Source organism: Verticiella sediminum, from assembly GCF_007558815.1.
Classification (GTDB): Bacteria; Pseudomonadota; Gammaproteobacteria; order Burkholderiales; family Burkholderiaceae_B; genus Verticiella; species Verticiella sediminum.
On sequence record NZ_VLTJ01000001.1, the window covers coordinates 55,052 to 110,978 of the forward strand.

The 55,927-nt window shown below is 70.1% G+C and carries 49 protein-coding genes (1 of these 49 only partly in view); 29 read left to right on the top strand and 20 right to left on the bottom strand.

The features are described 5' to 3' along the window. Positions 1 to 72 precede the first annotated feature (72 nt). From pdxA to FOZ76_RS00285, 3 genes are all read right to left on the bottom strand, one after another. A complete protein-coding gene (gene pdxA / locus FOZ76_RS00275; protein ID WP_143946191.1) occupies positions 73 to 1,074 on the bottom strand; it encodes a 4-hydroxythreonine-4-phosphate dehydrogenase PdxA in 1,002 nt (333 codons plus the stop codon). A 46-nt stretch (positions 1,075 to 1,120) separates the two neighbouring features. Further along, complete coding sequence (locus FOZ76_RS00280) at positions 1,121 to 2,554, bottom strand: peptidylprolyl isomerase (protein WP_246129224.1); 1,434 nt, start codon at positions 2,552 to 2,554, stop codon at positions 1,121 to 1,123. Between the two features lie 89 nt (positions 2,555 to 2,643). Then, positions 2,644 to 4,926 (bottom strand): LPS-assembly protein LptD, encoded by a 2,283-nt coding sequence (locus FOZ76_RS00285; protein WP_143946192.1) that lies wholly within the window; start codon positions 4,924 to 4,926, stop codon positions 2,644 to 2,646. Positions 4,927 to 5,147: 221 nt separating this feature from the next. Between FOZ76_RS00285 and FOZ76_RS00290 the strand changes: the two genes are divergently transcribed. The 3 genes from FOZ76_RS00290 (at position 5,148) to FOZ76_RS00300 (ending at position 8,001) form a co-directional block, all read left to right on the top strand. Further along, the gene (locus FOZ76_RS00290; RefSeq protein WP_143946116.1) at positions 5,148 to 6,176 is read left to right on the top strand and encodes an aminoglycoside phosphotransferase family protein; all 1,029 of its coding nucleotides are present in this window, start codon (positions 5,148 to 5,150) and stop codon (positions 6,174 to 6,176) included. Continuing rightward, on the top strand, positions 6,173 to 6,880 hold the full coding sequence (gene murU, locus FOZ76_RS00295; protein WP_143946117.1) for an N-acetylmuramate alpha-1-phosphate uridylyltransferase MurU: 708 nt from the start codon (positions 6,173 to 6,175) through the stop codon (positions 6,878 to 6,880). Before FOZ76_RS00290 ends, murU begins: the two co-directional genes overlap by 4 nt. Positions 6,881 to 7,002: 122 nt before the next feature. Next, the gene (locus FOZ76_RS00300; RefSeq protein ID WP_143946118.1) at positions 7,003 to 8,001 is read left to right on the top strand and encodes a Bug family tripartite tricarboxylate transporter substrate binding protein; all 999 of its coding nucleotides are present in this window, start codon (positions 7,003 to 7,005) and stop codon (positions 7,999 to 8,001) included. Positions 8,002 to 8,017: 16 nt separating this feature from the next. Here FOZ76_RS00300 and FOZ76_RS00305 read toward each other — a convergent pair whose 3' ends face one another. After that, complete coding sequence (locus FOZ76_RS00305; protein ID WP_143946119.1) at positions 8,018 to 9,280, bottom strand: hypothetical protein; 1,263 nt, start codon at positions 9,278 to 9,280, stop codon at positions 8,018 to 8,020. Between the two features lie 155 nt (positions 9,281 to 9,435). On the opposite strand from FOZ76_RS00305, the gene FOZ76_RS00310 reads away from it, so the two are divergent. From FOZ76_RS00310 to FOZ76_RS00355, 10 genes are all read left to right on the top strand, one after another. Further along, complete coding sequence (locus FOZ76_RS00310) at positions 9,436 to 10,281, top strand: GntR family transcriptional regulator (RefSeq protein WP_143946120.1); 846 nt, start codon at positions 9,436 to 9,438, stop codon at positions 10,279 to 10,281. Between the two features lie 77 nt (positions 10,282 to 10,358). After that, the gene (locus tag FOZ76_RS00315; protein WP_143946121.1) at positions 10,359 to 11,537 is read left to right on the top strand and encodes an ABC transporter substrate-binding protein; all 1,179 of its coding nucleotides are present in this window, start codon (positions 10,359 to 10,361) and stop codon (positions 11,535 to 11,537) included. Between the two features lie 23 nt (positions 11,538 to 11,560). Further along, positions 11,561 to 12,487: a ferritin-like domain-containing protein gene (locus FOZ76_RS00320; RefSeq protein WP_143946122.1), complete on the top strand. Its 927-nt coding sequence runs from the start codon at positions 11,561 to 11,563 to the stop codon at positions 12,485 to 12,487. Positions 12,488 to 12,498: 11 nt separating this feature from the next. After that, positions 12,499 to 13,410 carry a hypothetical protein gene (locus tag FOZ76_RS00325; RefSeq protein WP_143946123.1) on the top strand — a complete coding sequence of 304 codons (912 nt, stop codon included), beginning with the start codon at positions 12,499 to 12,501 and terminating at the stop codon, positions 13,408 to 13,410. A gap of 11 nt (positions 13,411 to 13,421) precedes the next feature. Next, the gene (locus FOZ76_RS00330; RefSeq protein ID WP_143946124.1) at positions 13,422 to 14,306 is read left to right on the top strand and encodes a branched-chain amino acid ABC transporter permease; all 885 of its coding nucleotides are present in this window, start codon (positions 13,422 to 13,424) and stop codon (positions 14,304 to 14,306) included. 10 nt (positions 14,307 to 14,316) lie between these two features. After that, a complete protein-coding gene (locus FOZ76_RS00335; RefSeq protein WP_143946125.1) occupies positions 14,317 to 15,372 on the top strand; it encodes a branched-chain amino acid ABC transporter permease in 1,056 nt (351 codons plus the stop codon). After that, positions 15,365 to 16,144 (top strand): ABC transporter ATP-binding protein, encoded by a 780-nt coding sequence (locus tag FOZ76_RS00340; protein ID WP_143946126.1) that lies wholly within the window; start codon positions 15,365 to 15,367, stop codon positions 16,142 to 16,144. The genes FOZ76_RS00335 and FOZ76_RS00340 overlap by 8 nt, the downstream gene beginning before the upstream one ends. Beyond that, positions 16,137 to 16,850: an ABC transporter ATP-binding protein gene (locus FOZ76_RS00345; RefSeq protein WP_143946127.1), complete on the top strand. Its 714-nt coding sequence runs from the start codon at positions 16,137 to 16,139 to the stop codon at positions 16,848 to 16,850. The genes FOZ76_RS00340 and FOZ76_RS00345 overlap by 8 nt, the downstream gene beginning before the upstream one ends. Before the next feature lie 47 nt (positions 16,851 to 16,897). Beyond that, positions 16,898 to 17,779 carry an alpha/beta hydrolase gene (locus FOZ76_RS00350; RefSeq protein ID WP_143946128.1) on the top strand — a complete coding sequence of 294 codons (882 nt, stop codon included), beginning with the start codon at positions 16,898 to 16,900 and terminating at the stop codon, positions 17,777 to 17,779. Positions 17,780 to 17,811: 32 nt separating this feature from the next. Continuing rightward, entirely contained in the window at positions 17,812 to 18,201 is a 390-nt protein-coding gene (locus tag FOZ76_RS00355; RefSeq protein ID WP_143946129.1) for a RidA family protein, read from the top strand. Positions 18,202 to 18,257: 56 nt separating this feature from the next. On the opposite strand, the gene FOZ76_RS00360 is transcribed toward FOZ76_RS00355, so the two are convergent. Both FOZ76_RS00360 and FOZ76_RS00365 read right to left on the bottom strand, forming a co-directional pair. Next, the gene (locus tag FOZ76_RS00360) at positions 18,258 to 20,372 is read right to left on the bottom strand and encodes a PQQ-dependent dehydrogenase, methanol/ethanol family (protein WP_143946130.1); all 2,115 of its coding nucleotides are present in this window, start codon (positions 20,370 to 20,372) and stop codon (positions 18,258 to 18,260) included. A 254-nt stretch (positions 20,373 to 20,626) separates the two neighbouring features. Continuing rightward, positions 20,627 to 22,063: an aldehyde dehydrogenase family protein gene (locus FOZ76_RS00365; RefSeq protein ID WP_143946131.1), complete on the bottom strand. Its 1,437-nt coding sequence runs from the start codon at positions 22,061 to 22,063 to the stop codon at positions 20,627 to 20,629. 141 nt (positions 22,064 to 22,204) lie between these two features. On the opposite strand from FOZ76_RS00365, the gene FOZ76_RS00370 reads away from it, so the two are divergent. After that, the gene (locus FOZ76_RS00370; protein WP_170235233.1) at positions 22,205 to 23,323 is read left to right on the top strand and encodes a helix-turn-helix domain-containing protein; all 1,119 of its coding nucleotides are present in this window, start codon (positions 22,205 to 22,207) and stop codon (positions 23,321 to 23,323) included. Between the two features lie 33 nt (positions 23,324 to 23,356). Here the strand turns inward: FOZ76_RS00370 and FOZ76_RS00375 are convergent, their stop codons facing one another. Continuing rightward, the gene (locus FOZ76_RS00375) at positions 23,357 to 24,391 is read right to left on the bottom strand and encodes an RpnC/YadD family protein (protein WP_143946133.1); all 1,035 of its coding nucleotides are present in this window, start codon (positions 24,389 to 24,391) and stop codon (positions 23,357 to 23,359) included. A 153-nt stretch (positions 24,392 to 24,544) separates the two neighbouring features. Here FOZ76_RS00375 and FOZ76_RS00380 point away from each other — a divergent pair, with 153 nt between their 5' ends. Together FOZ76_RS00380 and FOZ76_RS00385 are read left to right on the top strand one after the other, a co-directional pair. After that, the gene (locus tag FOZ76_RS00380) at positions 24,545 to 25,882 is read left to right on the top strand and encodes an aminopeptidase P N-terminal domain-containing protein (RefSeq protein WP_143946134.1); all 1,338 of its coding nucleotides are present in this window, start codon (positions 24,545 to 24,547) and stop codon (positions 25,880 to 25,882) included. 8 nt (positions 25,883 to 25,890) lie between these two features. Then, positions 25,891 to 27,066 (top strand): UbiH/UbiF/VisC/COQ6 family ubiquinone biosynthesis hydroxylase, encoded by a 1,176-nt coding sequence (locus FOZ76_RS00385; protein WP_143946135.1) that lies wholly within the window; start codon positions 25,891 to 25,893, stop codon positions 27,064 to 27,066. 30 nt (positions 27,067 to 27,096) lie between these two features. Here the strand turns inward: FOZ76_RS00385 and FOZ76_RS00390 are convergent, their stop codons facing one another. Beyond that, positions 27,097 to 28,371, bottom strand: coding sequence for an O-acetylhomoserine aminocarboxypropyltransferase/cysteine synthase family protein (locus FOZ76_RS00390; protein ID WP_143946136.1), 1,275 nt, complete (start codon positions 28,369 to 28,371; stop codon positions 27,097 to 27,099). A gap of 383 nt (positions 28,372 to 28,754) precedes the next feature. On the opposite strand from FOZ76_RS00390, the gene dusB reads away from it, so the two are divergent. From dusB to ruvC, 4 genes are all read left to right on the top strand, one after another. Beyond that, positions 28,755 to 29,756: a tRNA dihydrouridine synthase DusB gene (gene dusB / locus FOZ76_RS00395; RefSeq protein WP_143946137.1), complete on the top strand. Its 1,002-nt coding sequence runs from the start codon at positions 28,755 to 28,757 to the stop codon at positions 29,754 to 29,756. Between the two features lie 10 nt (positions 29,757 to 29,766). After that, positions 29,767 to 30,045: a helix-turn-helix domain-containing protein gene (locus FOZ76_RS00400; RefSeq protein ID WP_143946138.1), complete on the top strand. Its 279-nt coding sequence runs from the start codon at positions 29,767 to 29,769 to the stop codon at positions 30,043 to 30,045. A 52-nt stretch (positions 30,046 to 30,097) separates the two neighbouring features. Beyond that, the gene (gene purH, locus FOZ76_RS00405) at positions 30,098 to 31,687 is read left to right on the top strand and encodes a bifunctional phosphoribosylaminoimidazolecarboxamide formyltransferase/IMP cyclohydrolase (protein WP_143946139.1); all 1,590 of its coding nucleotides are present in this window, start codon (positions 30,098 to 30,100) and stop codon (positions 31,685 to 31,687) included. Positions 31,688 to 32,004: 317 nt separating this feature from the next. Next, positions 32,005 to 32,574 (top strand): crossover junction endodeoxyribonuclease RuvC, encoded by a 570-nt coding sequence (ruvC, locus tag FOZ76_RS00410; RefSeq protein ID WP_143946193.1) that lies wholly within the window; start codon positions 32,005 to 32,007, stop codon positions 32,572 to 32,574. A gap of 25 nt (positions 32,575 to 32,599) precedes the next feature. Here the strand turns inward: ruvC and FOZ76_RS00415 are convergent, their stop codons facing one another. Continuing rightward, positions 32,600 to 32,977: an MOSC N-terminal beta barrel domain-containing protein gene (locus FOZ76_RS00415; RefSeq protein WP_143946140.1), complete on the bottom strand. Its 378-nt coding sequence runs from the start codon at positions 32,975 to 32,977 to the stop codon at positions 32,600 to 32,602. A 32-nt stretch (positions 32,978 to 33,009) separates the two neighbouring features. Then, the gene (locus FOZ76_RS00420) at positions 33,010 to 35,490 is read right to left on the bottom strand and encodes an AsmA family protein (RefSeq protein ID WP_143946141.1); all 2,481 of its coding nucleotides are present in this window, start codon (positions 35,488 to 35,490) and stop codon (positions 33,010 to 33,012) included. Between the two features lie 315 nt (positions 35,491 to 35,805). On the opposite strand from FOZ76_RS00420, the gene FOZ76_RS00425 reads away from it, so the two are divergent. Continuing rightward, on the top strand, positions 35,806 to 36,225 hold the full coding sequence (locus tag FOZ76_RS00425; RefSeq protein ID WP_143946142.1) for an HIT family protein: 420 nt from the start codon (positions 35,806 to 35,808) through the stop codon (positions 36,223 to 36,225). A 51-nt stretch (positions 36,226 to 36,276) separates the two neighbouring features. Here the strand turns inward: FOZ76_RS00425 and FOZ76_RS00430 are convergent, their stop codons facing one another. Then, on the bottom strand, positions 36,277 to 36,972 hold the full coding sequence (locus FOZ76_RS00430; protein WP_143946143.1) for a histidine phosphatase family protein: 696 nt from the start codon (positions 36,970 to 36,972) through the stop codon (positions 36,277 to 36,279). A 95-nt stretch (positions 36,973 to 37,067) separates the two neighbouring features. Between FOZ76_RS00430 and FOZ76_RS00435 the strand changes: the two genes are divergently transcribed. From FOZ76_RS00435 to FOZ76_RS00445, 3 genes are read left to right on the top strand one after another with little or no spacing between them, the layout of a single operon-like run. Further along, the gene (locus tag FOZ76_RS00435) at positions 37,068 to 37,760 is read left to right on the top strand and encodes an ABC transporter ATP-binding protein (RefSeq protein WP_211365901.1); all 693 of its coding nucleotides are present in this window, start codon (positions 37,068 to 37,070) and stop codon (positions 37,758 to 37,760) included. Continuing rightward, positions 37,760 to 40,228, top strand: coding sequence for an ABC transporter permease (locus FOZ76_RS00440; RefSeq protein WP_143946144.1), 2,469 nt, complete (start codon positions 37,760 to 37,762; stop codon positions 40,226 to 40,228). The genes FOZ76_RS00435 and FOZ76_RS00440 overlap by 1 nt, the downstream gene beginning before the upstream one ends. Next, positions 40,218 to 41,357 (top strand): lipocalin-like domain-containing protein, encoded by a 1,140-nt coding sequence (locus FOZ76_RS00445; protein WP_211365903.1) that lies wholly within the window; start codon positions 40,218 to 40,220, stop codon positions 41,355 to 41,357. Before FOZ76_RS00440 ends, FOZ76_RS00445 begins: the two co-directional genes overlap by 11 nt. Here FOZ76_RS00445 and FOZ76_RS00450 read toward each other — a convergent pair. From FOZ76_RS00450 to FOZ76_RS00475, 6 genes are all read right to left on the bottom strand, one after another. Further along, positions 41,354 to 41,752, bottom strand: a complete 399-nt coding sequence (locus FOZ76_RS00450; RefSeq protein ID WP_342781850.1) for a VOC family protein — start codon at positions 41,750 to 41,752, stop codon at positions 41,354 to 41,356. The genes FOZ76_RS00445 and FOZ76_RS00450 overlap by 4 nt on opposite strands. Before the next feature lie 159 nt (positions 41,753 to 41,911). Further along, positions 41,912 to 43,474, bottom strand: a complete 1,563-nt coding sequence (locus FOZ76_RS00455; RefSeq protein ID WP_342781851.1) for a CYTH and CHAD domain-containing protein — start codon at positions 43,472 to 43,474, stop codon at positions 41,912 to 41,914. Positions 43,475 to 43,596: 122 nt separating this feature from the next. Continuing rightward, a complete protein-coding gene (locus FOZ76_RS00460) occupies positions 43,597 to 44,400 on the bottom strand; it encodes an EcsC family protein (protein WP_143946147.1) in 804 nt (267 codons plus the stop codon). Between the two features lie 112 nt (positions 44,401 to 44,512). Beyond that, positions 44,513 to 45,202, bottom strand: coding sequence for a TetR/AcrR family transcriptional regulator (locus FOZ76_RS00465; protein ID WP_143946148.1), 690 nt, complete (start codon positions 45,200 to 45,202; stop codon positions 44,513 to 44,515). Beyond that, entirely contained in the window at positions 45,199 to 46,410 is a 1,212-nt protein-coding gene (locus FOZ76_RS00470; protein WP_143946149.1) for a CaiB/BaiF CoA transferase family protein, read from the bottom strand. The genes FOZ76_RS00465 and FOZ76_RS00470 overlap by 4 nt, the downstream gene beginning before the upstream one ends. Positions 46,411 to 46,425: 15 nt before the next feature. Next, on the bottom strand, positions 46,426 to 47,622 hold the full coding sequence (locus FOZ76_RS00475) for a CaiB/BaiF CoA transferase family protein (protein WP_143946150.1): 1,197 nt from the start codon (positions 47,620 to 47,622) through the stop codon (positions 46,426 to 46,428). Positions 47,623 to 47,877: 255 nt separating this feature from the next. Here FOZ76_RS00475 and FOZ76_RS00480 point away from each other — a divergent pair, with 255 nt between their 5' ends. The 5 genes from FOZ76_RS00480 (at position 47,878) to FOZ76_RS00500 (ending at position 53,481) form a co-directional block, all read left to right on the top strand. Further along, positions 47,878 to 49,425 carry an ABC transporter substrate-binding protein gene (locus FOZ76_RS00480; protein ID WP_170235234.1) on the top strand — a complete coding sequence of 516 codons (1,548 nt, stop codon included), beginning with the start codon at positions 47,878 to 47,880 and terminating at the stop codon, positions 49,423 to 49,425. Positions 49,426 to 49,481: 56 nt separating this feature from the next. Next, positions 49,482 to 50,438, top strand: a complete 957-nt coding sequence (locus FOZ76_RS00485; RefSeq protein WP_246129227.1) for an ABC transporter permease — start codon at positions 49,482 to 49,484, stop codon at positions 50,436 to 50,438. Between the two features lie 167 nt (positions 50,439 to 50,605). Then, complete coding sequence (locus tag FOZ76_RS00490) at positions 50,606 to 51,418, top strand: ABC transporter permease (protein WP_143946152.1); 813 nt, start codon at positions 50,606 to 50,608, stop codon at positions 51,416 to 51,418. Next, entirely contained in the window at positions 51,415 to 52,392 is a 978-nt protein-coding gene (locus FOZ76_RS00495) for an ABC transporter ATP-binding protein (protein ID WP_143946153.1), read from the top strand. The genes FOZ76_RS00490 and FOZ76_RS00495 overlap by 4 nt, the downstream gene beginning before the upstream one ends. Before the next feature lie 9 nt (positions 52,393 to 52,401). Next, positions 52,402 to 53,481, top strand: a complete 1,080-nt coding sequence (locus tag FOZ76_RS00500) for an ABC transporter ATP-binding protein (RefSeq protein WP_143946154.1) — start codon at positions 52,402 to 52,404, stop codon at positions 53,479 to 53,481. A 10-nt stretch (positions 53,482 to 53,491) separates the two neighbouring features. Here FOZ76_RS00500 and FOZ76_RS00505 read toward each other — a convergent pair whose 3' ends face one another. The 3 genes in view from FOZ76_RS00505 to FOZ76_RS00515 are tightly spaced (at most 36 nt apart) and all read right to left on the bottom strand, a layout consistent with a single transcriptional unit that may run on beyond the window. Further along, on the bottom strand, positions 53,492 to 54,514 hold the full coding sequence (locus FOZ76_RS00505; protein WP_170235235.1) for a Bug family tripartite tricarboxylate transporter substrate binding protein: 1,023 nt from the start codon (positions 54,512 to 54,514) through the stop codon (positions 53,492 to 53,494). 2 nt (positions 54,515 to 54,516) lie between these two features. Then, complete coding sequence (locus FOZ76_RS00510; RefSeq protein WP_143946156.1) at positions 54,517 to 55,485, bottom strand: tripartite tricarboxylate transporter substrate binding protein; 969 nt, start codon at positions 55,483 to 55,485, stop codon at positions 54,517 to 54,519. 36 nt (positions 55,486 to 55,521) lie between these two features. Continuing rightward, on the bottom strand, positions 55,522 to 55,927 hold the 3' portion of the coding sequence (locus tag FOZ76_RS00515) for a maleate cis-trans isomerase family protein (RefSeq protein ID WP_425473208.1). 290 nt of this gene lie beyond the right edge of the window; 406 of the gene's 696 nt are visible here — the last part of the coding sequence; its start codon lies off the right edge, out of view; it ends in the stop codon at positions 55,522 to 55,524.

Genomic DNA, 55,927 nt, shown 5'->3' on the forward strand with positions numbered 1-55,927 from the left:
CGCGCCGGGCCAGGCGGGCCGCCGGCATTCACTCGACGGGACGCCGGGCTTCGCGGCAGCCGCGAGGCAGCCTCAAGCCCCGTGGAGCGCCGGCCCCGTCATGCGCAGCGCCAGGTCCAGCGCATCGAACATGCTGTCCGGGCTGGCCTTGCCCGTGCCGGCCAGATCGAGCGCGGTGCCGTGATCGACCGACGTGCGCACGTAGGGCAGGCCCAGGGTGACGTTCACACCGTGGCCGAAGCTCGCATGCTTGAGCACCGGCAGGCCCTGGTCGTGGTACATCGCGAGCACAGCGTCGAAGCCGGCCACGTGGGCGGGGACGAACAAGGTATCGGCCGGCATGGGGCCGGTGGCGTCGATGCCACGGGCGCGCGCTTGGGCCAGGGCCGGTTCGATGACGTCGATTTCCTCCCGGCCCAGGTGGCCGCCTTCGCCCGCATGCGGGTTGAGGCCGCACACGGCGATGCGCGGGCGCGCGATGCCGAAGCGCGTACACAGGCTCTCGTCGAGGATGGTCAGCACGCGCAGCAGGCTGGCGCGCGTGATGGCGTCGGGCACGGCGCGCAGCGGCAGGTGGGTGGTCGCCAGGGCAACGCGCAGGCCGCCGCCGGCCAGCATCATGACGACCTTGTCGACGCCGGCGCGCTCCTGGAAGAACTCGGTGTGGCCGGAGAAAGGTACGCCGGCATCGTTGATGATGCCTTTGTGCACGGGTGCGGTGACGATGGCGTCGGCCCGGCCCTGGCCGGCGGCGTCGGCCGCCGCGGTCAGCGTCTGGACGACGTAGCCGGCGTTGGCGACGTTCAGTTGTCCGGGACGGACCGGCTGGGCCAGGGCGACCGGATGCAGGGATACCCCGGGCCAACTGGCCAGCGGGGCGAGCAAGCCGGCCTCGCGCGCGCGCATCTCGAGCAAGTCAGGATCGCCGACCAGGACCAGGTTCGTCTGGGACCGGCCCGCGGCGGCGAATCGCCAGGCGGCGCGCACGGCCAGTTCGGGGCCGACGCCGGCGGGCTCGCCCGTCGTCAGCCACAGAACGCGCGGCCGGGCCGGCGTGCCGTCGCCAGGCCCCATGGGAGCGGCCGGGCCGGCAGCCGGCCGGGGGATCTCGCCCATGGCGTCAGAGCTGTTCGCGGTTCAGGCGGTTGTCGATGTAGGCGCCGCTGCGCAGCACGCCGACCCACTCTTCCCACGCCGGCTCGATCTTGCGCTGGAACAGGATCTGGCGAGCCTGCATCCGGCGGTTCTGGTCGCCGACGTCCTGCACCCGCGTGTCTTCCAGTTGGATCAGGTGCCAGCCGAACTGCGAACGGATCGGCTCGCTGATCTGCCCGGGCTGCAGAGACTGCATGGCGCGCTCGAATTCGGGCACGGTCTCGCCGGGCGACACCCAGCCGAGGTCGCCGCCCTGCGGGGCCGAGGAGTCATCCGAATACTGGCGTGCCAGGTCGGCGAACGGCACCTTGCCGAGGGTCGCGCGCTCGCTCAGCGCCTGCAACTGCGCACGCGCCTGCTCGTCGCTGCGCGCCGGCGTGACGCGCATCAGGATGTGGCGCGCCTTGTACTGCGTCACGCGTTCGGGACCGCCCGGCGGCGGCAGCAGGGTGCTCGGCGTGGCGGCCTCGCCCTCGCGCGCGACGACCTTCAGGATGTGAAAGCCGTTGCCGCTTTGCACGATATCGCTCACCTGGCCGGGCTGCAGCTTGCTGGTGGCCTGCAGGAACAGGTCGGGCCAGCCGACCGTGGGCCGCACGCCCAGGTCGCCGCCACGCAGGGCTTCGTCGCCGTCGGAGGCGCCGGCGGCCAGTTGGGCGAAGTCCACGCCGCTGCGCGCCTGCGCGAGCACCTGCTGCGCGCGCTGGCGCAGCGCATTGATCTGCTCGGGCGACGAGCCTTCCGGCACCCGCACGAGGATCTGCGCGAGGTGCAGGGCGCCGTTGCCGCCCGCCATGGGCTTGGCGCCGCCGGAGAACTGGGCCGCCTGCTCGGCCAGGAAGGAATCGACCTCGGCCTCGGAGATGAAGATGTTGCGGTCCACCTCCTGCTCGCGCACCCGGTTCATGCGCACCTGGCGGCGCAGTTCCGCGCGGTATTCGTTCCAGGAGACGCCGCCGCTCTCGATCTCGGCGCGCATCTGCTGCACCGAGGTGTTGTTCTGCTCGGCGATGCGGCGAATCGCCATCTCGAGCTGCTCGTCACTGACCCGCACGCCGGCGCGATCGGCCTCCTGCAGTTGCACGAGGTCGGTGATCATGCGGTCGAGCACCTGGCGCTCGAGCACCTCGGTAGCCGGTTCGCGGATGCCCTGCTCCTTGAGGCTGGCGCGGGCGGCCATGACGCGCTGGCCGAGCTCGCGGCGCGTGATGACGTCATTGTTGACGACGGCGACGATGGCGTCGGCCACCTGCCCCTGCGGGGCGGGCGGCGGGACCACCGGCGCGACCGAGGACGGCGCGACCGGGGCGGGCGTGCCAGTGTCAAGCGCGCCCTGTCCCGGCGCGCGCAGTCCCTGGGCTGCGGCGCCAGCGCTCAGGGCGCACAGTGCGAATGCCAAGAACCTTCTGTAAAGCTTTGCCTGCATGGTGATTGCATTGCTCCAAGCAAAAAGGGGCGAGCCACGCGCAGGCCGTGGGTGGCCTGTGCTCATTCGTAGCGTTCGAACGTGGAGCCCGGAACGACGGGGGGCGTGACCGACTCGTAGCCGGGGATGTTGCGGCGCAGGGTTTCCATCGGATTGGTGCCGAGGGCGCCCAGGCCGTTCAGCTCAAGCTGAAAGAATACCGCGGTATTGGTGGCCTCGCTGGAGACCGCGTAGCGTTGTCCGACCACGCGGGCCGTCCAGCAGCAGCCGCCGTTGTACTCGAGGCCGCCCAGCACCTGGGAAAAGCGGCTGTCGAGCAGGGAATAATCCAGCCGCGTGACGGCGTTCCAGCGCTGCGTGAGCGGCCACTGGAACGCGACGCTCGCCTGCTCCTGGCCGTTCTGCAGGTAGGAGGGCCGGCGGTAGCGATAAGCGGTGTATACGGTGGCCAGGCGCGCGGCGTCCCAGCGGCCGCTCACGCTCGCCTGCTCGAACTGGCTCTCGTGCGGGTTGTACTGCACGGTGGCCTGCGCACTCAGCGACTCGGTGAAGGCGCCGTAGACCTCGAAGAGGAAGTCCGAGCGCGAGTTCTCGCGCGCCGTCTCGCCGGGCAGAGTGACGCGCTGATCGGTGAAGTACAGGCGCTGCGCGGCGGACACGCGCGCGCGCTCCAGCCCGCTCGACGCGTCGATCCAGCGCGAGGACAGTGCGGCCGTGAGCTGGTGCGCATTGTTGATGCGGTCCCAGCCACCGGAGAACGCGTTCTCCGAGAAGATCTGGCTGAAGCTGAAGTCGGCGAGCGCCGTGTCGTAGACCGGCAGCATCGACTGGTCCTTGTACGGCACGTACAGGTAGTACAGGCGCGGCTCCAGGGTCTGCGTCATGTCCCGGTTGAACAGGCGCGCCTGGCGCTCGAAGACCAGGCCGGTGTCCAGCGAGGCGATCGGCAGGACGCGGCTCTGGCTGGCCACGTCGAACTGGGTGGGATCGTTCGCCCCGCTGCCGTAGTACAGGCTCTGGTTGAAGCGGGTGTCGTAGTAGGACGCATGCACGCCGACCTTGGGCGTGAAGAACCAGCCCGGGCGCACCACGGGATACGAGAGCGAGGGATAGATCGAGAAGCGCGTGCCCTTGTCGTCCGGCAGGTCGTACATCGCGGTGAGCCAGGGCGAGCGCTCGAAGCGCGTGATGTCGCCGTGCATGAGCAGGTCGGCGCCGCCCCAGTTGTAGCGCTGCCCCGCGAAGGTGAAGCGCGGCATCATGTCGTAGGGCGGCACGATGGGCGCGTCGGCGTCCTGCAGCGTCTGGTAGCGCACGGGCGTGAGCTGGGCATTGAAATAGGTGTTCGCCCAGGACAGCGTGGCCGAGCGCGGCAGCGTGACCGTGGAGGCCTGGTCCAGCGCCACCTGCGAGAAATCGCGGAAGTAGTCGTCGTCGGAGGCGCGCTGCACGTCCCAGGACAGGCCGAAGCCGCCGCCCAGGGTCTGGCGGTGCTGCAGGTTGTAGTACCAGCGGCCGTCGCCGCGCTCGCGGTCGTTGGGCAGCCAGGTGCCGTAGACCTCGCCGCTGAAGGTGGGGCGCAGGTAGCGGAACTCGCCGCCCAACTGCAGGCCCCGGCGTGCGTACAGGCTGGGGTACAGCGTGGCGTCGTAGTTGGGCGCGAGGTTCAGGTAGTAGGGCGTGGTCACCTGCACGCCGCTGCGGCTGGTGATGCCGAAGGTGGGCGGCAGGAAGCCCGACTTGCGATCCTTGGTGATCGGGAACGACAGGATGGGCGAGCCGAGAATCGGTACGCCCTTGAAGTACACCACGCCGCCGTAGGCCAGGCCTTCGTTCTTGTCGAAGTCCAGGTCGACCTGACGCGCGCGCACCCACCAGTCGGGCTCCGGACACGGACAGCCGGTGTAGTAGGCATCGTAGAGCCGGGTGCGCGAGCGGCTCAGGAACTCGGCCTCGCGCGCGCGCCCGCTGCCGCCGGTGGCGGCGACGTAGAAATTGGGTTCCGAAAACGCTCCCGTGTCGGTATCCAGCTCCAGGCGCAGCCCCGGGCCGGTCACCACGCTGCCTTCGCGCAGCAGGCGTACATCGCCTTCGGCATCCAGGACTTCGCCGACCCGGTCGTAGTGGATGCGCGAGCCCTTGAGGATGACGTCGTTGCGGCGCACTTCGGCCGCGCCGGTCAGGGTGACGGATTCGTCGGGGTTGCCGGCCAGTTCCTCGCTGCGCGTGAAGGCGGGCAGCGAATTGGCGTCCAGCTCGCGGTGCTCGCGCAGGCCAGGCGAGACGCGCAGCCCTGCCCGCGGCGGCCCGGCCTCGTTCGCTTCGGCGGCTCGTGCGCCCGGCATCCCGCCGGACAGGGTGGCCAGCAGGGCAGCAGCGGCGAGAAAGGCGGGCCGGATCAAGGAGTGCACGGAGAATTCGTCTATGGCGTGACGCCGCGGGCGGCGAGCGGATTGGCTGGACGGAGGCCAAGTATTATAGGCATCGTTTCCGAACTGTCTGCGGCCTCGACGCGTGCGCGCCACAGCCGGCCAGACGGCACCCTGCCAGATCCTCCAGCCTCGAGATGTCCACTCCCGCCGATACCCGCCTGCCGGCCCTGCGCGCCTGGCTTACGCAACTGCCGCCCAGCCTGGGGCTCGCCCTCGACACGCTGCGCCCGGCCTCGTCCGACGCCAGCTTCCGGCGCTACTTCCGCCTGGATGCCGCCGGCGGCACCGCGATCGTCATGGACGCCCCGCCCCCGCACGAAGACTGCGCCCCGTTCCTGCATGTCGCCCGCCTGCTCGCGGCGGGCGGCGTGAACGTGCCGCGCATCCTGGCCGAGGAGGCTGCCCTCGGCTTTCTGCTGCTGTCGGATCTCGGCCAGGATACGTTCTACGACTTCCTGCAGTCGCCGCGGCCCGACGCCCAGATCCATGCGCTGTACCTGGGCGCGATCGACGAGCTGGTGCGCCTGCAGCAGATCGCGCCCACCGGCTTGCCGGCCTACGACGCGCGCCGGCTGGCCGACGAGCTGCTGCTGTTTCCGGAATGGTATGTCGCCCGCCACTGCGGCCACGAACTCACCGACAGCGAACGCATGCAGCTCGAACGCGTGTTCGCCCTGCTGGCGGCGCGCAACGCGGCGCAACCCACCGTGCTCGTGCACCGCGACTTTCACTCGCCCAACCTGATGGTGCCGATCGAAGGCGGGGCCCCCGGCGTCATCGACTTCCAGGACGCGCTCGCCGGCCCGATCACCTACGATATCGCCTCGCTGCTGATGGACGCGCGCACCACCTGGGACGAGCCGCAGCAGCTCGACTGGGGCATCCGCTACTGGGAAGCCGCGCGCAAGGCGGGGCTGCCGGTCAACCCGGACATCGCCGAGTTCCACGCCGACTGGGAATGGATGGGGCTGCAGCGCAACCTGCGCATCCTGGGCGTCTTCGCGCGCCTGCACCATCGCGACGGCAAGCCGGGCTACCTGCGCCACCTGGACCGCGTCTCGGAATACGTGCGCCAGGCGGCCAGCCACGCCGACGCCTTTCGTCCGCTGCTGCGCCTGATGGACACCCTCGACGCGGCGCGCGCCCGCCAGGCAAGCCGATGAAGGCCATGATCCTCGCCGCCGGCCGCGGCGAACGCATGCGCCCGCTCACCGACCACACACCCAAGCCCCTGCTCGACGTGCGCGGCAAGCCGCTCATCGTCTGGCATCTGGAGCGCCTGGCCCGCGCCGGGTTTCACGATGTCGTGATCAACCACGCCTGGCTGGGCGGGCGCATCGAGGCCGCGCTGGGCGACGGCGGGCGCTGGGGCTTGCGCATTCGCTATTCGCCCGAACCGCAGGGTGGCCTGGAGACGGCGGGCGGCATCGCCACCGCCCTGCCCCTGCTGGGCGACGAGCCCTTCCTGGTGCTCAATGGCGACGTCTGGTGCGACTGGCCGCCGGCCCAGGCGCACGCCCGCGCGCAATGGCTGGCGGCCGACCCCCGCCGGCTCGCCTGGCTGCTGCTGGTGGACAACCCGCCCCAGCACCTCGCGGGCGACTTCGTGCTGCAGGACGGCGTGCCGGGCGCGCCCGGCGCCGTGCTCGACGCCGATGCCGGCCGCCGCCTGACCTTCGCCGGCATCGGCGTGTATCGACCAGAGCTTTTCGCCGGCACGGCCGCCGGCGAGCGGGCCAGGCTGGCGCCGCTGCTGCGCGCCCACATGGACGGGATCGCCATCGGCGGCGAGCGGCATGCCGGCGCCTGGGAAGACGTGGGCACGCCCGAAAGGCTGCAGGCGCTGAACGCGGCCTGCGCGCCCTGAGCGGCGAGCCCGGCCGATGGCCGCCCGCCCACGGGCTTGCCTTCGGTCGGCGGCTGAGCGATAACACAGGCAGGAGACCAACACCGCGCGGGACACGCGGCCTGCGCCAGACGAGGCAATGGATGCACCTCAGCAGCAGAACGCGCCGCCAGTGGCTCACCCGGGCCGCCGCCTGTGCCCTGTACGGCACCTTCCCCCCCGCCGGGCGCGCAGCGCCGGCCACCTATCCCCAACGTCCCATCTCGATCATCGTGCCCAGCGCCGTCGGCGCGCCTCTGGACCTGTGCATGCGCGAAGCCGCGCGCCAGGCGGCCGCCTACCTTCCCGGCGCCGACTTTCGCATTGCGAATCGGCCGGGCGCCGCAAAGCTGCACGGGGCCACCGCGCTCGCCGCGCTGGACGCGGCAGACGGCTACGAACTGGCCATGAGTCTGCCCGCCTGGATCAACAAGTCGCTGCTCTACGACGTGAATTACGAGCCCCTGCGCGATTTCACCTTCGTCACCGGCATCGCGCGGGCGCCCTATTGCATCGCGACGCGGGCCGACGCGCCCTGGCAGGATCTGCCGGCCTATCTGGCCCACGCACGCCGCATCGGCGGCGGCATTCGCTATGCCGTCGTCGGCTACGGCGCGAGCGGCCACCTGCTGATGGAGGAGACCGCGCGCCAGGCCGGCACCGCCGTCACGGGCGTGCTCGTGCGCACCGCGGGCGAAATGGTCCAGTTGCTCGTCAGCGGACAGGTGGACGCGATCTGCGACTGCCCGGCCTTCGCCCCGCAGATGCTGGATGCCAGCCTGCGGCTGCTCGCACATTTCGGCGACGCCGCCCCCCTGCCGCAGGGCACGGCCCTGCCGACCGTGGCCAGCACCGGCATGGATATCGTTCTGGACGCCGTCTTCGGGCTCGCCGGCCCCCACGGCCTGCCGGGCAGCGTGGTGCGCAGCCTGCGCGAAGCCTTCATCGGCGCAACCCGCCAGCTCGCCTACACGCGGCTGCTGGACAGTCTCTGGCTGCAACCCGCTGCGCCGGACGGCCCGGACCTTGCCGAGCAGATGCGCGTGCTGGAGCTGCGCGAACACGAGTGGATGCGGCGGGCCGGGCTGCGGGGAGCGACCTGACCGCGCAGGCGCAACCTCAGGGGCCGGGCCGATGCCGCAACAGCGCCGCGGCGCGCTCGCGCAGACGGCAACGCAAGGCCTCGCCCGCCGCGTCGGCGGCCAGGGCCTGCTGGATGGTGGCGGTGTCGTGCAGCCAGCCGTACAAGGCCACGCCGTCCAGCGCGGGCACGTCCTCCTCCGCAGCCGGCGCGACGCGTTCCTGCAGCTCCAGCCGATTGCCGGAGCACTCCACGAGCAAGGCCTGCACCGGCTTGTCGAAGTAGTCCGCGATGCGGCGAGCCGCCGGCGCCAGGGCCTGGGCGATGCCCTCCCGGGCTTCGCCAGGGAGCCGGACGTGGACGGCGAGCCAGCGGGGCTGCGCCTCGACGATCACGATCCGCTCGTCCAGCCAGTCCTGATGCACCACGTGGCCGCGACGCCGGAAGCACTCCGCCACCGCCACGCGTGTGCCGCGTCCGGTGCCCGCCAGCAGTTGCTTGTAGAACGCCATGTCGGCCAACTCCCGCTCGCAGCCCGCGATCTCGCGGGCGATCGCCTCGGCTTCACGTAGACGCTGTGCCCGGCGCTCGCGCAGCGCGTGTTCGCGATCGCTGCGGTAGGCGTCGATCCAGGCCGCATTGGCAACGCCCTGGGGCAGCCCCAAACGAGCCAGACATGCGTCCCAGGCCGCCAGCCAGGCATCGCTGCGCGCGGCATCCGCAAGCACTGCCGGGCGCGGCGGCGGCAGAAACAGCACCCGCCCGGGCACCAGGCTCGCGAAAGCCGCCACCGCGTCGCCGGCGTCGTTGGCGGCGAGCACGGTGCCGCCCAGGCCATCGATGGCGGCGCCGGCACCGAAATCGGCACCCGTCGCCTGAAGTGCGCTGGCGAACGGCTCGCCGCAGGCGATGCGCCATTCGCCGCCCCCCGCCGGCCGCACGCCGACGGGATGGCGCAAATGCGCCGACAAAGGTTCGAGCGGATCGTAGGCGAGCACGTCGTGCAGGGTATGCACGCCGACCACGCCCGGAGAGTCCGCCAGCACGATCAGCGACCCGTCACGCCGGAACAGGCGCGCAAAGGCTTCGCGCCAATGCCGCGCGATGCGCAGGAGCTCGCTGGAACCCTGCGGCGAGAGCACCGGGGGAGCGTCGCTTTCGAGCATGCCGCGCAGTTCGGCCAGCATGGCGTAGGGACGCCAGATCACCGTCTGGAAGTCATCCAGGGGCGCGGGCTCGAGGAACCGCAATGCCCGGGCTCGATTGGAAGCTAATGCCGTATCGATCGTTGCTGTCTGCATGGCGCGTGCGGAAAAATGAAAAAAAGGCCCCCAAGCTTGCCGCTGCGCGGTGGCGCCATTCCCCCCGGGGGGAGGACGCTGCGAAAAATGGATTGCCGGTGGACCAACTCTAACATAATATCTAGGCATGTAGATATCTAGCTAACTAGACAACCATGCAACTAGATAAAGAGAACGAGACGGTGGAGATCGCCGAGGTGCCGCGGGATGCCGGCCTGCCCAATCTGCCGCAGCTCGATCGCAATTCCCCGCTGCCGCTCTACGAACAGATCAAGCGCCGCGTATTGACCATGGTGTTGAACTGGACCGACCCGGAGTCGCGATTCCATACCGATCAGGAACTCGCCGAGCAATTCGGCGTGAGCCGCATGACCGTGCGCCAGGCGGTGCAGGAGCTGGTCAACGAAGGCCGCCTGCGCCGCGTGCGCGGGCTCGGCACCTATGTCTGCGAGACCAAGGTCGACGAGCAGTTCACGCCGGCGATGGACTTTCTCGATCAGGCGGCGTCCAAGGGGCGTCCCATACACCTGCGCATTCTCCATTGCGAGAAGATGCCGGTGCCAGCCGGCGAGCGCGACAGCCTGCGTCTGAACGCCGGCGATCTCGTCTGGTACGTCATCCGGCTGCGCTCCGTCGATGGGGTCCCGATCTCGCTCGACTATCGCTATATCGACGCCGCGCGCGTGGGCGACATGGCCCTGGCCGACCTGGAGAGCGGTTCCATTCTGGATCTCATCGGACGCCACGCCGAACTGGCCTACGCCGACCTCAAGGTGGAAGCCGGCCGCGTCGAACCCGAGCATGCCGAGCTGCTGAGCCTGGTCGCGGGCGATCCCGTGCTGATCCGCTCGCTCATCTACTTCGATCACGACGAGCGCCCGGTCATGTCGGGCGTCTCGTATTACCGCGCCGACCAGGTCCGCTACTCCCTGCGCGTGCCCGTGCAGAAGGGTGGCCCCGGCCAGCGGCAGATAGCCGACACGCTCGAAGTGAGGCGCTAGCCACGCAGCCCGGAGCTGGCGGCAGCACAACGCAGTCGAGCGTGTCCTCATCCCTACCCTACCTGGAGAGTCATGTCATGAAAGGTCTGCACACCGCGTTGTTCTCCGCCCGAAGGCTGCTGGGCGCCCTGGCCCTGGCCTGCACCGGCATCGGCGCCGCCCTGGCCGCATCCCAGCCGGTGCACATCGGCTCCATCCTGTCCGTCACCGGCCCCGCCGCCTTTCTCGGCGAGGACATGCGGCGCGGCATGGAGATGGCGATCAGCGACATCAACGAGCGCGGCGGCATCAACGGCCAGCCGCTGCGCTGGACCTTCTACGACGCGGAAAGCCAGACCGCCAAGGCGATCAACGCCACGCGCCGCCTGCTCACCCAGGACAAGGTCGACATCATCGTCGGCGGCGGCAACATGAGCGGCATCGCGATCGCCATGGCGCCCATGACCGAGCGCGCCGGCGTGCCCTTCATCTCGACCGAGGGCAGCATGCAGATCGTCACGCCGGTCAAGGACAGGCCCAACACCTTCAAGAGCCCGGTGGACGACGACCAGATGGTCGAGCGGCTGTTCGACTTCCTGGACAAGAAGGGCATCAAGAAGGTCGCCCTGCTCGCCGACAACAGCGGCTTCGGCCAGAGTGCCACCGAGCAGATGAAGCTCATCGCGCCCAGGCGCGGCGCCGAGGTGGTGTACGAGACCTTCAGCCCGGGCGACACCGATCTCACGCCGCAGCTCACCAACATCCGCAACAGCGGCGCCCAGGCCATCGTGTGCTGGACCGTCACGCCGGCCGGCGTGGTGTTCATCAAGCAGGCCGACCAGCTCGGCCTCTCGGACCGCCTGCTGATCCACAGCTACGGCTTCGTCGACCAGCGCTACATGCAGCTCGCCGGGGATTCGGTGAAGAACCTGCTGCTGCTGAGCGTGAAATTTCCGGTGGCCGATCAGTTGCCCGACAGCGACCCGATCAAGCAGCGCATCGCCGAAATGAGCCAGCGCTTCGAGCAACGCTACAAGCACAAGCCGAACCAGTACGTGGCGCAGACCTACGACGCCATCTCGCTGGCCGCGCTCGGCATGGAAAAAGCGGGCGGCGATCCGGCCAAGTTCGCCGCCGCCCTGGAAGGCGTGGCCGACTACCCCGGCATGGGCGGCGTCATGACCTACAGCCCCGAACGCCATTCCGGCCTGACCAAGGACGACATCGTGCTGCTCGGCTATCGCGACGGCGCGTTCTACCTGGCCGACTACAAGTGATCCCGGATTCCCAAGGAGCCGTCATGAGCACTCCCGCCCAGCCTGCCACCATCCTCGACCGTTCGCGCAGCATCTTCCCGCTCGACCTGGACGTGCGCGTGCCCAAGGTACGCGACCTCTTCCACATGGCAGCCGCCAAGCAGTGGGACCCGGCCACCGACGTCGACTGGTCCGCCTTCGACGCCAGCCGGTACAGCGAAGAGCAGCGCTACGCCGCACGCCAGTACTGGAGCCGTCGCGCCTGGAGCGAATACGGCGCGATCTCCGAGAGCCCGGCGCTGCAACTGCGCTTCTGCAGCGATCCCTGCCCGCCCGACCTGCAGCTCTACTTCACGATCCGCTCGCAGGAGGAGAGCCGCCACGCCGAAGCATGCTATCGGATGGCCGAGGCCCTGGGCGGCTACATCGAGGCACCCGTGCAGGCGGCGTTCCAGGGCTCGGTGGCCACGCACGGCGTGCGCAAGATGGCGCTGGACCCGGACACCTCCATCGAGGCCACGCTGGCCGCGCTGGTCTGCGCGGCCGAGGAAATCGCCTTCGACGTGTTTCGCCACCTGACGCAGATCACGCGCGACCCCGTCGCCAACCAGATCTGCACCCTGATCATGCGCGACGAGGTGCGCCACTGCGCGCTCGGCTGGCGCTACCTGGACCATCGCGTGCCGTCGATGACGCGCGACGAACTGCAGCAGGCCGAGGACGCGGTCATCAACATGATGGAGAAAGTCGAGCTCAACGGCTATCACAGCGCCTGGCTGGCGCCGGACAACCCGGCCTCGCGCGCGGAGGTGGAAGTCGACCGCATCACCTGGGAAGCGGGGCTGGGCGCCACCACCGAGGAGCTGGAAAAGCCCGTGTTCGTCGCATCGGTGCAGCGCATCCGCCGCCAGATGCAGGACTGGGGCATCAACCTGCCCACGTTCCGTCATCCCAAGATCGGCGAATTCTGAAGGAGCCCGACATGCACAGCCCCGCAGAACAGACCCGCATCCCTGTCGAACAGCGCTTTCCCGTCGCGCTCAGGCGCTCGATCGATTCGATCCGCGAACTCTACGAGACCGGCAAGCGCGAACGCTGGCAGCCGCAGACCGACATCGCCTGGGCCGCCTTCCGCGCCGAGGGTTACGACGCCGCCGCCCTGGCCGCCGCACGCCTGACGTGGAGCTGGCGCGCGTGGGTCGAGTACGCCGGCCTGACCGAGACGCCGGCCACCCTGATCCGCCTGTGCCTGGAGGCCGGCCGCGAGGCCGACCCCAAGTACTTCCTCACCGTGCGCAACACCGAGGAGGCCTGGCACATCGAGTGTTTCCACCAGTATGCGCAGGTGCTGGGCGGCTATGTGAACCGCCCGCCGGAAGTCGCCGATGAAGCCGTTTTCGCGCAGTTGCGCGACCGCCAGGTGCTCGACGCCCGCGAGCACCTGGATGCCTTCTTCGCCACCCATTCGACGGTGGAAGACAGCCTGGAACTCGCGCTCTTCGAAGCGCATCTACGCAATGCCGAGGAGCCCGTGGCCGCGGCCATTCTCGGCCGCGCCGTCCAGGACAAGCAGCGCCATGCGCGCTTCGGCTGGCTGTACCTGGAAGAGCGCGCCGGGCACTGGACGCAGGACGAGCGCGCCCGCATCGCCGCCACGGTGCACGGTTACCTGCAGCAGATCGAGCTGGGCGGTTATCACTGCCCCTGGCTTGCCCATCCGCAGGGCGAGGCCGCGCGCGCGGCCCAGATCACCGCGGCGGTCGGCCTGGGCGCCGCCTCGCGCGACGAAGAAGCCGCAGTGATCGTGGACACGATCGCCGACACCCGCGTGCGCCTGGCCGAACTGGACATCACCCTGCCCCGCCTGAACCACGCGGCCCTCGGCAGCCTCTGACGGAGCACGCCATGGACAGCCTCGGACAATTCGCGCAACTGCTCGTCGCCGGCCTCACGGTCGGCAGCATCTACGCGATCATCGCGGTCGGCTTCAACATCATCTTCAAGAGCACCGACGCGCTGAACTTCGCGCAGGGCGAATGGGTCATGATGGGCGGCATGATCGCCGCCACGAGCTACGGCGCGGCGCACCTGCCGCTGTGGCTGTCCTGTCTGGTCGCGCTGGCACTGGTCGGCGCCGCCGGCGTGGTCTCCTACCGGCTCACGGTGGCGCCGTTGAAGAAACCTTCGCCGATGCTCATCACCATGATCAGCATCGGCCTGGCGCTGTGCTTCAAGAGCCTGGTCATGCTGCTGCTGGGCAAGCTGCCCATGGGCTACCCGGCCTTCTCGGGAGACGCCGCATGGCAGGTGGCCAGCGTCAGCATCCATCCGCAGAGCCTGTGGGTGATGGCCATCACCATCGCCTTCATGCTCGCGACCCACTGGTTCTTCGAGAAGACGCTCACCGGCAAGTCCATGCGCGCGGTCGCCGCCGACGGCGACGCAGCGGCCCTGGTCGGCATCAACGTCAAGCGCTCGGGGATGTGGACCTTCCTGTTCGCCGCGCTGGCGGGCGCCCTCGCGGGGGTCATCGTCACGCCGCTCACGTTCACCTCGTACGACGCCGGCGGCATGCTCGGCTTCAAAGGCTTCAGCGCCGCCATGCTGGGCGGGCTCGGCAACCTGCACGGCGCCCTGATCGGCGGCCTGCTGCTCGGCATCGCCGAGGCGCTGGGCGGCGGACTGATCTCGTCCCAGTTCAAGGACGCCGTGGCGTTCGTCCTGTTGCTGCTCGTGCTGTTCCTGCGCCCCAACGGCCTGCTCGGCAAGGCCGTGGCCACCAAAGTCTGACGGAGCCGCCATGACGACCCCCTCCTTCGAGCGCGCCCCCGATGCGCTGCGCCGCGCGCGGCTGCGCATGCTGCTGATCGCCTGGGCCATCCTGCTGCCGCTGCCGTGGCTGCTGCCCAACGACTACATGATCAGCATCGGCGTGATGTTCTTCATCAACGTCCTGCTGATCGGCAGCCTGAACCTCATCATGGGCTACTGCGGCCAGGTGAGCCTGTGCCATGCCGGCTTCTTCGGGCTGGGCGCCTACACCAGCGGCATCCTGTCGGCGAACTACGGCATCTCGCCCTGGCTCGGCATGCCCGCCGCCATGCTGCTCACCAGCGTGGCGGCGCTGCTGGTCGGCCTGCCGGCCCTGCGGCTGCGCGGGCACTATCTCGCCATGGCCACGCTGGGCGCGAACGCCATCCTCTCGGTGCTGTTCATCCAGCTCGTCGGGCTCACGGGAGGGCCCAACGGGCTGGTCGGCGTCGCGCCGCTGGAAATCGGCGGTTTCGCCTTCGACGACGGTCAGCGCTTCTACTACGTCGCCTGGCTGATCGCGCTGGTGTTCATGGTGGCCATGCTCAATCTCGCCCACTCGCGCATCGGACGGGCGATGAACAGCGTGGTCAGCAACGAGATCGGCGCGGCCAGCCTGGGCGTCAATCCCTATACCCTGAAGGTCGGCGCCTTCACCCTGTCGGCGGCGATCGCGGCGCTGGCGGGCGCCATGTACGTGCATTTCACGATGTTCGCCTCGCCGGAGACCTTTTCCTTCTCGGTATCCGTCCTGCTCGTCGTGATGGTCGCCGTGGGTGGCTGGGGCAACTACTGGGGCGGCCTGTTCGGCGCGCTGGTGTACACCCTGGTGCCCGAGGCTCTGCGCTCGATCCATGATGTCGAACTGCTGATCTTCGGCGCGAGCATGATCGTGGTGCTGATGTTCTTCCCTGGGGGGCTGGCGGGCATGTTCGGCCGTCTCGCGGCACGACGGCGGCGGCACGGCAACCCGCGCGCGCCGTCGCCGACCCGCGAGCCCGGGGCCCCCGCTGCACGACTCGCCAAGGAGACCCGCCATGCCTGAGATGCTTCTGGAAGTCGAGCGGGTGAGCATGCGCTTCGGCGGCCTGCAGGCGCTCGCCGAGCTGTCCTTCGTCCAGCAGGCCGGTTCGATCCAGGGCCTGATCGGCCCGAACGGCGCCGGCAAGAGCACGCTTTTCAACGTGATCGCCGGCGTGAATCCGCCCACCGGCGGGCACGTGCGCTTTCGCGGCCAGGCCATCGAACGCCTGCCCGCGTACCAGCGCATCCGCCTGGGCATTGCCCGCACGTTCCAGAACCTGCAGATATTCCGCGACCTGACCGTGCTCGAGAACGTGATGGTGGGCTGCCACTCGCGCTTTCATGGCGGCATGTTCGCCGCCATGCTGCGCACCCCGCGCATGCGCGCCGAGGAGGCCCGCATGCGCGACATCGCCTACGACAAGCTCGAACTGCTGGGCATGGCGCACAAGGCGGGCATCCAGGCCGGCGCACTCAGCTTCGGCGAGGCCAAGATACTGGAGATCGCGCGTGCGCTCGCCGGCGAGCCCACCCTGCTCCTGCTCGACGAGCCGGTGGCCGGCGTGCCGCATGGCGAAGTGGCCCAGGTGGCCGACGTGATCCGGCGCGTCAATGCACAGGGCACCGCGATTCTGCTGGTCGAACACAACATGCGCTTCGTGATGGGCCTGTGCGCGCACATCGTGGTGCTCAACCATGGCTGCAAGATCGCCGAGGGCGACACCCGAACGGTGCGCACGCACCCGGACGTGCTGCGCGCCTACCTGGGCGCCGAGGAGACCGAACATGCTTGAACTCAGCCAAGTCTGCGCATCGTACGGCGGGCCCGATGTGCTGGAGGACGTGAGCTTTCGCGTGCCGCAGGGCGCCGTCTGCTGCCTGCTCGGGGCCAATGGCGCCGGCAAGAGCACCACCATGCGCACCCTCGCGGGCCTGCTGCGGCCCGTGCGCGGCAGCATCCGCCTGGAAGGCGAGGAAATCGGCAGCCTGACCGCCGAGGCCATCGTGGCGCGCGGCATGGTCCTCGTCCCCGAGGGACGCCGCGTCTTCACCCCGCTCACCGTGCGCGACAACCTGGAGATGGGCGGCTACCGCCTCCTGCGCGCCCGCCGCCACGCCGAGTTCCGGCGCAACCTCGAGCACGTGCTCACCCTGTTTCCCCGCCTGGCCGAACGCGCCGGACAAGCGGCCGGCACGCTGTCCGGCGGAGAGCAGCAGATGCTCGCCATCGGCCGGGCGCTCATGAGCAGTCCGCGGCTGCTCATGCTCGACGAACCTTCGATGGGCCTCGCGCCGCTGGTCGTCGCCGACATTTTCGCCACGCTGCGCAGGTTGCGCGACGAAGGCCTGACCCTGCTGATCGCCGAGCAGAACGCCCGCGTGACGCTGCGCAGCGCGGACCTGGGCTATGTGCTGCAGGAAGGCCGCATCCACGGCGGCGGCAGCGCTGCCGAGCTGCGCGAGGACCCCAGCGTGCAGGAAGCCTACCTCGGCGTGTAGAAACCGCGCCCGCGACCTGCACCGCGGGCCCAGACCAGGACGATCCCATGACCGCCATCCCCGCCCTCGCGCCGATCGACGCCGAGAACGAGGCCAACTACAGTCTGCGCCGCCGACACCCGGAACGCGGCGCCGTGTATGCAGACTATGCCGAGCGCAGCGCGCGCGTGCGACGCGAGGCGGGCGCCCTCGTCGACGTCGCGTTCGGCGACCTGCCGAGCAGCAGACTGGACCTGTTCCTGCCGGCGCGGGCGCAGGGCGCCCCGCTGCTCGTCTTCATCCACGGCGGCTACTGGCGTGCCCTGGACAAGCACATCTTCTCGTTCATCGCGCAGCCCTATGTGCGCGCCGGACTGGCCGTGGCGCTGCCCAACTATGCCCTCGCGCCCGCAGCCACGGTGACCGAGATCGTCCATGAAGTCTGCCGCTCGGTGCACTGGCTCGCGACCGAGGGCGCGCAGCGCTGGGGCTACGACGCCGCGCGCATCTGTGTATCGGGACACTCGGCGGGCGGGCACATGGCAGCCTATGTGGCCAGCCTGCAGAACCCCCATCCCTGGGCCCACCGGGCCGTCGGCTGCGTGGCGGTGAGCGGCATCTTCGATCTGCTGCCCCTGCTGCCCACCTCGATCAACCACGACCTGGGCATGGATGCCGTCGAGGCCGGCGGGCTCTCGGTGAAGCCCGAGGCGCTCTCCTGCGGCGGGCTGATCTGCGCAGCGGGCGGGCTGGAAACCGACGGGTTCCAGGCGCAGTGCCAGGCGTTCGGCCACGCCGCCGGGCGCGCGGGCGTGCCGAGCGAGGTCCATATCATGCCGGGCCGCACGCATTTCGACGTGCTCAGCGACATGGCCGATGCCCGACATCCCTTCCATGCCGCGACGCTGCGGCTCGCGTGCGGCGGCCGGAAGGTCGCCGGCGCCACCTGAACCTGCCACCCTCTCCAGCCACGAAGCCAGCCATGTCGAACCGCATCGATCCTGATACCGTCGTCCCGCCCGCGGGCCCCTACAGCCAAGCCATCCTGAGCGAGGGCCACGGCCGCTGGCTGCACGTCTCGGGCCAGATCGGCGTCTTGCCGGACGGCGCCCTGGCCGGCGACTTCTCCGCCCAGGCCCGCGCCACCTGGGACAACCTGCTCAACGTCCTGGCTGCGGCGGGCATGGGCGTGGCCGACCTGGTCGAGGTGACGACCTATGTCGTGGACCCCGCGGACCTGCCGGCGCTGGGGCCGATACGCGCGGGCTATCTCGGCGATGCGCGGCCGGCCTCCACCCTGGTCGTGGCGGCCGCGCTGGCCAGGCCTGAATGGCGTATCGAGGTGCAAGCCGTGGCGTTCCAGCCTGCCTGATTCGCCGCGGCGCATCCGCGGGGACGGACGCGCCGCGGGCGCGCAACCACCGATCCCTACAGCGCCGCCTTGGGCCGGACGGAATCCACTGTGCCCTGGATGAAGGCCTTCAGGTCGGCGACGTCGTCCTGCGTGAGCTTGCCGGTGAAGTCCGGCATGCCGCGCGACGTGGCGGGGCCGTTGAAGAGGAACTGGTCCAGGTGGTTGATGTAGGCGGCATCCATGTGGCCCAGGTTGGGGATGCTGCCGCCGCGGTCGACACCGGGCACGCCGTGACAGAGCACGCAGTTGGCGACGTAGGTGTTCAGCCCGGCCTGGACACGCGCGGGATCGTAGGCCACGCCCGAGACGAGCTGCTCCTGGCGGGTGGCCACGAAGGCCGGCATCGGCGCCTTGCCGTCGAGCGCGAAGGTGTAGACCGTGCCGCTGCCCTGCACGTCGGTGGCGCGCATGGCCAGCCCGCCGACACCGCCCCAGCCGACAGCGATCGACACGTACTGCTTGCCGTCGACGAGATAGGTCGAGGGCGCGGCGACCGCCCCCGTGCCGACCGACACCTCCCATATCTTCTTGCCGCTGTCGGCGGCGAAGGCGATCAGCCGGCCGTCGGCCGTCCCCTGGAACACGAGGTTGCCCGCCGTGGTGAGGGTGCCGCCGTTCCACGGGGCCACGTGCTCGTAGGCCCAGGCCGGCTTGCCGGCGACCGGGTCCCACGCGACGAGCCGGCCGAAGGGCTGGGCCGACGGTGGCGCCGGGTTCAGGAAATGGCCGGTGTTCCAACCGACGTTCGAGTGCGCCGAGCCGGGCTGCGCTTCGTTGCGCTTCCACTGGGCGTTGGGCATCAGCGTCATCGGAATGTGCTGCGCCGGAATGTAGGCATAGCCGGTCTTGGCGTTGAACGACATCGGATGCCAGTTGTGCGCGCCGTAAGGCCCAGGGACGATATCGAAAGGTTGGTCCTCGGCGCGCACTTCGGGCCGCTCGATCGGCCGGCCCTGCGCGTCGTAGCCGGCGGCCCAGTTCACGTCGACGAAGTTGTTCGCCGAGATGAACTGCCCGTCGATGCGGTCGATCACGAAGAAGAAGCCGTTCTTGGGCGCGTGCAGCAACACCTTGCGCGGCTTGCCGTCCAGGGTGATGTCGGCCAGGATGATCGACTGGGTCGCGGTGTAGTCCCAGTTGTCTCCCGGCGTCTCCTGGTAGTGCCAGACGTACTCGCCCGTATCGGCGCGCAGCGCGACGATGGACGACAGAAAGAGGTTGTCGCCGCCGGCCGGGCTGCGCGCCCTGTGGTTCCAGGGAGAACCATTGCCGGTACCGACGTAGATCAGGTTCAGTTCCGGGTCGTAGGCCATCGAATCCCACATGGTGCCTCCGCCGCCCGACTCCCACCAGCGGCCGGCGGGGTCCCACGTCTTGGCGGCCATCTCCATGGAGACGTCCTCGAAAGGCTGGGCGGGATCGCCGGGCACCGAGAACCAGCGCCACTTCCGCTCGCCGCTGGCCGCGTCGTAGGCCGTGATGTAGCCGCGCGCACCGTACTCGGCGCCGCCGTTGCCGATCAGCACCAGGCCGTTGTAGACCCGGGGCGCGCCCGTAACGGTGTAGGCGAACTGGCGGTCGATGATGGTGTCCTGCTCCCACGCCGGCTTGCCGGTGGCCGCGTCGAGCGCGATCAAGCGCCCGTCGAACGCCGCGACGTAGACCTTGCCGCCGTATACCGCCACGCCCCGGTTGACCACGTCGCAGCAGCCTTTGACGCCGTATTCCGGCGGCACCTGCGGATCGTAGGTCCAGAGCCCTTCGCCGGTGCGCGCGTCGATGGCGTGTACCACGCTCCAGGGGCCTGTCACGTACATCACGCCGTCGACCACCACCGGCGTGGCTTCCACGCCCCGGCTGGACTTCAAGTCGTAGCTCCAGACCAGTCCCAGGCGACCGGCCGTGTCGGTATTGACCTGGTCCAGGCGGCTGTAGCGGGACTCGGCGTAGTCCAGGCCCACGGTGGGCCACTCGGTCGACGTGCTGGCGTTGGCAACGATGTAGGCGGTGTCCACGCGGGCGGCGGGCGGGTTCCCGGCCGAGCGCGCGGGGGCCGCGGCGAGAAGCGTACAGGCGAGCAGGGAGAGCGCAAGGGCGCGGGGCGCGACCTGCGGACAGATGGCGGACATGGTTGCCTCCTCGGAACTTATCGTTGTTCTTCGTTCTTGTTCGGGACGGGTACCGCGTCTATGACGCTGGGTTCTACAGTGCTGTGTGTTGTATGTCGTGTGGTTGTGGATACTGCAGTGCGACCGCCCGGGCTTGCGGCGGCGCGAACCGGACGACGGGATGCGGTCGGTTCCCGCCGCGCAGCCGGCCGGCGTGCGGGACGGCGTGCCGCCCCGCACGCAGCGGCCACCGGGGGCCGCTGCGGAACGCGGCCTCAGGCCGACTGGCTGCCCATGATGGCCTTGGTCTCGAGGAATTCCTCGATGCCGTACTCGCCCCATTCGCGGCCGACGCCGGACTGCTTGTAGCCGCCGAAGGGCGCGCTGGGGTCGCCGGGCGCGCCGTTCAGGTGCACCATGCCGGTACGAAGCTGGCGCGCGACCTCGCGCGCCTGGTCGAGCGTCTCGCCATAGACGTAGCCGGACAGCCCGTAGGTGGTGTCGTTGGCGATGTCGATGGCTTCGTCGACGTCCCTGTACGGGATGATGGTGAGCACCGGGCCGAAGATTTCCTCCTGCGCGATGGTCATCCGGTTGTTGGCGCGGCTGAAGATGGTGGGCCGCGCGAAGTAGCCGCGCTCGATGCCCTCGGGCCGCCCGGTGCCGCCGGCGAGCAGCTTGGCGCCTTCGTCGATGCCCTTCTGGATCAGGGTCTGCACGCGTTCGTACTGGCGCGCATTGGCGATCGGCCCCACAGTGGTGGCCTCGTCACGCGGGTCGCCCACCGTGACCCGCTCCAGCGCGGCGACGGCGATCGCCTCGACCTCGTCGATGCGCTCGGCGGGCACCAGCATGCGCGAGGGTGCGTTGCAGCTCTGGCCCGTGTTGTTCATCATCGCCACCACGCCATGGGCGACGGCGCGCTTGAGGTCCGCGCCGGGCAGGATGACGTTGGCCGACTTGCCGCCCAGCTCCAGCGACACCACCTTGATGCTGTCGGCGGCGTTCTTCGACACCGACGCACCGGCGCGCGCCGACCCCGTGAGCGACACCATGTCGACCTGCGGATGCGACGACATCCACGGGCCGACGATGGCGCCGTCGCCGTGGACCATGTTGAACACGCCCGCAGGCACACCGGAATGCTCGAGGATCTCGGCGAAGATGCGCGCGGAGAACGGCGCCAGTTCACTGGGCTTGAGCACCATGGTGCAGCCGGTGACGAGCGCGGGCGCGACCTTGCAGGTGATCTGGTTCAGCGGCCAGTTCCAGGGTGTGATGAGGGCGCACACGCCCACGGGCTCCTTGACGATCAGAGTGCGGCCCAGGTGCTCCTCGAAGGGGAAATCGGCGGCGATGCGGCGCGCCGTCTTGAGGTGGGCGATGCCGATCGGCACCTGCTGGGCCACCGCCACTTTCTTGTGCGGCGCGCCCATCTCCTCGGTGATGGCGTCGGCCAGGTCGCCCATGCGCTTCTCGTACTCGACGCAGATTTCGTCGAGCAGCTCGAGGCGCTCGTGCAGCAGCGTGCGGGAAAAGCCGCGGAAGGCGCGCCGGGCGGCCTCGATGGCTCGGTTCACATCGGCTTCGCCGGCCTGGCGCACGCTGCCGGCCTCTTCGCCGGTGGCAGGGTTGATCACTGCCAGGCGCTTGGCGTCGGCGTCGGCGTCGACCCATTTGCCGTCGATGAAAAACTGGGTGTCCTCGCGCATGTGGCCTCCTTGTGGAATGGGGTGAGGGTATGCTCGCAGCATACGGGGACGGGCGCCAGCGGGTCAAAATGCGGGAAACCCCTGATGCGAAGTGTTCCGTCCCGGTACAGTCTGGCGCCTGCACCGCGCCCCGTCCCGACCATGACCCGACCTGCTCCGACACCCGTCACGCCGTTTCCTCATGCCGAGCTGCGCCTGGACGTGGCGCGGCGGCGCTACTTCGAGCATGGGGAGCTGCCCGCGCGCGACACAGTGCCGCCGCTCATCCTGGCGTCCTGGCAGCGTTGCCTGGCTGCCGGCGCCGACCCGTTGCGGGTGCCCGAGACCCCCACGGCCTCGCGGCGCCGGGCGCGCGCCGTGCGCCAGGCCAACACCGCCCTGCTCAACGCGGCCCAGCCCGACCTGGACCGGCTCCAGCAGATGCTCGGCGCCACGCCAGTGGCCGCGGTGCTCACCGACGCGGCGGGCGTGGTCGCCCACGCCACCACGCCGACCCGTACGGAAGTCCGCTTGCTGCCGCGCCTGATCGGGGTGGGCGTCGACCTGTCCGAGACGCAGGTGGGCACGGGCACGCCCGGCCTGCTGAGTACCACCGGCCTGGCCTGCGCCGTACGCGGCGCGGAGCATTTCTACCAGAGCGCACGCCTGATGCACTGCGCGGCGGCGCCCGTGCGCGATGCCAGCGGCCGGCTGGCCGGCGGGCTGAGCCTGTTCAGCGAACATGGCCCGTTCGCGTTCGATGCCGCCGCCATCGTGGCAGCCTATGCCGCCTCGATCGAATCCCGTCTGCTGCGCGCGCATCCCGGCGACGTGCTGCTGGTGCAAGTGGCCGCGGGCCCCAGCATGCTCGATACGCCCCACGAAGGCCTGCTCGGCGTGGCCGGGGACGGCCGCGTGGCCTGGCGCAACGGCGCCGCCGCGGCCCTGTGCGGCGAGCACGCCACGCCCGGGCTGCCTTCCCCGCTCGAACTGCGCACCCTGCTGAGCCTGGTCGGGTCTGCCGCGCCCCGGCTGCTGAACCTGCCGAACGGGCTGGGCGTCTGGGTGTGCGCGAGCTTTCCCGAGCACGCCGGCGCGCCGCTGCCGGCCGCGGCGCCCGCCATGCCCCCGCCAGCCGACGACGGGACGCTGGAGGCCGCCGACGCGCGCCTGATCGACGCGGCCCTGGCCGACCATGGCGGCAATGTGTCGCGCGCAGCGCGCGCGCTCGGCATCTCGCGCGGCCGGGTCTACCGGCACCTGCGGCGACGCCACGGCTGAAGGTGCCCGAGCCAGGCCAGCGCTTGCGCGCCGTCAGGCCTCGTTCAACGCCTCGTCGATGGAAGCAGCGCCCAGGATCGCCAGGGACCAGCGCTGCAAATCCTGCGCCGTGGCGCTGTCGACCCGCCGACGCGCCTGCGCCGGGACAGCGCCGAAACGCGCCTCCAACTGCATGAGCAGCAACTGACGCATGCCCTCGACGCGGCCGTGCGCGAGCCCTTGCTCAAGACCTTGCTCGCGGCCTTGCTCGCGGCCTTGCTCGATACCCTGCGCCAGCCCCTTGCGTATGCCGGCGCGCTCCACGCTCGTGATGTAGGCCACCTGATGCTCTCCCTCGATGTCTGCCAGCGCCGCCAGGAAGGCCGGCTCCTGCTGCGGCGTCAGCGCCAGGACGCCGTCGATGAAGGTGAAGAGTCGGCGCACGTCGTCGCCCGCGTAGCCGTAGGCATAGAGCATACGCACCAGCTTCAGCTTGCTGGCGTAGCGATCCTGGGGACTGCGGGCGCTGCCGGCGGCCAGTTCGGCCAACGCGACGACAGCGAACGGATTGTGGCGCGCCTCTTCTGCGAGCGCCGGCCGTTCGTGCACCCATGCCGGCAAATGTACCACCGGGAACCTCAGCTCGAGGCTGCCTGCCGAACCGTCGTCGAACGGCAGGTAGCGGTACGTGGAAAAGCCGGCACCGACCATCGTTGTCGAACGGGTCAGTATCGCCGCCTGCATCAGGCGATCATGCGGATGCCGCTCGCGCAGCCGGTAATGGTAGACGAACATGCGTTCACCGAAATCGGCCGTGACGCGGGCCTGGATTTCCAGGTGCAGCAGCAGGAGGGTCTGGGCGCCATCGGACAGGCGCAGGCGTACCAGCTTGTCGAGCAGCCGGCGGCCGCGGCGGCGCGCGCCACCCACGCTTTGCAGCTCCTTGTCCAGGAAGACGGGCGCCTGGCGAAAGTCGATGTGCCGGTGCAACTGCGGCCAGAACAGCGCAATGCATGGATCGAGATAGTCGTGCAGCGCGTCCTTCCAACGGCCATCGTGGTCGGCCGGCTCAGGAGTGGGATCGGTCATCGGGCTCGTTCACCAAGAGCTGACGGTCCACACACCCTAGCGCGCCCCGCCGTGACCCGCACGCCCGGTGCGTGCGATTCTCCACAGTGCGCAAAAGCCGGCGCCGCTGCGTGGTACGCTGCCCCGTCAGCCGTACTTCTCCGCAGATTCGCCATGCCGATTCCCGCCCAAGACACCGCCCCGTTCGCCGCCCGCCGCCGCCGCGTCATGGACCTGATGCGCGCCGCCGGCGGCGGCATCGCCATCCTGCCCACGGCACCGGAAACCATCCGCAACCTGGACAGCGACTATCCGTTCCGGCACGACAGCGATTTCTACTATCTCACCGGCTTTCCGGAGCCCGAGGCCTGGCTGGTGCTGGTCGCCGGCGACACCGACAAGTCCATCCTGTTCTGCCGCAGCAAGCATCCCGAGCGCGAGATCTGGGACGGCTATCGCTACGGCCCCGAGGCCGCGGGCGAGCATTTCCGCTTCGACGAGAGCTATCCGTTGGACGAACTCGACAAGGCCATCCCGGAATTGCTCGCCGGCCACACCGATCTGTACGCGCCGCTCGCCAGTTGCCGCCTGCTGGACGACAAGCTGCCCGCCTGGCTGGCCGGCGCTCGCATGCGCGCCCGGGCGGGGGTGCACGCGCCCGTCCGCCAGCACGACCTGCGCGCCCTCGTCGCCAGCCTGCGCCTCGTCAAGGAGCCCGGCGAGATCGCCCTCATGCGGCGCGCCGGCCAGATCTCGGCGGCCGGCCACGTGCGCGCCATGCGCGCCACCCGTCCCGGCCTGCACGAATACGAGATCGAGGCCGAACTGCTGTACGAATTCCGCCGCCACGGCGCGCAGGCCGTGGCCTACAACAGCATCGTCGCGGCGGGCGCGAACGCCTGCGTGCTGCACTATCGCGCGGGCGACACGGTGATGCGCGACGGCGAGCTGCTGCTCATCGACGCAGGTTGCGAATACGACAGTTATGCCGGGGACATCACCCGCACCTTCCCGGTCAACGGGCGTTATTCCGGCCCGCAGCGCGAACTCTATGACGTGACGGTCGCGGCACAGGCCGCCGCAGCGGCCGCCACCCGGCCCGGCGCGCGCTGGAACGAACCGCACGACGCCGCGGTGCGCGTGCTGGCCCAGGGCATGCTCGACGCAGGGCTGCTGCAGGGCTCGCTCGACGGCGTGATCGAATCCAACCAGTACACGCGGTTCTACATGCACCGCACCGGGCACTGGCTGGGCATGGACGTGCACGACGTGGGCGACTATCGCGAGGACGACGAAGAAGGCGGGCGCGACTGGCGCCGCCTGGACCCGGGCATGGCGCTCACCATCGAGCCAGGCATCTACGTGCGCCCGGGCGAGGGCGTGCCCGAGGCCTACTGGAACATCGGCATCCGCACCGAGGACGACGCCATCGTGACGGACAGCGGATGCGAGCTGATCACCCGCGACGTGCCGGTCCAAGCCGACGAGATCGAAGCCCTGATGCGCGGTTGAGCGGCACGATGGACGCCGATATCACCATCCTCGGGGCGGGGCCGGTGGGCAGCGCGCTCGCCCTGCTGCTCGCCGACGGCGCGCCCGACCCGTCGCGCATCGTGCTGTGCCGCGCCCCTGCCCGACCACCGGCCGGGCAGGCGTGGGCGCACACCGCCGACCCGCGCGCCATCGCCCTGAACCACGGCAGCCGTCTGCTGCTGCAGCGCCTGCGCGCATGGCCGGCGCACGGCGCCGGCATCCACGCCATCCATGTATCGCAGCGAGGCCGGCTGGGCCGCACCGTGATCCAGGACACGGATTTCGGCGTCCCGGCGCTGGGCTCGGTGCACACGTACGGTTCGGTCCAGGCCGTGCTGCACCAGGCCCTGGCCAGCGCCGGCGTGACGCTGCGCGACGGCCATGCCGAGCTGGCCAGCGCCGGCGAGGACGCGATCGAGATCAACCAGAACGATCGCCGCTGGCGCAGCCGCGTGGCGGTGCAGGCCGAGGGCGGCCCCCGCGCGGGGACGCCCGGCGTGCTCAGCCGCAGCTATGGGCAGCACGCCGTCCTTGCGCTCGTGCGCGCGGCGGCCCCGCGGCCCGGGTGGGCCTGGGAGCGCTTCACCGGCGAAGGGCCGCTGGCGCTGCTGCCGGTGCGGTTCGAAGACAGTGCCGAGGACACCTATTCGCTGGTCTGGTGCTGCGCCCCCGAGCGTGCCGACCAGTTGGCCGCCCTCGACGACGCGCGTTTTGGCCAGGCGCTGAGCGAGGCCTTCGGCGACCGGCTGGGGCCGCTGGCGGGCGCTGGCCCGCGCCACGTGTTTCCGCTCGAACTGCGCTGGCGCCGCGAGCCCGTGGCCGGGCGTATCGTGGCCATCGGCAATGCGGCGCAGACGCTGCACCCGGTGGCGGGCCAGGGCCTGAACCTGGGCCTGCGCGACGCCGCCGCGCTGGCCGACACCCTGCACGGCTGGCTGCGCGCGCCCGAAGGCGATCCCCGCCCGCGCCTGCAGGACTACGCCCGCGCGCGCCGCGCCGACCGCGCCGTCACGGCCGGCGTCACCGACTTCCTGCCGCGCGTGTTCGCGACGCGCTGGTCGCTCGTCGAACATGCCTGCGGGCTGGGCCTGCTCGCGCTGGACGCCCTGCCCGGGGTGAAGCGGCCACTCGCCCGTCAACTGATGCAGGGCCTGCGCGTCTGAGCCGCGGCGCGCAGGCGACGCTCCCCGGCCTCAAGCCGCCGCGAGCGCCTGGTCCAGATCGGCGAGCAGGTCGTCGATGTGCTCGATGCCGACCGACAGGCGCAGCATGTCCTGGCTCACGCCCGCCTTCTTCAGCTCGGCATCGTCGAGCTGGCGATGCGTGGTCGACGCCGGATGGGTCGCCAGCGAACGGGCGTCGCCGATGTTCACCAGGCGCGTGAAGAGCTCGAGCGCGTCGAGCACCCGGGCCCCGGCCTCGCGCCCGGCGTTCTTCAGGCCGAACGAGAGAATGCCCGAAGCCCGCCCGCCCATGTAGCGCTGCACCAGGGCGTGATCGGCATGATCGGGCAAGCCGGCGTAGTTGACCCAGGCCACCTTGGCATGGGATTGCAGGTGCCGGGCAATGGCCAGGCTGTTCTCGCAGATGCGGTCCATGCGCAGGGGCAGCGTCTCGATGCCCTGCAGGATCTGGAAGGCATTGAAGGGCGAGAGCGCCGCGCCCATGTTGCGCAGCGGCACCACCCGCGCCCGGCCGATGTAGGCCGCCTCGCCCAGGGCTTCGGTGTAGACCACGCCGTGGTAGGACACGTCCGGCTCGTTCAGGCGCTTGAAGCGCTCCTTGTGCTCGGCCCAGGCAAACTTGCCGCTGTCCACGATGGCGCCGCCCACGCTGGTGCCGTGTCCGCCCAGGTACTTGGTGAGCGAATGCACGACGATGTCCGCGCCATGCTCGAAGGGACGGCACAGGTAGGGGCTGGGCACGGTGTTGTCCACGATCAGCGGAATGCCGTGGGCGTGCGCGATGTCGGCCAGCGCCGCAAAATCGGTGACGTTGCCGAGCGGATTGCCGATCGACTCGCAGAAGATGGCCTTGGTGCGGGCATCGATCAGGGGCGCGAACGAGGCCGGATCGGCCGGATCGGCGAAGCGCGTCTCGATGCCGAGCTGCGGGAAGGTGTGTGCGAACAGGTTGTAGGTGCCGCCGTACAGCGTGCTGGAGGACACGATGTTGTCACCGGCCTCGGCGATGGTCTGGATGGCATAGGTGACCGCCGCCATGCCGGAGGCCAGGGCCAGCGCGCCCACGCCGCCCTCGAGCGCCGCGACGCGCTTTTCCAGCACGTCGTTGGTCGGATTCATGATGCGCGAATAGATATTGCCCGGGACTTTCAGGTCGAACAGGTCGGCGCCGTGCTGCGCGCTGTCGAACGAGTACGCCACGGTCTGGTAGATCGGCACTGCCACTGCATGGGTGGTCGGCTCCGGGCTGTAGCCCGCGTGCACCGCCAGGGTTTCGAGTTTCATAGGTGTCACCTCCACAGGATGAACGGCTCGCAAGCGCCCGCAGCCGCGAGAAAATCTGTCACGCCGCGCCTTCGGCTTGCTGCCCCCAAGGGGGCGTCTTTGCCTTGGGGCGGCCCGGCGGCAAAAGAAAGGGCCCCCACGCCGCGCCTTCGGCTTGCTGCCCCCCAAGGGGGCATCTTTGCCTTGGGGCGGCCCGGCGGCAAAAAGACGATTATGCCCTTCGCGCGCACCACGGCGGGGCATGAGTTCATACGAAACGGCACGGGGCCTTGCACCCCCCGCCGCCGGCGCAAGCGGTACAATGCCCCGCACCCTCCCCGAGATTTCTGCTCGTCGCGCCCGGCCCGCTCCTGGGGCCGCAGGCGTTTTCCGCCTTTTCGTTCATGCGCATCGGTCCTTGGCAACTGCCCAACAACGTCGTCGTCGCCCCCATGGCCGGGGTGACGGATCGGCCGTTCCGCCAGCTCTGCAAGCGGCTGGGGGCGGGGCATGCCGTGTCCGAAATGGCGGCTAGCAACCCCAGGCTCTGGGATAGCGTGAAGACGTCGCGCCGGCTCGACCATGCCGGCGAGAGCGAACCGATCGCCGTGCAGATCGCCGGCGCCGATCCGGCCATGATGGCCGAAGCGGCCGTCTTCAACATCGGCAAGGGCGCCCGCATCATCGACATCAACATGGGCTGCCCGGCCAAGAAGGTCTGCAGCGTGGCCGCCGGCTCCGCCCTGCTGCGCAACGAGCCGCTGGTGGCACGCATCCTGGAGGCCGTGGTCGCGGCCTGCGCGCCGCTGGGCGTGCCGGTCACGCTCAAGACGCGTACCGGCTGGAGCCGCGACGAACGCAACGCCCTGCGCGTGGCCCGGCTGGCCGAAGAGACCGGCATCGCCGCCCTCGCCCTGCATGGGCGTACCCGGGCGGATCTCTACACCGGCGCGGCCGAGTACGACACCATCCGCGCGGTCAAGGCCGAGATCGGCATCCCCGTCATCGCCAACGGGGACATCGATTCGCCCGAGAAGGCGCGCGCCGTGCTCGACCATACGGGCGCCGACGCGGTGATGATCGGGCGTGCCGCGCAGGGGCGGCCCTGGATCTTTCGCGAGATCGATCACTACCTGCGCACGGGCGAGCACCTGGCGCCACCCACGCGCGAGGAACTCGCCAGCCTGCTGCTGGAACACCTGGACGATCACTACCGCTTCTACGGCGAACACACGGGGGTGCGCACCGCACGCAAGCATATCGGCTGGTATCTGTCGGGCCTGCCCGGCGGCGCCGAGCTGTGCGCGCGCATCAATCTCATCGACAACACCCGCGAGCAGTGGGCGGCCGTGGCGGCGTGGTTTGCCGCCGAGCCTTCCGCACGGGTCGACCGGCTCGCTGCCTGACCACCAAAGCATGGAAAAAAGGACAACCACCCTGGAAGTGTGCGTACGCGATCAGCTCGACCGCTACTTCCGCGACCTGGACGGCGAATCGACCGGCTGCATCTGGCAGATGGTGATCTCGGCCGTCGAGCGACCGATGCTCGAAGCGGTACTCGAGCGTGCCGGCGGCAACCAGTCGCGGGCGGCAGAAATGCTCGGCATCAACCGCAACACCCTGCGCAAGAAGATCGACCAGTACGGACTGCGCGCCGATGCCCCCCCGCCGTTGCCCCAGAGCAAGGCCGCCTGACACCGAATCCCATCCTTCGGGCGCCCGAGCGCGCCACATCGAGCCCACCACCATGACCCTACAGCGAGCCCTGATCTCCGTCTCCGACAAGGCCGGCATCGTCGATTTCGCCCGCGCGCTGGCCGCACGCGACGTGCAACTGCTCTCGACCGGCGGCACCGCCAAGCTGCTGGCCGACAACGGCCTCACCGTCCAGGAAGTCGCCGACTACACCGGCTCCCCGGAAATCCTGGACGGGCGCGTCAAGACGCTGCATCCGAAGGTGCATGGCGGCTTGCTCGCGCGCCGCGACTCGGACGAACACATGCGCACGCTCGAAGAGCGGGGCATCGGCCGCATCGACCTGCTGGTGGTCAACCTCTATCCCTTTCGCCAGGCCATCGCCAAGCCCGATTGCACCTTCGAGGACGCGATCGAGAACATCGACATCGGCGGCCCGGCGATGCTGCGCGCGGCGGCCAAGAACCACGGCACCGAGGCCGGCGGCGGCGTCACCGTGGTGATCGACCCGTCCGACTACTCCCGCGTGCTCTCGGACATCGACAACCATGGCGCGCCGGCCTACGCGCTGCGCCTGGAACTGGCCGCCAAGGTCTACGCCCACACGGCCGCCTACGACGGGGCGATCGCCAACTACCTGACCTCGCTCACCAGCGCACCGGCGCCGGCCGAGGTACCGGCGCGCGACCCGTGGCCGGGCGTGATGACGATCCAGATGCGCCGCCAGCAGACCATGCGCTACGGCGAGAACCCGCATCAGGGCGCGGCCTTCTACACCGACCTGTCGGTGGGCAGCGGCCTGCTTGCCAACTATCGCCAGTTGCAGGGCAAGGAACTGTCGTTCAACAACATCGCCGACGCCGACGCCGCCTGGGAATGCGTACGTTCGTTCGAAGCACCCGCCTGCGTCATCGTCAAGCACGCCAACCCGTGCGGCGTGGCCATCGGCGCCAATGCCGCCGAGGCCTACCAGAAGGCCTTCAAGACCGACCCCACCTCGGCCTTCGGCGGCATCATCGCCTTCAACCGCCCGGTGGACGCAGCCACCGCCGAGGCCGTGAGCCAGCAGTTCGTCGAAGTCCTGCTCGCCCCGGCCTATGACGGCGGTGCGCTGGAAGTGCTGGCCGCCAAGAAAAACGTGCGCGTGCTCGAAGTGCCGCTGGGCAGCGCCGTCAACCCGCAGGACGCCAAGCGCGTCGGCGGCGGCTGGCTGCTGCAGGACCCGGACAACTTCAACGTCAGCGCCGACGCGCTCAAGGTGGTCACCGAGCAGCAGCCCACCGAGGCCCAGATGCAGGACCTGATGTTCGCCTGGAAGGTCGCCAAGTACGTCAAGTCCAACGCCATCGTCTTCACCGGCAACGGCATGACGCTGGGCGTGGGCGCGGGCCAGATGAGCCGGATCGACTCCGCGCGCATCGCCAGCATCAAGGCAGAGAACGCCGGCCTGACCCTGCAGGGTTCGGCCGTCGCCTCGGACGCCTTCTTCCCGTTCCGCGACGGCCTGGACGTGGTCGCCGACGCCGGCGCCACCTGCGTGATCCAGCCCGGCGGCAGCGTGCGCGACGACGAAGTGATCGGCGCCGCCAACGAGCGCGGCCTCGCCATGGTCTTCACCGGCCACCGCCACTTCCGGCACTGAGCGGCGGTCGGCGCTGCCGGACGCGGCCGAGCCGGCCGTGCGTCCGACAGTGTCTTTGCGCGTCCATGCCAGCCGGACTCCGCTCCCGGGCAGGCCTACGTTGTATCCTTGCGCGAGACTCGACGCTGGCCGACTGCGACCAGCGTCGCCCGTTCCCCGCAGTGGCGGGGAATCGCTGTCGTCCTGGTACTTTCCATGAAAGCTGTCGTTCCCCGCGCATGCGGGGATGGCGCATGGCTGTCCGGCCTGGCCTGGCAACGCATGCACATCGCCCCCGGTTCGCCCGCCCTGGGGCAGGAAGTCCGTCGATGACGACGATCCGCATCCTCGGCGTCGACCCCGGCCTGCGCCGCACCGGCTTCGGCGTGATCGAAGTGCAGGGCTCCGCGCTGCGCTATGTGGCGAGCGGCACCATCGTGTCGGTAGCCGAGGCGCCGCTGCACACCCGCCTGAAGACCCTGCTCGACGGTCTGCGCACAGTGGCGCAGGATACGCGTCCGCACGCGGCCGCGCTGGAGAAGGTCTTCGTCAACGTCAATCCCCAATCCACGCTGCTGCTCGGCCAGGCGCGGGGCGCCGCCCTGTGCGCCCTGGCCGACGGCGGGCTGGACGTGCACGAGTACACCGCCCTGCAGATCAAGAAATCGGTGGTGGGCACCGGCCGCGCCGCCAAGCACCAGGTGCAGGAGATGGTGACCCACCTGCTGCGCCTGAACGGCACGCCGGGCCCGGACGCGGCCGACGCGCTGGCCTGCGCGATCTGCCACGCGCACACGGCGCCGCTGGCGCTGCGCCTGGGCGAGGCCGTGCGCACCGAGGCCCAGGCCCTGCTCGCGTCCAGCCGGACCGTGAGCCGCATGCGCCGCGGCCGCCTGCTGGTGCGCTGAGCGCCGCCGCGCGCGTCCGGCTTGTCTATTCAGCCGGCTTGCTGCCCTCGGGCATCCGCTTGGCCAGCCGGACCGGTGTACCGAGATAGTTGCTGAACCAGGCGGCCGCCAGATCGCCCTCGTCCACCACGCTGAACGGTATGCCGTCGCGGTGCGCGGTGCGCCAAACGCTCTCGTCGTCCTCGAGCACGTCCGGCACGATGTCCAAGCGCAGCATGCCGGGCGCGGTGATCACCAGGTAGCCCAGGTGCAGCTTGAGCGAGACCTGGTCCAGCGCCGGATGCTCGTCGAGGTCGATGGGCTCGAACTCGGGCGTGACGAGCAGCCACTGGGCCTGGTACTTGTCGGCGTCCTCGTCCTCCAGGGCGCCGCAGCCGTCGATGGGATATGCAGTCTGGGTCATGGGTTTTTCCTTCACTTTCGTATCGGGCGCGCCTAGTTGAACAAGCCCTTGAGCGCATCGCCGATGATGCGGCCAGGGTCGCGCCCGGCATTCTCGTCACTGCCCTGATCGCCGCCGCGGCGCTCGAGCAGGCGCTCGATCTGCCGGCCGGCCTCGCGCTCGAGCGTGCGCTGCAGCGCCTCGCTGCCCACCTGGTTCCACATCACGGTATAGGTGGGCGAGGAGAACGGGCCGGCCACCCGGATGGGGACGGTGACGTCGCGCAGGCGCTCGAGCGCCTTGCCGCCTTGCCCGCTGGAGGTGTTGACCACGCGCGTGCGCAGCACCAGGTCGAGTCGCTCGCCGGGCAGGTCGACGGTGGCGGGCGAGCCCTCGGTAATGCGCACCAGGGGCGCCGCCACGTTCAGCTCGCGCAGCGTGCCCACGCCGTCGGCGAAATGCAGGTTGCCGCGCAGTTCGGCATAGTCGGTCGAGAGCGTGCGGTCGGCCTCGGCGCTGGCCGCCTCGCCGCGCCCCAGCAGACTGCGGAATTCGCGCAGGGACTGCGCCACGTTGATCCCGCGATACGAGCCGTCGCGCAGTTGCAGCGACAGTTGGCCGTTCAGACTCTCGCGCAGCGCCGCCTCGGTACGGCCGGTCGTGGTGAGTTCCGCCTTCACGATGCCCTTGCCGGTGAGATCGTCGTAGCCCGCCAGCGCATGCAGCAGGGGCTGCACGGCCACGTCCGTGAACTGCGCGTTCACGCCCAGGCGCTGCGTGTTGGCATCGGCAAACAGGGTACCCGCCAGCCGGCCCTCGAACAGCGCGGCCGAGACATCGCGCAGCTCGGCGCGGCCGCCCGCCAGCGCCAGGGTGGCGGCCAGGTTGCGCGCCGTGGCCTTGGGCGTGACGAGCTCGGCCACGCGCAGTGTGCCGTGCGCATCCACCCGCTTCAAGGGGGCGAGATCGAACAGCGCATCGCCGTTGCCGTTGGCCGCTTCCGCCGGCGGCTTGCCGCCTGCCGCAGTCGGCGACGGCGCCGGCTTGGACTTGGCGCCGCCGGCCGTCGGCGCCAGCCACGGCGCGAGGTCGAAGTGCTCGGCCTGCACGTCGAAGCGCAGGGCCGGCACCGCCTCCTGCAGCCGGGACGCCCCCAGTTGCAGATGGATCGGGCCGCCCGGCAGGCTGGCTCGCAGTTCGGTCTGCGCCGTGCCGGCCGCCCCATCGTAGGCGGCGTTGCCGCTGGCCTCGAATGCCAGCGCCTCGGCCCGGGCCGTGTCCTCGACCTTCACGTCGGCCTTCAACTGCGGCAGCGCGACGCGGGCCTGCCGAGGCTGCGCCGAGACCGGCGATCCGGCGTCGATGGCAAGGCTGCGATCGCCCTGGCGCAGCTTGGCGTGCACCTGCAGCCGCTTGGCGTCGAACTGGCGCACATTGCCGCTCAGGCCGGAGAGTTCGAGCGTGGCGTCGATGGCCTGCGGGCCGTCGAGCGTGAAGGTCCCGGTGAGCGGCCCGCCGGTTGCGCTGGTCTCGGTGATGATCAGCGTCGGCACATCGAGCGCCGCCGTGAACGGCATGTTGTCGGCGCGGCCGGACACCTTGGCCGCCACCTTGTCGAGCTGCAGCAGATTGCCTTCGAGGTCCAGGGCCATGCGCGGCGCGCTGACCTGCGCATCCACGCCACTGAGCGGCGTGGGCAGCGCGAGGTCGCCCTGGAAGGCCGCGCTCAAGCCGGTGAGATCGAGATCGTCCTCGGCCAGGTTGAGGCTGACGTCACCGCGCAGCGCGAAGCTGTTGGCGCGCACCGACGGCAGCATGCCCGCCATGCGCAGGTCCAGGCCATGCACCGCATAGCGTTGCGCATACGGGTTGACCAGCAGCCGGCCCTGCACCTGCACGTTGGCATCCACGCGCGGGCTCTGGCCCAGCACGCGGCCGGCCACGGCCACGTCGAACGGCTGACCCAGCGTGATGCCGCTGGCCGCGATGACCAGGCGCTCGACGCGCACCGCCATGTCATGGCGCTCGTCGCGGAACGCGATGTCGCCGCCCGAGACGTTCACGCCGGCCACGGCCAGTTGCAGGGAGGGCTGTTCGGGATCGGCAGGCACGCCGGCAGGCGCGCTCGGTTCCACCGGGCGCCGCAGGAGGTCATCGAAATTGAAGCGGCCGTCGGCGTCGCGCACCACGTTGGCCTTCACCCCGCTGATCGCCAGGTGCTCGATGACGAGGTGGCGCGTGAGCAGCGGCCACCACGAGACGGCTGCGCGCGCGGTGTCGAGCACCGCGAACACCTGATTGGACTGCGGCTCGGACAGCGAGATGCCACTGATCTCCAGCCCCAGCCGCGGGACCAGCGAAAGCCGGATGTCGCCGTCGATGACCAGGGTGCGGCCATACTGTTCCTTGACCGCGTCCTGCAGCGTCGCCTTGTAGTCGTTGGGGTCCACGAGCAGGAACAGGGCGGCGATGCCGATACCGGCGAGCAGGACGAGCACGCCCACTGCGATCAACAGCCGCCTCAACCAAACCATGACTCTCCTCGCAGGCCACTACGCATATGCCGCACACATCCGGCGCCGCGTCCGCCGGCGCCCACCTCGTCGAGGGGCTACTTTAACCCGGTAGACGCTGACTTGCTTTGGTACAGAACTTACCCACCGCGTCAGGCGTACGCGCCTGGCGGGGGGAAGCTCCCGCCCTCGGCGGCCGCGAACCACCGTCCTGCTGGCCGACAACCTTCGCCGGGCCGGCGCGCATGCGGGCGAGCCCTGGTCCGCGCCGCCGCCTGCAATGCGTACACTATGGGCCGAGCGGCGCATCCCGCGCCGAGCCTGCGACCTTCAGCCATGTCCTACGATCCGAACAACATCTTCGCCAAGATCCTGCGCGGTGAGGCGCCTTCCATCAAGCTCTTCGAGGACGAGCACACCTACGCCATGATGGACATCATGCCCCAGTCCGAAGGGCATGCGCTCATCCTGACCAAGGAGCCTGCGGCGAACCTGTTCGAGCTGTCGCCCGAAGCCGCGGCCCATTGCATCCAGTCGGCCCAGCGCCTGGCCAAGGCGATCGGCAAGGCGCTCGCGCCGGACGGCGTGGTGGTGTCGCAGTTCAATGGCGCGGCGGCGGGCCAGACGGTGTTCCACGTGCATTTCCACATCGTGCCGCGCCGCGCCGGCGAAGCCCTGCGTGCACACTCGCGCGAGATGGCCGATCCGGCCGAGCTCGAGAAGGTCGCGGCCAGGATCCGCGCAGCGCTCGACTGAAGCGGCGGGCACGCCACGGCCGCTCCGGCGATGGTGCGGCCCGGCCGCCGGCTATCGGTATGTGACGTAGTCGCGCCCGGCCTCCTCGAGGTAGCCGATGGCGTTGAAGTAGCTCAGGCCCACGCTGCCCGGCCGCGTGAGCAGTTGGGTGAGGCCGCCGTTGAAGAGCGGGAAGTGCAGGCCCGCCACGCGGTCGTCCGGCATACCGAGCACGTGCTGGACGATGCCGGCGATCGGGCCGCCCGAGGTGAATACCAGCGCGCTCTCGCCGCTGCCGCAGGCCGCGGCCACCTGCTCGAGCGCCGCCACGCTGCGCGCCCGGAACGCCGACCAGGCGATCGGGTAGTCCTCGTCGTGCGCGCCGCTCACCCAGCGATCGAAGGCTGCGGCGAACACCTGCTGGAAGGCTTTGCGCGGATTCTCGCTGCGCGCGAGCCAGGCCTTCATCGCGGCGCGGTCGGCGAACTCCGGCGCGTAGCGCGCCACCATGTCCTCGTGGCGGTATTCGTCGAGCCCGGCGTCGATGTGCGGTGCGGCGGCGGCTTCGCCCAGCGCGGCCAGGCACGCCTCGGCGGTCTGGGCATGCCGCTTCAGGCTGCCCATCACCACATGCGCGAAGCGCTCGCCGCGAGCGGACAGCCACTCCCCCAGCAGCCGGCCCTGGGCATGGCCCACTTCGGACAGCGCGTCGTAATCGTCTCCCATGAGGGAGGCCTGGCCATGGCGAACCAACAGAATGCGACCCATGGTCTTGTGTCTCCTGGCGTTGTATCGGGTTGTACAAGCATCGTAGCGCAGTGCAGCAAACGTGGCTGCCCTCCCGGCGAGGTTATGCTTGCAGCATGACCACCCTGGATAGCTCCGGCCTGCTGCTGCGCGTCACACAGGTCTGCAAGTCGTACGTCACCGCGCAGGGCATGCTGCCGGTGCTGCGGGGCGTGGACCTCACCCTGGCGCACGGAGAAAGCCTGGCCCTGATGGGCGAATCGGGCAGCGGCAAGAGCACGCTGCTGCACCTGATCGCCGGCCTGGACCGTCCGGATTCGGGCAGCATCGAGGTGCCGCAGGGGCATCTGGAGACGCGCGGCGAGCCCGCACTGGCCGAATGGCGGCGCAGCGGCATCGGCCTCGTCTTCCAGCAGTACAACCTGATTCCCAGCCTGCCGGTGGGCGCCAATCTCGCCATGCAGGCGCGCCTGGCCGGCCGCCACGACCCTGTCTGGGTCGAGGCGATCGCGCGGCGCCTGGGTCTGGCCGAACTGCTCACCCGCTACCCCGAGCAGCTCTCCGGCGGCCAGCAGCAGCGCGTGGCGATCGGCCGCGCCCTGGCGGCGCGGCCCGCGCTCGTACTCGCCGACGAGCCCACCGGCAGCCTGGACGAAGCCAGCAGCGCAACGGTGTTCGACCTGCTGCTCGAGCTGGTGGCCGACACCGGCGCCGGGCTGCTGGTGGTCACGCACAGCGCCCGTCTGGCGCAGCGCCTGTCCCGCCAGGTCGTCCTGCAGCATGGCCGCGTACTGAGCGGCAGCGCCTGATGCGCGTGCTGCGGGTGAGCCTGGGCGCCCTGCTCGCCCACTGGCGCCGGCACCCGGTGCAGGCGATTGCCGTGTTCGTCGGCATCTGGCTGGCGACCACGCTCTGGGCCGGCGTGCAGGCGCTGAACAGCCAGGCGCGCGCCGACTACGCCCGCGCGAGCGCCGTCCTGGCGCCGGCCACCCAGGCGGCCTGGGTGCCGCGCACCGGCGAACACCTGGACCAGGCGCTCTACGTGGCGCTGCGCCGGGCCGGCTGGCCGGTGTCGCCCGTGCTGGAAGGCCGCGTGCGCCTGGTCGAGGCCGAGCAGTTCAGCCTGCGCGTCGTGGGCATCGAACCGCTGTCCCTGCCGGACGACACCGAAGTCGCCGGCCGCACAGGCGCCCGCTTCGACCTCGGCGCGTTCATCGGTCCGCCCGGCGAAGCTTGGATCTCCCCGGACACCCTGGCCCGTCTGGGCCTGGCCGAGGGCGCGCGCCCGGCGCTGGCCGACGGCACGCGCCTGCCGCCGTTCAAGGCCGAGCCCGGCCTCGCGCCGGGCGTGATCCTGACGGATGTCGGCTATGCGCAGGCGCTGCTGAACGCGCCGGGGCAGCTCTCGCGGCTCATCGTCACGGGCCCGCACGCCGAGGCCCCGCCGCCGGCGTTCGCCGACCGCCTGATGCTGAGCGCGGACGACACGGCGGGCGATCTGCAACGCCTCACCGACAGCTTTCACCTGAACCTCACGGCGCTCGGCCTGCTCGCCTTCGTGGTCGGCCTGTTCATCGTCAACGCCGCGATCGGGCTGGCGTTCGAGCAGCGGCGCGGCGTGCTGCGCACCCTGCGCGCCTGCGGCGTCAGCCTGCGCGCGGCCGTGGCCGCGCTGGCGCTCGAACTCGGCCTGTTCGCGCTGATCGGCGGTGTGGCCGGGCTGGTGACGGGCTACGCGCTGGCGGCCCAGTTGCTGCCCGACGTCTCGGCCAGCCTGCGCGGCCTGTACGGGGCCGACGTGGCCGGCGAGCTGCGCCTGTCCCCGGTCTGGTGGGCGAGCGGCCTGGGCATCACGCTGCTCGGCGCCCTGATCGCCGGCGCGAACAGTCTGTGGCGCGCGGCCCGCATGCCCGTACTCGCCGTCGCGCAGGCCCAGGCCTGGCGCCTCGCCCAGACGCGCGGGCTGCGGCGCGACACCGCCGTCGGCCTCGTGCTGCTGCTCGTGTGCGCCGCGGCATGGCGCTGGGGCGACAGCCTGGCCACCGCCTTCGTTGCCGTGGGCGCCCTGCTGCTCGCCGCCGCGCTGCTGCTCTCGCCCCTGCTCGATGCAGCGCTGGCGGGCCTCGCGCGTCTGGCGCGCGGGCCGCTTGCCGAGTGGTTCGCCGCCGACGCCCGCCAGCAGTTGCCAGCCGTCGCGCTGGCGCTCATGGCCCTGCTGCTGGCGCTGGGCGCGAGCGTGGGCGTGGGCGCCATGACCGAGGGTTTTCGCAAGACCTTCGATGGCTGGCTGGAACAGCGCCTGTCCGCCGACCTGTACGTCACACCGCGCGACACGGAGCAGGGGCTGGCCATCGCCCGGGCCGCCGCCGCCGAACCCGATGTCGCCGCGGTGCTCACCCAATGGCGCGCCGAGCTGCGCCTGCAGGCCTGGCCGGTCCAGGCGTATGGCGTGCCGGATCACCCGAGCTATCGCCAGCACTGGCCTCTGCTGGCGGCGCAGCCGGAAGGCTGGGCGGCACTCGGCCGCGGCGAGGGCATCATGCTGAGCGAGCAGCTCGCGCGCCGCCTCGGCCTCGGGCTGGGCGACACGCTCGCGCTGCCTCTGCCCGGCACGGCTCCCCTGCCCGTGGTCGGCCTGTATGCGGACTACGGCAACCCGCAGGGGCAGTTGCTGGTCAATGCCGACTGGCTGCGCAGGCATGAACCCCAGGCGCGCATCTCCGGCATCAGTCTGCGCCTGCAGCCCGGCACCGACGCCGGCAAGCGCCTCGAGGCGCGGCTGCAGCCGTGGGCCGAGCAAGGCGCGCGCGTGGTGGACCAGGCGGCGCTCAAGCGCTGGTCCACCGACATCTTCGAGCGCACCTTCCACGCCACCGCCGCCCTGAACAGTCTGACCCTGGCCGTGGCCGGCATCGCGCTCTTCATCAGCCTGCTGACCCTGGCCGACGCGCGCCTCGGCCAGCTCGCGCCGCTCTGGGCGCTGGGCGTGCCGCGCCGCCGCCTGGCTTGGCTCAGCCTGGCGCAGACACTGATGCTGGCCGGGCTGACGGTGCTGCTGGCCGTCCCGCTGGGGCTGGTGCTCGCCTGGTGCCTGGTCGCGGTGGTGAACGTGCAGGCCTTCGGCTGGCGCCTGCCGCTGTATGTATTTCCCGGCCAGTTGCTCGCGCTTGCCCTGCTGGGCCTCTTGACCGCACTCGCGGCCAGCGCCGGGCCGCTGTGGCAATTGGCCCGGCGCAAACCGGCCGACCTGTTGCGACGCTTTGCCGATGAACGTTGACGCCTCCCGCCGCCCGCGCAAGGCCGGCCGCGGTCTTGCCTGCACCGTGGCGGCCATGCTGCTCGCAGCGCTCGCCGGCTGCCGCGATGCCGTGCCCCCGCCGCAGACCGGCTACGCCGGCCTGGGCCAGGCGGCGGGCGACTACCTGCCGGTCGAGCGCGGGCGCGAGTTGCACTTTCCGGCCGACCACGGCGCCCACGACGGCTATCGCATCGAATGGTGGTACATTACCGCCAACCTCACGGACGAAACCGGCCGCGACTGGGGCGTGCAATGGACGCTGTTCCGCACCGCCCTGCGGCCCGGCCCCGAGCAGCCCGGCTGGCAAAGCCCCAACGCCTGGATGGCGCACGCCGCCGTCACCGGCCCCGACGGCCATCGCCACGCCGAACGCCTCGCGCGCGGCGGCATCGGCCAGGCCGGCGTCACCGCCGAACCCTTCGCCGCCTGGATCGACGACTGGCGCCTCGATGGCCAGCCGGGGCTGGGGCTGGACCGGCTGGCTCTGCACGCCGCCGCCCGGCCGCCCGAAGGCGGTGTGCCCGGCTTCTCCTACGACCTCGCCCTCCAGGCGCAAGGCCCCCTGATCCTGCACGGCGATGCGGGCTACAGCGAAAAATCCGGCCAGGGCCAGGCCTCGTACTACTACAGCCAGCCCTTCTACGAGGTACAGGGCGAGATCGCCTTCGACGGCCAGCGGCACACGGTGACCGGCCGTGCCTGGCTGGACCGCGAATGGAGCAGCCAGCCGCTGTCGGCGGACCAGCAGGGCTGGGACTGGTTCTCCCTGCACCTGGCCGACGGCGCCAAGCTGATGGTGTTCCAGGTCCGCCACGACGACGGTCGGCATTACCGCGCGGGCACCTGGATCGCCCCGGGTGGCGGCCCGGGCGTGGCGCTGCGCGAGGACCAGATCGCGCTCGAGCCGCTGGCGAGCGCCCGCCAGGTCACCGGCCGCGAGGTGCCCGTGGCCTGGCGCGTGCAGGTGCCGGAGCACGCCGTGGACGCGCGTGTCGATGCCGTCCAGCCGCAGGCCTGGATGGGCGGCACGTTTCCGTATTGGGAGGGCCCGGTGCGCATCGACGGCGGCACGGGCGGTCGGGGCTATCTCGAAATGACGGGGTATTAGGCGTCGCTGGCCGTCGGGTCCATCCATACCAGTTCGAGGATGTGGCCGTCGGGGTCCTCGACGGCGCGCGCGTACATGAAGCCCAGGTCCTGTTTCTCCCGGATGTCCGTCTGGCCGCCCGCCTGCGCCGCGGCCTCGGCCAGCGTATCCACCGCGGAGCGGGACTCGCACTGAACGGCCAACAGCACCTCCGTGCTGCGGTGCGCGTCGGCGATCGGCTTGGGCGTGAACTCGCTGAAGGACGCGTGCACCAGAAGGTGAAAGACGATGGCATCCGACCACACCATCGATGCCGCCTCCTCGTTGCTGAAGCGCGGATTCAGCCGGCAACCCATGGCTTCGTAGAAGCGTGTCGCCGTAGCCAGGTCGGACACGGGCAAATTGACGAAAATCATCCTGGACATTTCATGCCTCCATCGACTGGACATGCCGGATCGCCGCACCGCGGTGCCGATTGCCCCGATGATAGCGGGACCCCGCATCGCCCGCGACGGCGGTGTCGAGACCAAATGTCACCACATGATGCTCGCGATCGCGGGCCGGTTCGCCGCCGCCTACCAGAACTTGCGCGTCTTCCCCAGCGCCTCGACTTCGCGCACGGTCTCGGATTCCAGCGCCGACAGGCGCGCGGCGATCCAGCCCACCGCGAACCAGGCGGCCGGCTCGGCGTGGGCGCGCTGCAGGAAGTAGCCGCGCGCCACGGCGAGGTCGTTGACCTCGCCCAGCACGTCCTGCAGGGTCGAGAGGCGCTTCAGGTAAGGCTTCAGGCGGGCGGATTCGAAATAGGCGCGGGCAAAGCCCAGGCCATAGCGCAGGCGCTTGACGTCCTTGCGCAGCGCGTGCCGCGCGTGCTCGTCGAGTTCGCGGTAGCGGGCGCCGTCGCGCAGCACGGCACGATGCCATTTGCGCAGGCGCGCGACGGCCAGCGGCGCATAGGGCTCGGCGCCGTCGTTGCCCGCCACGGCCTGCGACACGGCACTGCGTGCGGGCAGGCTGGCCAGCCAGCGCAGCAATTCGATCAGCCAGGTCTGGAAGGCGTGCGAAGCGGCCATGCCGGCCGCATCGCCTTCGGCGCGCACCGGGCGTGCGAGCGGCGGCATGCCGGCCTGTTCCAGCGTCGGGAAGACAGTGTCGAGCAGCACATCGGTGTCGCGCGCGGCGCCGAATGCCTGGAAGAAGCGGCGCGCGTCCTCCTGCAGGGCGGGCTCGGGCAGCGTCGTCCAGCCGCGCAACAGCCGCCAGCCCGAGCGCAAGCGCCGCACTCCCACGCGCAACTGGTGCACGTGCTCGGCCATGTCGGCGCCCGCCGGGGCCATCGCGATCAAGGCCGCGTTGCGCACGATCTGGTCGAAGGCGGACTGGCTCAGCATCTGCAGCGCGAGCGCCGGTGTCGCATCGGCCGGCAGATCCAGCTTGGCTGCGCCGACCGGCGCGTCGAGCTGGGCCCGCTGGGCCGCGCGCACCCGTGCTTCGTCCTCCGGCAGGGCCTGCGCCAGGACCGTGCCGGCGCGCGCGAGCGCGTCGCCCCGCTCGGCCTTGCTGCGCGCGTCCAGCACCAGGCCGTGCTCCTTGACCCAATCGATGGCCACGCCGAACAACGCATCCACCCAGCCGGCGGTGCGCTCGAACTCGATCTCGTTGATCTGCGCCTCGAAGCCGGGCGCGCGCACCGCGCCCACATCGTAGGCAATCTCGATGTTGGCCCGGCGCACGCGGACCTGCCGCACCAGGCGCATGACATCCGTCTCGTAGCGCAGCGCGAGCTCGCCGTCGAGCGCCGCGAACAGGGGCTCGGCCGGCGTACCGGCATAGACCGAGAGGTCCAGCTCGGGGCCGGGACGACGGTGGTTCAGCTCGATGCGCGACACCGAATCGGCGCCCGCCATCTTGAAGGTCTGCACCCACTGGCGACCCTCCAGGCGCAGGCGGATCGCCGCCAGGTGGCGCGCCAGCCAGCGCGAGGGCGTATCGAAATACATCGCGCGCAGCCGGACCCGGCGCGGCCCCGGCAGCTTGGTCAGGCGCGCCTTGACCGCCTCGCGTGCCGCGGGCGGTACATACAACTTGATTTCCTGTTCGACCATGAGAGTGCGCGACGTGGATGACGCGCCCATCATAGCCCGCGACCCGTGACCACGGTGCTACGCCCGCCCCTTGCCGGCCGCGTCGCAACGACACCGGGCGAGCGGGCCTGCCGCGCATCGATCGGGAGTCTGCGCGCGCGCCGATCCGTGCCCGCTCACAGCCGCTGGTAGGCTTCGCGCACGGCGTCCTCGCCGTAATGACGCTCCAGGCGCCGCACGGTGAAGTGGCCTCGCCCCATGTCCTGGAAGTGGTCGATGAAGAGCGCATTGATGGCCGCCCCGCCCAGCGCGCCGATCACCGGCACAGCCTGCGCCACCGCCTTCTCCGACACCGTCACCGAAAAGCGCGTGGCGATCTCGGCCACCAGTTTGACCACCACGGGCGCGCCGCTGCTGGTCAAGCCCTTTTGCGACAGATGCAGCGCCGCCGCATGCAAGGCCTGGGCGAGCGCCGCGCGAGCGGCGAAATAGCCGGCATCCGAAGCATCGTCCTTGCGGCTGGGCCCGCCCAGGGCCAACACCTGCAGGCACTCCAGCCGGGCCTGCGGCAGCGCCAGGTTCTCGCCGTTGCTGCGGGCGATGTCGGCGATCGAGCGCAGCATGATGGTCGTCGAGATGGGCAGCTCCACCGTGAGGGCGGCCATGCCGAAGGCGCCGCCCACCGCGCCCGAGGTGCCGACCGCGATCTTGTGCCACCAGTCGGCCGACTTGGGCGCGCGCACCGGCACGGCCTCGCCCTGCACCGGGTTCTTCATGGTGAGCAGCGCCACGTTGAGCGCCTTGTCGAGCGAACGCCGGGTGATCTCGGTGATCGCGCCGGACATGCGGCCCGGCAGGGCCGACAGGCCGCGCTCGATGGGCGCGCCGACCACGCCGGCCAACCGTGCTGCAAGGCCGGGATGTTCGAGCAGTCGCTTGGCCTGGGCCAGAGAATCGAGATCGGAGGCGGACAGGGACATGGGGGCGGAAGCGGCGTCTTCGAGGTGGATACTGCTCTCAGGTGAGGGCATCGGCCACGGTCGCAAGAGCCGCGCCACCGGCGCCCGGTCCGGCAGGGGCCGGCGCCGGGGCTCAGGCCGCGCTCCGGCCGCCTGCAGGCCCGCCTTCGATGAACCCATGCAACATCCTGACCGCCGCATCGACGTCGGCGGCGGGAACGCCGAGCAGGTGCTGCGACACCAGGCCCCGCAGGGCGGCCAGGACCAGCAGCGCCTCGATGCTCGCGGGCGCTTCGGCCGCGCCGGTGCCGCAGGCACCGGCCTCGATCCTGTCCTGCAGCAGTGCGAGCATGCGTTCGTTCTGCAGGCGCACCTCCGGCAGCAGCCCGGGCAGCGAGGTGACGGCCTCGGCCGCGATCAGGTTGACGGCGCGCGCGCCGGCAGGATCGGCGCAGCCGCCGTGCACATAGGCCAGCATGGTGGAAAACAGCGCGTCGTCGCGGACCGGAGCGCGCAGCGCCTGGCGCCGCCAGGCGCCGGAGCGTCGGCGAAACGCCCCCACCGAGCGGCCGTAGGCCTGGCGCAGCAGTTCGTTCTTGGACTTGAAGTAATAGTTGGGCAGCGTATGGCTGTAGCCCGCCGCCCGCCCGACGTCGACCAGCGTCAACCCCGCCGCGCCCTTGACCGCGATCAGCGCGATCGCGGCCTCGATCATGCGGTCCACGGCCTGCTGGCGCAGTTGCTGGTTGGTGGCGGCGGCCTTCGGCCTGGGCTCGCCGCGGCGGGGTGCGCCGCTGGCCGCGTCCACGGCGGCGCCACTCATTGCAACACCCCATCCGCGCGCAGCTCGGCGATGCGCGCCTCGGACAGGCCGCAGCGCTCGCGCAGCACGGTGTCGGTGCCGTCGCCGATGCACGGCCCAGGGCGAGCCGGCTCGGTGGCGGCGGGCGCGATCCGGAACTGGGCGCCGCGTATCCGGCAGGGCCCGATCACGGGCGCCTCGACCTGCTGGAAATACCCGTCCGCCGCCAGGTCGGCATCGGCGTCGAGATCGTTGGCATGGCTGACCGCATGCGCCGGGACGCCGGCGGCTTGCAAGGTGGCTTCGGCCTCGATGTCGGTGCGCAGACGCGTCCAGGCCGAGATCGCTTCGTCCAGCGCGGCGCGGCGCCGCAGCCGTGCCGTCACCGTCGCGAACGCAGGCCCGTCTACCGGCGCGCCCAGGCATCGCGCCAGCGCGCGCCAGTGCGCCGGATCGGCCGCGTCGATCGCCACCCAGCGGTCCTCGCCGGCACACGGGTAGACGCCGCAGGGCGCACGCAGCGGATCGGGCACGCCGCCGCGGCGCGCCGCCACGTGCCCGTTGGCCGCGTAGTCGAACCAGGCCGGCAGGACGAACTGCAGGCCGGCCTCGGCCTGCGCGACGTCGATGTGGCAGCCCAGGCCGGTGTGCCGCCGGCGGTGCAAGGCGGCGAGGATGGCGGCCACCACGAAGCGCGGGGCGACCGAGTCGGTCCAGGCGCCGTAGGGGCCCGTCGGCGGGCGATCGGGCCAGCCCATCAGATTGCTCATGCCCGCATACGCGGCGCCCAGCGTGCCCACGCCGCTGGTGTTCGCCGCCGGCCCGGTCTGCCCCATGATGCAGGTGGAAGCCATCACCAGCCGCGGGTTGGTCTCGCGCAGCCTCGGGTAGTCCAGCCCCATGCGCGCCATCACGCCCGGCGTGAAGCTCTCGATCAGCACGTCGCTGTCGCCCGCCAGCGTGCGCACGATCTCGCGCGCGGCCTGCCGGGAGAGATCCAGCGCCAGGCTGCGTTTGCCGGCGTTGATGAAATGATAGGACAAGGTCCGTTCGGGCCCGGCGACGCCGTCCTTGAACGGCCCGAGCGTACGCAAGGGGTCGATGCGCTGCCTGCTCTCCACCTTGACGACGTCGGCGCCCAGATCGGCGAGGTAGCGTCCGGACATGGGCCCGACCATCACCCACCCCATGTCCAGTACCTTGATCCCCTTGAGCGGTGCCTCGTGCATGCGGCCTCCCGGCGTTCAGATGATGCGGTGGTGGAACAGCGCCTGGATCTCCAGGCCCGAGTAGCCCAGGCCCGCCAGCACCTCGGCCGTATGCTCCGACAGCCGGGGCGCGGGGCGGCGCTGCTCGATGCGGTAGTCCGAGAACTGGGCGAAGCGCGCCGGCGCGGCGACTTCCCGCCCGTCGACGAGCGGCAGCGCGGCCCACAGTCCGCGCTCGCGGTACTGCGCGAAGGCGCCGATGTCGGCCATGTCCATCAGCGGCGCCGCAAAGAACCGCTCGCGCTGGGCCGCCTCGCCGACCTGCGCCTTCGTGAGGGTCGCCAGCGCCCTGTGCAGCCCGTCGATGAGGCCGCGCAACGGCGCCAGCGTCTGCCGGCCCACGCGCACGTCGGCCGGGTAGTTCGCCCAATCCACCTGTGCATGCGCGTGCGGCATGTCGCCGCGCCGGATCAGCCAGGCGGCCATGCGCTCGGTCATGCCGGCGAACGCTGCGAACGCGATCGTGAGCATCACGAAGCCGTCCTTGCAGGCGTACACCGAGGGCACCTGGATGCCCGGCACCGCCTGCCTGCCCTGGCCGCGCCGCGGCGGACTGTCGTTGGCCGTGGCGAAATACGGCAGCCCGAGCGCGCTCATCATGGCCGCCGCCCGGGTGCTGACCTCCACGCGCTGGCCCGCACCGTCGCGCTCCCGGGCGGCCAACGCACCCAGGATGCCGACCGCGGCGTCCGCGCCGGCTTCCATCATGGGCTGCGGCACGGGCGCGAGCAGGGGCGGGCGGTCGCCGTCGCCCGTGTGAGCCGGCACACCCGTGGCCGCCCACAGCACCGGGTCGGTGCAGGCGTAGCCCCGCTTCGGGCCGGCGGCGGAGAAACCGCGCAACACGCAGTGCAGCAGCCGGTCGTGCGCGGTACAGCGCGCCGGCGCCGGCTCGATCAGCACGTCGGCCCGTTCGATCAGGGCCGCCGCGATGTCCAGGCCGTCGCCGCTGTCCAGGTCCAGGGTGATGCCGCGCTTGTTGCGGTTCATGCCCGCCCAGGTCAGGCTGTGCTCTAGGCCGGGCCGGTCATCCAGAAACGGGCCCAGCCGCCGGCCCGGCGCACCGCCGGGCGGCTCGATCACGAGCACGTCGGCTCCGAGGTCCGCCAGTACCTGTCCGGCCAGCATCGAATGCGGGCAGGAGACTTCGATCACCGAAAGACCTGCAAGCATGGGGGAGCCTCTTAAACTTACTGATTAACAAAATAATAAATTAAAGAGGCCAGGGTCATGCATCCGAACATACCCTGAGCACGAGGGTTCTATCCCCTCGTGACACCCTCGGGGATTAGGGTTCCTGCTTATATATTATTTTTCTGACAAGTAAAATAATCGCCCACATCCCTGCCACATCCCGTCCGACTCGAATTCAAATATTGGTTTACTGACCAGCAAATATAAATGCCCGAGCAGGGCGAGGAGATGCGCATGCAACGTCCCATGAGGCCGCAGCACCGGCGGCCGTTTCAGGTGCTGTCCGGAGCGCTGATCACGGCCCTGCTGTGCGGCCCGCTGCTCGCCGCCGAACCCAAGCGCGGCGGCACGCTGGACGTCGGCCTGGCCCAGGACCCGCTCGTCATCGATCCGATCCGCACCGGCAGCTTCACCGAGCGGCAGTTCGCCACGCCGGTGTACGAATCGCTGTTTCGCATCGACGAGCAGGGCGCAACGGTACCCTTCCTCGCGCAAAGCCATACCTCCAGCGACGACCTCGCCACCTGGCGCATCGAGTTGCGCGAGGGCATCCGGTTCCACGACGGCACCGCGCTGGATGCCGAGGCCGTCGTGGCCAACCTGGAGCGCACGCGCGATCCGGCCAACCGCTGCCGCTGCCTGAACCAGGCGCAGGAGATCGCGTCGGTCAAAGCGGTGGACCCGCACACGGTGGAGATCGTGCTCAAGGACGGCAACGCCGCGCTGCCCACCATGCTGGCCGACGCCATCGGCGTGATGGTCTCGCCCACGGCCTTCAAGGCCTCGCCCGAAACCATCGGCACCCATCCGGTCGGCACCGGCCCCTTCAAGTTCGTCGAATGGGTGCGCGGCAGCCGTTTCGTGGCCGAGCGCAATCCCGACTACTGGCAGCAGGGCAAGCCCTACCTCGATCGCATCGTGCTGCGCGGCATCCAGAACGTCGTCACCAACGAAGCCACGTTCCAGTCGGGGCAGACGGACATGATCTTCCAGCCGTCGCACCGCTTCTCGGCGCTGATGAAGAAGAACCCCAAGGCCGTGGTACTGCAGCCGGCCGGCATGGGCACCGACGGCATCTACATGAATACCAAGGCGCCGCCTTTCGACGATGTGCGCGTGCGCCGGGCCGTGGCCTACGCCATGGATCGCGAACTGCTGCGCAAGACCCTGAGCTTCGACATTCCCACCCTGGCTTACAGCCCGTTCGGCGCGGGCCTGCCGGTGGCGCAGCCCACGGAGGTCTATCCGGAGTTCGACCTCGCCAAGGCCAAAGCCCTGGTCGCCGAGTACGGCAAACCGGTCCGCTTCGAGTTCCAGGTGAACAACACACCCAACAATCTGCAGTTCGCGCAATCGCTGCAGAACATGTGGAAGGCCGCCGGCATCGAGGCTCGGATCCAGCCGCTGGACCAGAACCGGCTGGTGCAGAACATGACGTCCAAGACCTTCGTCGCCTCGTACTTCCGCTGGACCGGACGCGCCGATCCTCATCTGAATGCCTATACGTTCCTGCACTCGAAGTACGCGGACGAAGTCCCCAACTCGAACTACGTCGGCTACGGGAACCCCAAGGTCGACGAACTGCTGGATCGCGGCCGCCAGGAAGCCGACCCGGCCAAGCGGCGCGAGATCTACGCCGAGATGGCGCGCGTGCTGGCGCAGGACGTGCCCATCGCCTATCTCTTCAACGTTTCCGACGCCATCGTGACCTCGCCGACGGTGCACGGCATCGATGTGGTGCCCGACGGGCTGGTGTATTTCGACAGTGTCTGGAAGGAGTGAGCGAGGATGAAACGGCCCCCACGCTCACTGCGTTCGCCGCCGGACAGAGGCTGAAAATGCCCGGCCGCCGCTTCCTACGGATGGTGCTGGGCGTTGCGGGTACGCTGTTCGCGGTTTCCGTGATCAGCTTCCTGCTGGTCGCCCTGCTGCCGGGCGATCTGGCCACGATGATCCTGGCCGACGCCGCCACGCCCGAGCGGGTGGCGGCGCTGCGCACGGAGCTTGGCCTGGACAAGCCCCTGCCCGAACGCTACCTGCACTGGCTCGGCAATGTGCTGCGGGGCGACTTCGGCCACTCGGTGCATTCCGGCGAATCCACCTTCGACGTGATCCTGTCGCGCCTGCCCGTCACGCTGGAGCTGCTCGTCCTGACCCAGATCGTCGCGCTCGCGATCGCCGTTCCGCTCGGCATCTGGAGCGCCTACCGGCGCGGCAGCGCGTTCGATGCCGTCACCCTCAGCGGCTCGCTGGCGCTGCTGTCGCTGCCGTCCTTCGTGATCGGCCTGGTGCTGATCTATGTCTTCGCCATGTACCTGCAGTGGCTGCCGGCGACGGGCTATGTGCCGCTGCGCGACGGTGTCTGGGCCAACCTGCGCGGCTTCATCCTGCCGGTGCTCTCGCTGGCCCTCATCGAGGTGCCGGTCTACCTGCGCCTGTTGCGCAGCGAGATGATCGGCACCCTGCAGCAGAACTTCATCGCGCTGGCGCGCGGCATGGGCCTGCCGACCTGGCGCATCCTGCTCGAGAACGCGCTGCGGCCCTCGTCGCTCAACCTGATCACGGTGGTCGGCATCAACATGGGGCGGCTCATGGGCGGCGCCATCATCATCGAGAGCATGTTCGCCCTGCCCGGACTGGGCCAGTTGCTGGTCGAATCGATCTACCAGCAGGAGTTCCTGATGATGCAGGGCATCGTGCTGTTCGTCGCCATCATGTTCATCGCCATCAACCTGCTGACCGATCTGGTCTACGTGATCGTCGATCCGCGCCTGATGCGCGGCCGGGAAGCCTAGGATGAAACCCACCCCCTACGCGCTGACGCGCGCGCCCTCCAGGAAACGCCGGGGCGCTCCAGCGGGCGGCCCTGGCGGGCCGGCAAAGCCGGCTCGGCGGTGCCCTGGATCGCACCGTCGCCGTTTCAGGCGTCGTGCAAGACGCGCCGCGTCATGGAGGCACTGACGTGAGAAAAGCCTGGGGTACCCGCATCGCGCTCGCCTGGCTGGCGCTGGTCTGTGTCGCCACGCTGGCCGCGGCCTGGCTGCCGCTGGCCGACCCGCAGTATCAGAGCCTGACCGACATGCTGGCCTCGCCCAGCGCGGCGCACTGGTTCGGCGCCGACTCGCTCGGGCGCGACGTGCTCTCGCGCACGGTGCACGGCCTGCGCGTGACGTGGGCGGTCAGCCTGGGCTCGGTGGCCATCGGGCTGTCGATCGGCAGCCTGCTCGGCATCTGCGCGGGCTATTTTCGGGGCTCGGTCGAGCGCATGGTGCTCACCGGCACCAACATCGTCCTGGCCTTCCCGCCGCTGGTGCTCATCATCGCCATGGTCGCCTATCCGGGCCAGCCCCTGCTCAAGGTAGTCCTGGCCCTGGGCATCGTCTTCATCCCGTCGTTCGCGCGGATCGCCCGCGCCAACACGCTGCGCTACGCCGAGCAGGAGTTCATCACGGCGGCCCGCGCCGCGGGCATGTCGGACGGCCGCCTGATCCTGCGCGAGCTGCTGCCCAACCTGGTCCCCGCCCTGCTCGCGTACTCGCTGCTGGTGCTCGCGGTCGCCGCCGTGGCCGAGGCCGGGCTGAGCTTTCTCGGCCTGGGCATTCCGCCGCCCACCCCCAGCCTGGGCACCATGATGTCCGCCGAGCAGGCCACCGTGATGCTGGCGCCGCACGCGGTGTTCTTCCCGGCCGGCGTGCTGTTCCTGACGATCTACGCCCTCAACCGCCTGGGCGACGCCCTGCAGCGGCGCATCGACGGGCGCGGGAGCGCGGCATGACGAGCACCCCGCACCCCCTGCTGGACGTGCGCGACCTGGTGACCTGCTTTCGCCTGCCGCAGGGCGAACTGCGGGCGGTGGACGGCGTGTCGTTCACCCTGGCGCCGGGCCGCACGCTGGGCATCGTCGGCGAATCCGGTTCGGGCAAGTCGGTGCTGGCGCGCAGCATCATCGGCCTGCTCTCGGGGGCGGCCCTGGGCCGGCTGGCGGGCGAAGTGCGTTTCGCCGGCGAGGATCTGCGCGCCGCCTCCGAGCGGCGCATGCGGCAGATCCGCGGACGCGAGATCGCGATGATCTTCCAGGACCCCATGACCTCGCTCAATCCGGTCATGACCGTGGGCCGGCAGATCGCCCAGGTGCTGCGCCAGCATACCGATCTCGCGGAGAAAGCGGCGCGCGCCCGCGCCGTCGAACTGCTCGCCGAAGTCGGCATCCCCGATCCGGCCCAGCGCGCCGAGGAATATGCCTACCGGATGTCGGGCGGGATGCGCCAGCGCGTGGTGATCGCGATCGCGCTCGCCTGCAATCCGCGCCTGCTGATCGCCGACGAGCCGACCACCGCGTTGGACGTCACCGTGCAGGCGCAGATCCTGGACCTCCTGCGCCGGCTGCAGGATCGCCACGACATGGCGCTCATCCTGATCACCCACAACCTGGGCGTGGTGGCCGAGATGTGCGACGAAGTGGGGGTGATGTACGCCGGCCGTCTGGTCGAGCGGGCCGGCACTGCCGCCGTGCTGCACGCCCCGCGCATGCGCTACACCGAGGCGCTGCTGCACTCGGCGCCGCGCCTGGACAGCACGCCCCATGCGCGCCTGCCCGTCATCCCGGGTGCGCCGCCCGACCTCATGCGGCCGATCCCGGGCTGCGCCTTCGCGCCGCGCTGCGCGCACGCCAGCGCACAGTGCCGCGAGCACGCCCCGGCGCTGAGCGGCGCGGCCGCGCATGTCCATGCCTGTTGGCACCCCGCCTGAGGACCCGCCATGACGCTTGCCTGCCTATCGCCCGAGACCGGGCCGCTGCTCGAGGTGCGCCACATCGTGAAGACCTACCCGGCGCGTGGCGCACGCCGCGTGCAGGCAGTCTCCGACGTCTCCTTCGACCTTGCCCGCGGCGAAACCCTGGGCATCGTCGGCGAATCGGGCTCGGGCAAGTCCACGCTCGCCCGGGCCCTGCTCGCCCTGCCCCATCCGGACAGCGGCAGCGTGAGCCTGGCGGGCAGCCCCGTGCTGGCGGTGGGCAAGGCGCACCTGCGCGAGCTGCGCCGCCAGATGCAGATGGTGTTCCAGGACCCGCTGTCCTCGCTCAACCCGGCGCAGCGCGTCTTCGACATCGTCGAAATGCCGCTGGTGGCCGTGGGTGGATACACCCGGCCCGAAAGACGCCGCCTGGCCGGCGAGGCGCTGGCCAGCGTCGGCCTCGATCCGGCGCGCTTCGGCCAGCGCAAACCCTATGAAATCTCGGGCGGCCAGTGCCAGCGCGTGAGCATCGCGCGGGCGCTGGTGCTGGACCCGCGCCTGCTCGTGTGCGACGAGCCGGTCTCGGCCCTGGATGTCTCGGTGCAGGCGCAGGTGCTGAACCTGCTGGAGGACATCAAGGACGCCCGCGCCCTCACCCTGCTCTTCATTTCGCACGACCTCAGCGTGGTGCGCGGCATCAGCGACCGGGTGATGGTGATGTATCTGGGCAAGGTGTGCGAGATCGCGCCCACCCAGGCCTTGTATGCCAACCCGCGGCACCCCTATACCGCCACCCTGCTAGACGCCGTGCCCACCCTGGAGCCCAGCCGGCGCTCGCCCTCCCGCCCCATGGTGCGCGGCGAGACGCCCTCGCCGCTGAACATGCCCTCGGGCTGTCGCTTTCGCACGCGCTGCCCGCGGGCGGAGGCGCGCTGCGCCGCCGAAGAACCGCCCTTGCGCGCGCTCGCCGACGGTGCGGCGCACCAAGTGGCTTGCCATTTCCCGCTGGCAGGACATGCCGGGGTGGCCGGCGACGCAAGCAGCGCACGCCGGCATGCAACCCTGCATGGCGCGGGTGCCGAGCTTCGCGTGGCGGCTTGCTGAGACCGCCCCCCTAATCGAGCTTGATGCCGCCGCGCTCCACCACCCTGCGGTTGCGCTCGAGTTCATCGGAAACGGTTTGCCGCATGGCGTCGGCACCGCTCTCGATTGCGTCAAAGCCCTGGTCTTGCAGCGCCTGCCGGAGTTCCGGTTTGCGCCCGACCGCGGCTATCCCCTCGCGCAAGCGCGTGGCGGCTTGCGCGGGCACGTCGCGCGGCATCAGGAATCCCACCCACGAATGATAGGTGTAGCCCTCGAGCTGCGGCACGCCTGATTCGGCAAAACTCGGTACATCCGGCAGCTCCGCCCAACGCTGGCCCGTCGTGACCGTCAGCGCTTTCACACGGCCGGACTTCACGAACGGCACGACGGGTGCAGTCACGTAAAGCATGAGATCCACCTCGCCCGCGATCAGGGCGTGCATGGCCTGCGATTCGCCTTTGTAGGGAATGTGGCGCAATGCGATGCCCAGGGTCTGCGCCAGCTCCTCGCTGAACAGATGCAGGCTGGTTCCCACGCCGAACGAGGCGTAGTTGAGCTGTCCAGGGTGGGCTTTGGCATAGCTCACCAGCTCCGCCATGGTCGAGACCGGCAGGTCGGCGCGGGTTGCAACCACCCCGGTATTGCGCGCGACCATCCCCAGCATCTCGAAGTCGCGCAAAGGGTCGAACCCCACGTCCTCGTCGACCACCGGGTTTACCGTGACGATGGAAGGCGATACCGCGATCAGCGTGTAACCGTCGCGAGGCGCCTGCAAGCCGGCGCGCACACCGATTTTTCCGCTCGCACCGACCTTGTTCTCGACCACCACCGGCTGCCCGAAATACCCCTGGAGATGCTGGGCATACAGGCGGCTGACCCGGTCCAGGGGGCCACCTGGAGGCGTCGGAACGATCAGGGTCACAGGACGATCGGGATACACGGCCAGGGCCATGGACTTGGCGGCCAGACACATCGACAGCGCCGTACAGAAAAATACGCGAAAAGCACTTTTCATCCGCTGGCTCCAGCATCGGGAAGCGAGACCCGTCGGCATGGTCAATCGATACGTGCGCCGGAGGCGTCCACGACTGCCGCCCATTTACGAATTTCATCGTCGATCAGGCGGCGATAGTCCTCGGAAGGCGCTGTCCGGATTTCGAATCCCGCATCGGACAGTGTGCGTTTGACGCTTTCCCCATCGAGAATCGCCGACGTATCGCGGTAAAGCTTTTCAACGACGTCGGCTGGCGTAGCCGCCGGCACGACCAGGCCGATATAACCGCTGGCCTCATAGCCGGGAACGCCGGCTTCGTGCAGCGTCGGGACGTCCGGCAGTTGGGCGATACGGTTCTTGCCGCTGACGCCCAGGGCTTTCACGCTGCCGCTCTTGATGTGCCCCATGACGGCCGGCGCCGTGCCGAAGGAAATCTGCACATGATCCGCCAGCAGATCGTTCATGGCGGGCGCAGCGCCCTTGTACGGGACATGGGTCATGGACGTGCCGGTCATATGCTTGAAGAGTTCGGCTGCCAGATGCGGCTGCGACCCATTGCCGGAGGAGCTGTAGCTGTATTTGTCCGGATTCGATTTGAGAAGCCGGATGAGACCGTCGACGTCCGACACCGCAAGCCGATGGTTCGTGATCAGTATCTGGCTGGTTTCTCCGATCAGAACGACCGGGAGAAAATCCCGGCGCATATCGTAATTGAGCTGGGGATACAAGCTGTGGTTGATGCTGTTGGCCGTTGAGGCCAGCAGAAGGGTGTAACCGTCGGCGGTCGACTTGGCGACATACTCGGCGGCAATGTTGGACCCTGCGCCCGGCTTGTTCTCGACCACGACGGGTTGGCCCCATGTCTGCGTCAATTTCGCGCCCAGCGTGCGCGCCAGCAGATCCGCGCCGCCTCCTGCCGAGAAAGGCACGATGATGTGTACGGCTCGTGTTGGAAACTCGACGGGCTGGGCGCCGGCCACCGACGCCGTGGCGCCGATGAGTATCGACAGGATCAGATGTGCTGCCTTCACGCTTGTCTCCCTGAATTTTTATTTTTTTCAGCGGCGTCATGGCGGGAGCCGGCCTTCCTTCAGCCGCCGCTGCATGCCTCTGAACGCGGCGATATTGCTGCTCAGCAAAGGCTTGCCCGTCGCGGATTCGATGCTGTCCACGACGTCCAGCGTGAAGAGATTGGAACAGCTCAGGAAGATCGCCTCGGCATCGGGCGGACAAGCTTCGATGGTCTGCTGCGCGATCTCTTGCGCGGATTTCCTGCCATGTGCCGCATCGCCCAGCGCCGTCAATGCCAAGATCTCGAATCCCGCGGCTTCGAAATAGGCACGCAGCCGCTGGTTCACCCAGTCCTCATAGGGGGTGGCCACGGCGATCCTGCGAGCGCCGAGGTGCGAGAACTCGCTCAGCACCGCCGCGGACGAGGTCAGCGTCGGGATGCCGCAGTGGGCAGTCAGCGCC

Coding starts and splice junctions, on each gene's coding strand:
- pdxA (WP_143946191.1), bottom strand. CDS start 1,074: ATGGGGCCTGGCGACGGCACGCCGGCCCGGCCGCGCGTTCTGTGGCTG.
- FOZ76_RS00285 (WP_143946192.1), bottom strand. CDS start 4,926: ATGCCGGGCGCACGAGCCGCCGAAGCGAACGAGGCCGGGCCGCCGCGG.
- FOZ76_RS00290 (WP_143946116.1), top strand. CDS start 5,148: ATGTCCACTCCCGCCGATACCCGCCTGCCGGCCCTGCGCGCCTGGCTT.
- murU (WP_143946117.1), top strand. CDS start 6,173: ATGAAGGCCATGATCCTCGCCGCCGGCCGCGGCGAACGCATGCGCCCG.
- FOZ76_RS00300 (WP_143946118.1), top strand. CDS start 7,003: ATGCACCTCAGCAGCAGAACGCGCCGCCAGTGGCTCACCCGGGCCGCC.
- FOZ76_RS00305 (WP_143946119.1), bottom strand. CDS start 9,280: ATGCAGACAGCAACGATCGATACGGCATTAGCTTCCAATCGAGCCCGG.
- FOZ76_RS00310 (WP_143946120.1), top strand. CDS start 9,436: ATGCAACTAGATAAAGAGAACGAGACGGTGGAGATCGCCGAGGTGCCG.
- FOZ76_RS00315 (WP_143946121.1), top strand. CDS start 10,359: ATGAAAGGTCTGCACACCGCGTTGTTCTCCGCCCGAAGGCTGCTGGGC.
- FOZ76_RS00320 (WP_143946122.1), top strand. CDS start 11,561: ATGAGCACTCCCGCCCAGCCTGCCACCATCCTCGACCGTTCGCGCAGC.
- FOZ76_RS00325 (WP_143946123.1), top strand. CDS start 12,499: ATGCACAGCCCCGCAGAACAGACCCGCATCCCTGTCGAACAGCGCTTT.
- FOZ76_RS00330 (WP_143946124.1), top strand. CDS start 13,422: ATGGACAGCCTCGGACAATTCGCGCAACTGCTCGTCGCCGGCCTCACG.
- FOZ76_RS00335 (WP_143946125.1), top strand. CDS start 14,317: ATGACGACCCCCTCCTTCGAGCGCGCCCCCGATGCGCTGCGCCGCGCG.
- FOZ76_RS00340 (WP_143946126.1), top strand. CDS start 15,365: ATGCCTGAGATGCTTCTGGAAGTCGAGCGGGTGAGCATGCGCTTCGGC.
- FOZ76_RS00345 (WP_143946127.1), top strand. CDS start 16,137: ATGCTTGAACTCAGCCAAGTCTGCGCATCGTACGGCGGGCCCGATGTG.
- FOZ76_RS00350 (WP_143946128.1), top strand. CDS start 16,898: ATGACCGCCATCCCCGCCCTCGCGCCGATCGACGCCGAGAACGAGGCC.
- FOZ76_RS00355 (WP_143946129.1), top strand. CDS start 17,812: ATGTCGAACCGCATCGATCCTGATACCGTCGTCCCGCCCGCGGGCCCC.
- FOZ76_RS00360 (WP_143946130.1), bottom strand. CDS start 20,372: ATGTCCGCCATCTGTCCGCAGGTCGCGCCCCGCGCCCTTGCGCTCTCC.
- FOZ76_RS00365 (WP_143946131.1), bottom strand. CDS start 22,063: ATGCGCGAGGACACCCAGTTTTTCATCGACGGCAAATGGGTCGACGCC.
- FOZ76_RS00370 (WP_170235233.1), top strand. CDS start 22,205: ATGACCCGACCTGCTCCGACACCCGTCACGCCGTTTCCTCATGCCGAG.
- FOZ76_RS00375 (WP_143946133.1), bottom strand. CDS start 24,391: ATGACCGATCCCACTCCTGAGCCGGCCGACCACGATGGCCGTTGGAAG.
- FOZ76_RS00380 (WP_143946134.1), top strand. CDS start 24,545: ATGCCGATTCCCGCCCAAGACACCGCCCCGTTCGCCGCCCGCCGCCGC.
- FOZ76_RS00385 (WP_143946135.1), top strand. CDS start 25,891: ATGGACGCCGATATCACCATCCTCGGGGCGGGGCCGGTGGGCAGCGCG.
- FOZ76_RS00390 (WP_143946136.1), bottom strand. CDS start 28,371: ATGAAACTCGAAACCCTGGCGGTGCACGCGGGCTACAGCCCGGAGCCG.
- dusB (WP_143946137.1), top strand. CDS start 28,755: ATGCGCATCGGTCCTTGGCAACTGCCCAACAACGTCGTCGTCGCCCCC.
- FOZ76_RS00400 (WP_143946138.1), top strand. CDS start 29,767: ATGGAAAAAAGGACAACCACCCTGGAAGTGTGCGTACGCGATCAGCTC.
- purH (WP_143946139.1), top strand. CDS start 30,098: ATGACCCTACAGCGAGCCCTGATCTCCGTCTCCGACAAGGCCGGCATC.
- FOZ76_RS00415 (WP_143946140.1), bottom strand. CDS start 32,977: ATGACCCAGACTGCATATCCCATCGACGGCTGCGGCGCCCTGGAGGAC.
- FOZ76_RS00420 (WP_143946141.1), bottom strand. CDS start 35,490: ATGGTTTGGTTGAGGCGGCTGTTGATCGCAGTGGGCGTGCTCGTCCTG.
- FOZ76_RS00425 (WP_143946142.1), top strand. CDS start 35,806: ATGTCCTACGATCCGAACAACATCTTCGCCAAGATCCTGCGCGGTGAG.
- FOZ76_RS00430 (WP_143946143.1), bottom strand. CDS start 36,972: ATGGGTCGCATTCTGTTGGTTCGCCATGGCCAGGCCTCCCTCATGGGA.
- FOZ76_RS00435 (WP_211365901.1), top strand. CDS start 37,068: ATGACCACCCTGGATAGCTCCGGCCTGCTGCTGCGCGTCACACAGGTC.
- FOZ76_RS00440 (WP_143946144.1), top strand. CDS start 37,760: ATGCGCGTGCTGCGGGTGAGCCTGGGCGCCCTGCTCGCCCACTGGCGC.
- FOZ76_RS00445 (WP_211365903.1), top strand. CDS start 40,218: ATGAACGTTGACGCCTCCCGCCGCCCGCGCAAGGCCGGCCGCGGTCTT.
- FOZ76_RS00450 (WP_342781850.1), bottom strand. CDS start 41,752: ATGATTTTCGTCAATTTGCCCGTGTCCGACCTGGCTACGGCGACACGC.
- FOZ76_RS00455 (WP_342781851.1), bottom strand. CDS start 43,474: ATGATGGGCGCGTCATCCACGTCGCGCACTCTCATGGTCGAACAGGAA.
- FOZ76_RS00460 (WP_143946147.1), bottom strand. CDS start 44,400: ATGTCCCTGTCCGCCTCCGATCTCGATTCTCTGGCCCAGGCCAAGCGA.
- FOZ76_RS00465 (WP_143946148.1), bottom strand. CDS start 45,202: ATGAGTGGCGCCGCCGTGGACGCGGCCAGCGGCGCACCCCGCCGCGGC.
- FOZ76_RS00470 (WP_143946149.1), bottom strand. CDS start 46,410: ATGCACGAGGCACCGCTCAAGGGGATCAAGGTACTGGACATGGGGTGG.
- FOZ76_RS00475 (WP_143946150.1), bottom strand. CDS start 47,622: ATGCTTGCAGGTCTTTCGGTGATCGAAGTCTCCTGCCCGCATTCGATG.
- FOZ76_RS00480 (WP_170235234.1), top strand. CDS start 47,878: ATGCAACGTCCCATGAGGCCGCAGCACCGGCGGCCGTTTCAGGTGCTG.
- FOZ76_RS00485 (WP_246129227.1), top strand. CDS start 49,482: ATGCCCGGCCGCCGCTTCCTACGGATGGTGCTGGGCGTTGCGGGTACG.
- FOZ76_RS00495 (WP_143946153.1), top strand. CDS start 51,415: ATGACGAGCACCCCGCACCCCCTGCTGGACGTGCGCGACCTGGTGACC.
- FOZ76_RS00500 (WP_143946154.1), top strand. CDS start 52,402: ATGACGCTTGCCTGCCTATCGCCCGAGACCGGGCCGCTGCTCGAGGTG.
- FOZ76_RS00505 (WP_170235235.1), bottom strand. CDS start 54,514: ATGCCGACGGGTCTCGCTTCCCGATGCTGGAGCCAGCGGATGAAAAGT.